Annotated in this window: 37 protein-coding genes and 1 pseudogene (1 of these 38 running past the window's edge); 20 read left to right on the plus strand and 18 right to left on the minus strand. The window is 36.7% G+C overall.

The genetic code is table 11. The annotated features are described in order from the left end of the window. Window positions 1–129: 129 nt before the first annotated feature. The gene (locus tag H1P_RS00365; protein ID WP_144863006.1) at window positions 130–1,890 is read right to left on the minus strand and encodes a S8 family peptidase; all 1,761 of its coding nucleotides are present in this window, start codon (window positions 1,888–1,890) and stop codon (window positions 130–132) included. A gap of 189 nt (window positions 1,891–2,079) precedes the next feature. Between H1P_RS00365 and holA the strand changes: the two genes are divergently transcribed. After that, the gene (gene holA / locus H1P_RS00370; RefSeq protein ID WP_144863008.1) at window positions 2,080–3,072 is read left to right on the plus strand and encodes a DNA polymerase III subunit delta; all 993 of its coding nucleotides are present in this window, start codon (window positions 2,080–2,082) and stop codon (window positions 3,070–3,072) included. A gap of 122 nt (window positions 3,073–3,194) precedes the next feature. Continuing rightward, a complete protein-coding gene (gene dcd, locus H1P_RS00375; RefSeq protein WP_144863010.1) occupies window positions 3,195–3,797 on the plus strand; it encodes a dCTP deaminase in 603 nt (200 codons plus the stop codon). A gap of 54 nt (window positions 3,798–3,851) precedes the next feature. On the opposite strand, the gene H1P_RS00380 is transcribed toward dcd, so the two are convergent. The 5 genes from H1P_RS00380 to H1P_RS00400 form a co-directional block, all read right to left on the minus strand. After that, window positions 3,852–5,441 carry a substrate-binding domain-containing protein gene (locus tag H1P_RS00380; protein WP_144863012.1) on the minus strand — a complete coding sequence of 530 codons (1,590 nt, stop codon included), beginning with the start codon at window positions 5,439–5,441 and terminating at the stop codon, window positions 3,852–3,854. A gap of 494 nt (window positions 5,442–5,935) precedes the next feature. Continuing rightward, window positions 5,936–6,226: a hypothetical protein gene (locus H1P_RS00385; protein WP_144863014.1), complete on the minus strand. Its 291-nt coding sequence runs from the start codon at window positions 6,224–6,226 to the stop codon at window positions 5,936–5,938. A gap of 99 nt (window positions 6,227–6,325) precedes the next feature. Beyond that, window positions 6,326–7,894, minus strand: coding sequence for a peptide ligase PGM1-related protein (locus tag H1P_RS00390; protein ID WP_144863016.1), 1,569 nt, complete (start codon window positions 7,892–7,894; stop codon window positions 6,326–6,328). After that, a complete protein-coding gene (locus H1P_RS00395; RefSeq protein WP_144863018.1) occupies window positions 7,881–8,378 on the minus strand; it encodes a cytochrome C in 498 nt (165 codons plus the stop codon). Before H1P_RS00395 ends, H1P_RS00390 begins: the two co-directional genes overlap by 14 nt. 39 nt (window positions 8,379–8,417) lie before the next feature. Beyond that, window positions 8,418–9,200, minus strand: coding sequence for an NUMOD4 domain-containing protein (locus H1P_RS00400; RefSeq protein WP_144863020.1), 783 nt, complete (start codon window positions 9,198–9,200; stop codon window positions 8,418–8,420). A gap of 331 nt (window positions 9,201–9,531) precedes the next feature. Between H1P_RS00400 and rbsK the strand changes: the two genes are divergently transcribed. Both rbsK and H1P_RS00410 read left to right on the plus strand, forming a co-directional pair. Beyond that, window positions 9,532–10,461 (plus strand): ribokinase, encoded by a 930-nt coding sequence (rbsK, locus tag H1P_RS00405; RefSeq protein WP_144863022.1) that lies wholly within the window; start codon window positions 9,532–9,534, stop codon window positions 10,459–10,461. Between the two features lie 188 nt (window positions 10,462–10,649). Then, on the plus strand, window positions 10,650–11,471 hold the full coding sequence (locus H1P_RS00410) for a carbohydrate ABC transporter permease (protein WP_144863024.1): 822 nt from the start codon (window positions 10,650–10,652) through the stop codon (window positions 11,469–11,471). A gap of 15 nt (window positions 11,472–11,486) precedes the next feature. Here H1P_RS00410 and H1P_RS00415 read toward each other — a convergent pair whose 3' ends face one another. From H1P_RS00415 to H1P_RS00430, 4 genes are all read right to left on the minus strand, one after another. Beyond that, window positions 11,487–12,509 (minus strand): AI-2E family transporter, encoded by a 1,023-nt coding sequence (locus tag H1P_RS00415; protein ID WP_144863026.1) that lies wholly within the window; start codon window positions 12,507–12,509, stop codon window positions 11,487–11,489. Window positions 12,510–12,650: 141 nt separating this feature from the next. Further along, window positions 12,651–13,853 carry a serine hydrolase domain-containing protein gene (locus H1P_RS00420; RefSeq protein WP_144863028.1) on the minus strand — a complete coding sequence of 401 codons (1,203 nt, stop codon included), beginning with the start codon at window positions 13,851–13,853 and terminating at the stop codon, window positions 12,651–12,653. A gap of 120 nt (window positions 13,854–13,973) precedes the next feature. Continuing rightward, window positions 13,974–15,779, minus strand: coding sequence for a sigma-70 family RNA polymerase sigma factor (locus H1P_RS00425; RefSeq protein WP_144863030.1), 1,806 nt, complete (start codon window positions 15,777–15,779; stop codon window positions 13,974–13,976). 1,649 nt (window positions 15,780–17,428) lie between these two features. After that, window positions 17,429–18,325 carry a carbohydrate ABC transporter permease gene (locus tag H1P_RS00430; protein ID WP_144863032.1) on the minus strand — a complete coding sequence of 299 codons (897 nt, stop codon included), beginning with the start codon at window positions 18,323–18,325 and terminating at the stop codon, window positions 17,429–17,431. A gap of 773 nt (window positions 18,326–19,098) precedes the next feature. Between H1P_RS00430 and H1P_RS00435 the strand changes: the two genes are divergently transcribed. The 6 genes from H1P_RS00435 (at window position 19,099) to H1P_RS00460 (ending at window position 29,083) form a co-directional block, all read left to right on the plus strand. Then, complete coding sequence (locus H1P_RS00435) at window positions 19,099–20,037, plus strand: response regulator (RefSeq protein WP_186375772.1); 939 nt, start codon at window positions 19,099–19,101, stop codon at window positions 20,035–20,037. 149 nt (window positions 20,038–20,186) lie between these two features. Beyond that, entirely contained in the window at window positions 20,187–20,546 is a 360-nt protein-coding gene (locus H1P_RS00440; RefSeq protein ID WP_186375776.1) for a response regulator transcription factor, read from the plus strand. A gap of 14 nt (window positions 20,547–20,560) precedes the next feature. Beyond that, window positions 20,561–21,103, plus strand: a complete 543-nt coding sequence (locus H1P_RS00445) for a chemotaxis protein CheW (protein WP_144863038.1) — start codon at window positions 20,561–20,563, stop codon at window positions 21,101–21,103. 99 nt (window positions 21,104–21,202) lie between these two features. Next, the gene (locus H1P_RS00450; RefSeq protein ID WP_144863040.1) at window positions 21,203–25,210 is read left to right on the plus strand and encodes a GAF domain-containing protein; all 4,008 of its coding nucleotides are present in this window, start codon (window positions 21,203–21,205) and stop codon (window positions 25,208–25,210) included. A 139-nt stretch (window positions 25,211–25,349) separates the two neighbouring features. Beyond that, the gene (locus tag H1P_RS00455) at window positions 25,350–28,586 is read left to right on the plus strand and encodes a hybrid sensor histidine kinase/response regulator (RefSeq protein ID WP_144863042.1); all 3,237 of its coding nucleotides are present in this window, start codon (window positions 25,350–25,352) and stop codon (window positions 28,584–28,586) included. Between the two features lie 17 nt (window positions 28,587–28,603). After that, window positions 28,604–29,083, plus strand: a complete 480-nt coding sequence (locus H1P_RS00460; protein ID WP_144863044.1) for a chemotaxis protein CheW — start codon at window positions 28,604–28,606, stop codon at window positions 29,081–29,083. A 73-nt stretch (window positions 29,084–29,156) separates the two neighbouring features. Here H1P_RS00460 and H1P_RS00465 read toward each other — a convergent pair whose 3' ends face one another. Then, entirely contained in the window at window positions 29,157–30,752 is a 1,596-nt protein-coding gene (locus tag H1P_RS00465; protein ID WP_144863046.1) for a hypothetical protein, read from the minus strand. A 310-nt stretch (window positions 30,753–31,062) separates the two neighbouring features. Here H1P_RS00465 and H1P_RS00470 point away from each other — a divergent pair, with 310 nt between their 5' ends. Next, window positions 31,063–32,736, plus strand: a complete 1,674-nt coding sequence (locus tag H1P_RS00470; protein ID WP_144863049.1) for a hypothetical protein — start codon at window positions 31,063–31,065, stop codon at window positions 32,734–32,736. A 537-nt stretch (window positions 32,737–33,273) separates the two neighbouring features. Then, window positions 33,274–35,178 carry an ArnT family glycosyltransferase gene (locus H1P_RS00475; RefSeq protein ID WP_144863051.1) on the plus strand — a complete coding sequence of 635 codons (1,905 nt, stop codon included), beginning with the start codon at window positions 33,274–33,276 and terminating at the stop codon, window positions 35,176–35,178. A gap of 169 nt (window positions 35,179–35,347) precedes the next feature. Here the strand turns inward: H1P_RS00475 and H1P_RS00480 are convergent, their stop codons facing one another. Continuing rightward, a complete protein-coding gene (locus H1P_RS00480) occupies window positions 35,348–36,220 on the minus strand; it encodes a pentapeptide repeat-containing protein (protein WP_144863053.1) in 873 nt (290 codons plus the stop codon). Between the two features lie 116 nt (window positions 36,221–36,336). Here H1P_RS00480 and H1P_RS38735 point away from each other — a divergent pair, with 116 nt between their 5' ends. Continuing rightward, window positions 36,337–36,459, plus strand: a complete 123-nt coding sequence (locus H1P_RS38735; protein WP_281291071.1) for a hypothetical protein — start codon at window positions 36,337–36,339, stop codon at window positions 36,457–36,459. Between the two features lie 172 nt (window positions 36,460–36,631). On the opposite strand, the gene H1P_RS00485 is transcribed toward H1P_RS38735, so the two are convergent. Continuing rightward, window positions 36,632–38,059, minus strand: coding sequence for a protein adenylyltransferase SelO (locus H1P_RS00485; protein ID WP_144863055.1), 1,428 nt, complete (start codon window positions 38,057–38,059; stop codon window positions 36,632–36,634). Between the two features lie 133 nt (window positions 38,060–38,192). Here H1P_RS00485 and H1P_RS00490 point away from each other — a divergent pair, with 133 nt between their 5' ends. Together H1P_RS00490 and H1P_RS00495 are read left to right on the plus strand one after the other, a co-directional pair. Next, window positions 38,193–38,678 (plus strand): DUF4079 domain-containing protein, encoded by a 486-nt coding sequence (locus H1P_RS00490; protein WP_246141408.1) that lies wholly within the window; start codon window positions 38,193–38,195, stop codon window positions 38,676–38,678. 520 nt (window positions 38,679–39,198) lie between these two features. After that, window positions 39,199–39,804 carry a fasciclin domain-containing protein gene (locus H1P_RS00495; RefSeq protein ID WP_144863118.1) on the plus strand — a complete coding sequence of 202 codons (606 nt, stop codon included), beginning with the start codon at window positions 39,199–39,201 and terminating at the stop codon, window positions 39,802–39,804. A gap of 187 nt (window positions 39,805–39,991) precedes the next feature. Here the strand turns inward: H1P_RS00495 and H1P_RS00500 are convergent, their stop codons facing one another. Both H1P_RS00500 and H1P_RS00505 read right to left on the minus strand, forming a co-directional pair. After that, window positions 39,992–41,239 carry an RNA-guided endonuclease InsQ/TnpB family protein gene (locus H1P_RS00500; protein ID WP_222426881.1) on the minus strand — a complete coding sequence of 416 codons (1,248 nt, stop codon included), beginning with the start codon at window positions 41,237–41,239 and terminating at the stop codon, window positions 39,992–39,994. A 1-nt stretch (window position 41,240) separates the two neighbouring features. Further along, window positions 41,241–41,849 carry an IS607 family transposase gene (locus tag H1P_RS00505; protein WP_144863057.1) on the minus strand — a complete coding sequence of 203 codons (609 nt, stop codon included), beginning with the start codon at window positions 41,847–41,849 and terminating at the stop codon, window positions 41,241–41,243. Between the two features lie 139 nt (window positions 41,850–41,988). Here H1P_RS00505 and H1P_RS00510 point away from each other — a divergent pair. Continuing rightward, window positions 41,989–43,475 (plus strand): annotated as a pseudogene (locus H1P_RS00510) (TldD/PmbA family protein). 247 nt (window positions 43,476–43,722) lie between these two features. Here H1P_RS00510 and H1P_RS00515 read toward each other — a convergent pair. After that, entirely contained in the window at window positions 43,723–44,865 is a 1,143-nt protein-coding gene (locus H1P_RS00515) for a hypothetical protein (protein ID WP_144863059.1), read from the minus strand. Window positions 44,866–45,826: 961 nt separating this feature from the next. Here H1P_RS00515 and H1P_RS00520 point away from each other — a divergent pair. After that, window positions 45,827–46,729 (plus strand): pentapeptide repeat-containing protein, encoded by a 903-nt coding sequence (locus tag H1P_RS00520; protein ID WP_186375774.1) that lies wholly within the window; start codon window positions 45,827–45,829, stop codon window positions 46,727–46,729. Between the two features lie 294 nt (window positions 46,730–47,023). Here the strand turns inward: H1P_RS00520 and H1P_RS00525 are convergent, their stop codons facing one another. Then, entirely contained in the window at window positions 47,024–48,334 is a 1,311-nt protein-coding gene (locus tag H1P_RS00525) for an FAD-binding oxidoreductase (RefSeq protein ID WP_144863063.1), read from the minus strand. Between the two features lie 257 nt (window positions 48,335–48,591). Between H1P_RS00525 and H1P_RS00530 the strand changes: the two genes are divergently transcribed. The 3 genes from H1P_RS00530 (at window position 48,592) to H1P_RS00540 (ending at window position 57,269) form a co-directional block, all read left to right on the plus strand. Continuing rightward, window positions 48,592–54,264, plus strand: coding sequence for a PAS domain S-box protein (locus H1P_RS00530; protein WP_144863065.1), 5,673 nt, complete (start codon window positions 48,592–48,594; stop codon window positions 54,262–54,264). A 111-nt stretch (window positions 54,265–54,375) separates the two neighbouring features. Further along, window positions 54,376–56,223, plus strand: a complete 1,848-nt coding sequence (locus tag H1P_RS00535; RefSeq protein ID WP_144863067.1) for a two-component system response regulator — start codon at window positions 54,376–54,378, stop codon at window positions 56,221–56,223. Between the two features lie 827 nt (window positions 56,224–57,050). Continuing rightward, window positions 57,051–57,269, plus strand: coding sequence for a hypothetical protein (locus H1P_RS00540; protein WP_144863069.1), 219 nt, complete (start codon window positions 57,051–57,053; stop codon window positions 57,267–57,269). Here H1P_RS00540 and rlmN read toward each other — a convergent pair. Further along, a protein-coding gene (rlmN, locus tag H1P_RS00545; RefSeq protein ID WP_144863071.1) for a dual-specificity RNA methyltransferase RlmN crosses the window boundary here: on the minus strand, window positions 57,223–57,671 show its 3' end. The gene runs 586 nt beyond the window's last position; 449 of the gene's 1,035 nt are visible here — the last part of the coding sequence; the start codon falls outside the window, past its right edge — the gene reads right to left on this strand; the stop codon is at window positions 57,223–57,225. The genes H1P_RS00540 and rlmN overlap by 47 nt on opposite strands.

Raw genomic sequence — 57,671 nt, forward strand, 5'->3', positions numbered from 1 at the left:
TTTTTGATTACTTTATATTACACTTTGACGTGCGGAAGGTGGGCTAAAAAATAAGGTGGGCATTGCCCACCCTACTTGGATTTAATTCAGGTTAATTTAACCAGCTATAAGCTATAGGCTATTAGCTTTTTAGTGGTCTTTTTCTCCTTGACTAGACAAGTAACCAAGGGCAAAACAGAGCAAAGCATTTACGCCGAGGAAGCTACGGGCGATCGCACCTGAGCCTAATCCCCATACTGTAGGATCGATTACGGCATTAATGCCTAAGCAAGCAGCTACGCCCAGAGAAGAGCCAATAGCAAACCATTTCCAGCTTTTATTACCTGATAGTAAAGCAACCAGTAAAAAGGGAATTAACACACTGGCAAACAGAGGATTAAAGCTAGTACTGCCTACTACTACGTTACCCAATTCAGGAATCGAACTACCCATTAAACGCAAGGGCCATTGAGGTAAATCGAATATATACAACCCTTGGAGGAAAAATAAGCCAGCACTACCAAAAATCAGCCCGCTATGGAGACTTAAAGTAAAAGTTAGGTAGTTACGAATAAACCAAGCTAAGAGGTAAGAACCAATTACCATACCCAGTTTGGGTAATATTGCCACTGCACCACCATCAATCCAGAAACCAGGATTCAGATAACCGCTATTTCTTAACCAACGGAAAAAGTCATTAAAGGTAATTTTGCCTTTGAGTGCTAAACCAACTGCTGCACCAGCATCTAAATGACCAGCACCGAAGTAGTTTTTAGTATCTTCTGGTACTTTACGCGCCGACTGTTTGAGAACATCAAGCACTTCTGAAGGTTCAGCAACACCACTAGCTTTGACTAAAGCTGCAACTCCTGCTACGTGGGGGGCTGCCATACTCGTACCTTGGAAACCAACAAAGACAGATTCTCCAGTACTGGGATTGATAGTGTTTTGTAAAATTTTTCCTGTTTCACCACCACCAGGGGCGGAAATATCAACACCTGCACCGTAATTGGAATAGTTGGCTTTTGCTCCTGTACTATCGGTAGCAGAAACACTAATTACTTTGGGATAACGAGCGGGATAAGAAGCGGAGTTTTGATTGGCGTTACCAGCAGCAGCGATAATAACCACCTTTTTACGATCTGCATAATCGATCGCTTCTTGCATGATTTGACTCGCACCACCTCCACCGAGGCTCATATTAATAACATCTGCACCATTGTCGGCTGCAAATTTAATTGCTTCGGCGATATCTGCTACTGTTCCGCCACCACCTTTACTAAGTACTTTGAGGGGCATTATATTCGCTTTGTAGGCAATACCCGCTACTCCATAACCATTATTGGTAGATTGAGCAACTGTTCCTGCTACATGAGTACCATGACCATTATCGTCATCTGCGTTAACTTTATCGTTAACAAAGTCGTATCCTTTAACAAATTTAGTTAATTTAAGATCGGGTACTCTGCTAACTCCCGTGTCAATTACTGCTACGGTTATACCGTCTCCTGCGGTTTCTTTCCAAGCAGATTCAACATTGATGCTCCGAAAATTCCATTGCTTGCTGTAATCAGGATCGTTGGGTGCGTCTAAAGCCTGATACTGATAGTTGGGTTCGATGTATTCTACCTGTTTTGCCAAAGACGATTTTCTTAATTGTCTGAGCATTTTGCGATCGCCATTGACAACATAGACGTTATCGCTGACAGAATACATACTGTTTAATTCAGGTTTATCGGCATACTTCTGGTAAATTTCTTCGATATCCTCACTGATTTGAGTAGTGGGAATATTTTCTTTAAAATCAATAATTAAAGAATCAAACTCTCCTTGATTCGCCAAACCAGAAAAACTCATGAGGGCAAATCCGATCCCCAACAAAAATAGTAAGAAAAATACAACTTTCTTCATGGTAACTTATCCATACTCCTTAATCCTTAACTTTCATAGTGGCAAAAAATTGTTAGCCTCTACAACTGATGTTTCAATTTTTGATTTTTTTGTTGACTTGCTTATTTCAAAGATAAAGCAATTAGCCAGATCTTGGCGGTGATTTAAAAACTCATTACAGTTATAAATTAGTTGGTAAATAATTTAATTATGCCTGTTTATTTTTATTGGGGAGAAGATGATTTTGCGATCGCCAAAGCTGTCAAGCAATTACAGGGGAAAATTCTCGATGATAATTGGTTAGAGTTTAATTTCCATCGCTATCAAGGCGATCGTCAAGAGGTGATTATAGAAGCTTTAAACGAAGTTATGACTCCTCCTTTTGGTATGGGAGGACGCTTAGTATGGTTGAATAGTACCACTATTTGTCAACAATGCTCTGCCGATCTACTCGCAGAACTAACCAGTACTTTACCTGTAATTAGCGATGATTCTCATTTGCTTTTCACCACCAGTAAAAAACCCGATGGCAGATTGAAATCTAGTAAATTACTGAAAAAATTTGCGGAAGTCAAAGAGTTTAATCTGATACCCTTTTGGGATGAACAAGGTATTAAAAAAAATATTCGTCAGCTAGCAGCAGAAATTGGTGTGAAATTATCTCCTTCTGCGGTAGAAGCCTTAAAAGATTTCGTCGGTAACGATACCAGACAGTTATGGAATGAATTAGAAAAATTAAGTATTTATCAACATCAAGCTAGTAATAAAATCATTGATGCAGAAGCTGTGAATAGCTTAGTTATTTGTAATACTCAAAATAGCCTCAAGCTAGCAGAAGCAATCCGCGATTCTCAAACAGAAACCGCTCTTTCTCTGATTAATGACTTATTGAACCGTAATGAACCACCATTAAAAATGGTAGCTACTCTAGTCAGACAATTTAGAATGTGGACAACCGTAAAGGTTATTTGGGAAGCAGGAGAAAGAGAATATAAATCTCTTGCCAAAATAGCAGAAATCAGTGGTAATCCTAATCGTATTAAATATATTCTCAACGACATACAAAAACTTAGTGCTACACAATTATTATCGACTCTTTCTTTGCTTTTAGAATTAGAATATAGTCTTAAAAAAGGTGCAGAACCTTATCGAATTTTACCAACTACGGCTCTTAAAATATGTCAGCTATTAAGCAAGCAGTAACTAATAAAAAATCTTGTAGACAAACCATGTAGCAGAAAAATAAAGTAATCGTTAAAGAATAAAAAATATCAAATGGATAATTTTCCAGTATAATCTTGATGATATTTAAAAATCTCGTGAAAATGATTAAAAATGATAAATGGATAATTGAACAATCCCAAAAAGGAATGATTTCTCCTTTTGAAGAAAAATCAATTAGAAAAGCAGTTTTAGGAAAAGAGAAAGAAGTTCCAACTATTAGTTGGGGTTTAAGTTCTTATGGTTACGATATCCGACTATCTCCTCATGATTTTAGAATATTTAGACATATACCAGGAACAGTAGTAGACCCCAAGAAATTTAATCCTCACAACTTAGAACAAGCTGAATTACATACTGATGAAGATGGTTCTACCTATTTTATAATTCCAGCCAACAGTTATGGATTAGGTGCTTCACTTGAAAGCATTAAAATGCCTCCTAACGTAACTGCTATCTGTTTGGGAAAATCAACTTATGCTCGTGTGGGAGTTATTGCTAATATTACTCCTCTTGAGGCTTCTTGGCAGGGTCAAAGCATTACTCTAGAATTTTCTAATGCTTCGAGTGCTGATGTCAAAATTTATGCGAATGAAGGTGTTGTGCAATTAATTTTCTTAGAAGGTGAGCCTTGCGAGACAACATACTCAGATCGTGGTGGAAAATACCAAAATCAAGGCTACGGAGTAACTCTACCCAAAGTGTAATTCTCAAGACTTTCAATTACTAATAGTAAACTCTGTGAACTTTTTTTACTCTACTTAATTTATGGGGACAAATCCTGCTTCTTCAATCGATTTCTGCATTTCTTCGGTAAGTAGTAGTTTGGTAAAAGCTTCCCCTGCCTTTTGCGATCGACCTCCATCTTGTTTAACTACGACGTATAAATAACGAGTAATCGGATAAGTAGCGTGTTTAATAGCTGCAATGTTGAGTTGATTACGCTTTTCGGGACAATTTTCTGGGGCTACTGCTGGAGGAAGGTAAGGGGGGATCAATTGTCCGTTTTCATTAGCTATGGGCAAAGATTTAACCCTACACTGATATATGAGTTCTGGTGCAGAACCATAATAGATTGCTCCTGGGGTGTCTTTAATCTGCTTCAATCCATCAGTAGTTGAATAAACGTACTTGACGTTGTCACCAAAAGACTGATTTTGCAAGACATGATGCTGAAAAAATTCGGGTGTACCGCCATCTTCCGCTCTTCGACTCAAGACTACAATTTCTAGATCGGGCCCATTTACTTCCTTCCAATTAGTAATCTCACCCAAATAAATTTTCTGTAACTGTTTTATCGTCAAACCCGATACTGGTAAAGAAGGATTAACGGCAATTGCGATAGCATCAATAGCTACTTGATATTCTCTGAGGGTAAAGCCTTGCTGATGGGCAAGGGCATGTTCTTTTTGCTTGATCGAGCGAGATGATTCCGAAAAATCCAGTTCCCCTTCTAATAACATACGAATACCTGTTCCCGAACCAGGTGTGCCGTTAATAGCTGGCAAATAACGCATACTAAATTCAGGATATTCCTCAATTATTTTGGGGTCTATTGTCTTCCGAATTGAAGCCCAGGTAGTACTACCGCCATAATTAAATATTCCTTTAGGTAAGTCGTTTACATCCTGAAGAGTACTAACCTTTGTATTTGTGTTCGTCCTTTTTGTCTGTTCCTCACTATGGGCAAGAATTTTACGTTGAAGTCCTCGCATTGGAGAAATTAAATACAAAGTACTTACATCTAGTAAAACTGTGACTATCAAAATAATAATTAGAAAAAAACTCAGGCGAGCTATGGAAGAACTGGTTTTATCTTTCATTCTTTTTAGTTTTTGAATAGATGTGCTTGGAGCTTTTAACTGACTTGCTTCTTTGGTTGTATCGACATTTTTTTGTCCAAGAGAGTCTAATGCTCTTACTAAGCTTTCTCGTTGAGCAGGAGGACATTCTAAAACTTCGAGGACAGAATTAATATTAGTGATTACGCTAGAGAATAAATTTTTCTTTTGAAAATTAATCAAAAGTTCATCTACTCCTTGTTTTACTGCCCATCGACGAATAGCCGATGAATATTCCTGTTGGATATCGGTAGTTAAAATAATCTTTGATGAAGGATTATGTTGACGAAAACATCGGCAAATTTCATAGGCATCTTCTATTTTTAAATCTATTATTAGTAAATTTGGTTTTAATTCTAATGTTTTAAAGTAATCGGCAACATACTTTTTATTAGTGTAATCTTGTTCCCAGGTTATGAAAATATCTTGTTCCCAAAGAACAAAATGCCATACTTCAGCTTGAAACTTAGATGGTTGGAACAGCAGAACCGTCTTTTTACTGTTATTCATTGTATTTCAAAAAACTATCAAAGCTTTTTGCGAAAGTATTATTTAAACTATCGTTTATCTTTATCTAATAATTTAAAATAAAAAAGTGACAAACTAGGAACAAATAAGGTAAATGCAGCACAATTTACCGCTCATTTTAAGCTTAATTTCTTAGTAAAATATCAGGTGATATAAAATACAAAAATTGATGCTGCATATTGAATTTTTATTTCTTCGATCTTCCGCTTCTTCCGCTTTATCTGGAGAGGCTGCCATTTGAGTGTGAGGGATGCTGAGGAAACCTCAAATGTTTACATTGTCAAGAGATGGGGATACGCCCCGTCTCCTTCTGCTTTTTATCTGTAGCAACCTTTCAAGCATTTCATATTACAATGTAATTAAATCATCATTTTTTGGTTCTTAATCCGCTGTAATCCATCTATTTTAATTGTCAGAGCTATTTTTTAGATAGATTTTAGAGATGGGTTTTAAGAGTCAGAATTGTTTTGTGCTGGCTAAATTTCTAAAAAATTGATATTGGGAATTAAAGGATCTTCTACTAAGCCAATTCCTTGATATCCCCAACGTTGTAAAAGAGATTTTAACTGAACAGGAGAGAGAGATTCTACCTTTAAGCGATTGCTCATTTCTTGACCGTGGGCATTAATATAAGATAAGGCTTCATGATCTGCTTTAAAAAGTAGTAAATAACTGGCTTCTGGACTATCTTCATTTTGAGAAATACGAGCCACTAAATATTTCCCGTCTTTTGGAGATCGAATAACGTAGTTAATAGAAGACAACATGAGTAATTAGTCCCAATTAAAGTTAACTGTAAAATTCACCGAGTCAGACATCACAGGTAGGGTGTGGTGTATAAAAGTTCATCAATTAAATTTAGTGACTTACGACCAATTAATCGGTAATTGAGATAGTGTTTCTTCTCTGATTAATTTGGTTTCTCGATCTAAAACCTGTTCTACATTGTTATAAATGGCTTGAGCTTCTTCGAGGGAATTGCCAATACTGGTTAAACCTAATTTACCAAATTCTGATAAAGCACCCATAAGATGAAATACTGTACCCGTGCGAGTACTACTATCAAAATGCAATCTTTCTTGAGCGATAATATCCATCAAGTCATTGGGTAACAAGCCACGGTAATCTTCTTTTTGTAGATTGTCAGAAGAGATATAGTATTTAGGCTGATTGGCTTGACTCAAAAATAAACCTGTAGCATCGTCATAGTTACCGTTGGTAAGTAATTTGAGGGTCATAAAGGGATGGGTTGTACCCCCTTTTCGTAAGTTAATTTCGATCGCCTGAATTTCCCATTGTTGGCTATCGGGATTTTTTACCGTCATGAAGTCTACGCCATAGCGTTCAATTGCACCTTTAGCTGCTAAAGCTCTACCTACTTTAAGTCCTAATTCTTGGATTCGTAAACGATAAGCAGACTCCGCAGGGAAATAACAACCGAGATAGATTTGATTGTCTGCACCCCCTAAAATTTGATCGTGGGTAGAAAGGATCGATACTTCTCCTGATGGATCGATATAACCTTGAACGCTTGGCGATCGCTTAATTACGCCTTCGATAAATGCTTCGACAATTGCACCTAATTCGGGAATACGACGAGAAAAGTTATCCCAAGTTTCTTCTGCTGATTGAAAGCTTAGGTTTTCTAGCTGTTGCTTAAGAGCTTTAATTGTGCTTTGACGATCGCTGTGAGCAGGCGCAAACTGTTTAATAGGAGTGAGGTCTAAGACTGCGTTACCCTCTCCTGAAAAGCCTTCATTGAGTTTAATGACGATTCGCTTAAGATGGGGTTGTCTCTCCCAGAGATTAGCTAATTCTGATAATAGATCGGGGATATTAGTAACGGTGTAGCTACCGTCAGGATGGGGAACTTGACATTCGGCAAAAATTTCTCGACTACCACTTTTAGAACCCCAGTAATTTAATTCAGGAGAAGCTGCGAGTAAAGGAATATTTAGTTTGACAGATAATTCTTGCTCAAGGGGAGTTGCATTGAAACAAACCATATAAGAGCGATCGCTACGTAAAGCACGACGAATTTTTTGTACTAAACGAGGACGTTCTAAAATTTTTTCAGTTAAAGGTCTTAAAGAAGCGTCATAAATACTAATTAAAAGTAAACGCTCCCTTGCATGAGAAAAAGGAATTCCTGATAGTAGTTGTAAGTAATAATCAACAATTATGGGGCATAAAGGTAAAGCGGTAACATAAATAACTCTGGTATGGGGATTTCTCAGACGAATTAAAGAAAATAAGAGCCTTTCTTCGTAATGTAAAAAACCTGGGATTTTTGTTCCCAATTGGGGATCGATACTAAAAGAAGGGATAACCAAGATATCACAGTCGTCGCGATCGAAGATATCAACTTGTTGCCAGCGATCGCGTAATTGATTTTGTAATTGATTGAATTGAATTTGACTCTTATTTTCTTCCATCTAACCATTCTGTTGATAAACTACGATAGTCTAATTTAGCTGCTGAAGGGTGACACTGAACACAGCTTTGATGAACTGTAGGTTGGGGTAACTCTACTTGTGGGTGAAGGGCTTTTAAATAACGAGAATTAGTTACATATTGGGGTAAAGTTTCTCCTGGTGCATAGGGACGAGAATATTGTTTTAAATATGTCCACATTAGTCTAGCTGTGACTCTTACCGAAGTAGGTAAAGTTACGCCGTAATGATTTTGAGTATTATTTAATATATCTTGCCAACGTTCTGTAGGTAAAACTTCCGCAGGTATCGGGATATGGCAACTAGCACAGTTTTCTAAATAGAGTTCTCGTCCTAAAGAACTACTATTAGTGTTAGCTTGAGCGAAAAACAAATTATTATTTTCTGCTAAAACAGTATCGATCCCCAAACACCAACTAATACCAATTATCAAAAAACACAAACTTATTTTCATTCGCCAAGGCATAGTGATAGCTAATCAATAAAAAATGATAAATGATAAATTTTAAAGGATATCACGCCAAGAGTGACCCCTTTTAATATCTCTAATAGTCCATTTACTTACATCATATAGCTCAGCTATTTCTCTAATACTAAATTTTCTCTCTCGCAATAAAACTTTAATTTCCTTGACTTGTTCGGCGGTTAATTTAGTCCGATAGCGACGAATTTTTGCTGTGGAATTAGCAATGTAACCCGTAACTTTACTCCAAGTTTTGCCATACTTGATCTTTTGTATTGTTTTAGTACTAACATCAAAACAGAGAGCAATTTGGCGGGCGGATAATCGTTGTTCTTGTAATAATTCCCAAATTTCTAAAACTTGTGCTTCGGTTAATTTAGAATTAGTTTGCGAACCGTGAGAATTAAATAAACCATTGTCAATAGCGTGTTGATGGTTTTCTGCGTTGGTAATCCATTCTAAATTGTCAGCGCAATTATTGTGTTTATGACCATCCATATGATTTAAGCAATAAGAATCAAGCTTACTACCTATTTCCCCTTTTGGCGGGGGTAAAAAAGCCTTTGCTACTAGATGATGTACCCCTTTCATTTGTACTTGGGAATTTCGACAGAGATAAACTTGAAGATAGTTATTGCGATCGCTGTGAAGTTTTAATAGCTTACCAGGAATTATTTGTAACTCGCCATTTTGATTGTTAATGAAACGATCTAAAGAGCGAATTCGACCTCGATCTGATACTTGATAAACACCCTCATATCCAGAAATCGCTACCCATTTTTCTTCATTAGCAGCTATCTCTTGGTCTTCATTACGATAATTCATGGCACACAAGCAAGTAGACAGAACTCATCATATACAAGTTTTACTTTTATCTATTTTTTATAGCAATCTTGTCTGGGTTGTGATACCTATTAAATGGTGTTGTAAGGTTTTGGGTTGTAGGGTTCTGGGTCGTAATAAATTTAGTTTTGTTTGAGTACCTAGCACCACGCTTTCCCTATTCCTGATTGCTATCTTGATATAGGAATAAGACTTTTACCTCATTTGTAAGTTTTTTTTCAATAAAACAAATGATAATCTAATGCAAGTTAAAATTACTTACGTATTCTGAATCAATGTCCTCAGTCTACAATATCAAAAATTAGATAAAAGAATGACAATAGTTGTCTTTGGCAGTATTAATCTCGATTTAGTAGTCGAAGTTCCTCATTTACCTGTAAGGGGCGAAACTGTAGTCGGTAATCGTTTTTTTTCCGCTACAGGAGGCAAAGCAGCCAATCAAGCAGTAGCTGTGGCAAAGCTAGGAGTTCCAGTTTATTCCATAGGAAGAGTGGGTAGTGATAATTTTGGTAAAGTACTACTAGAAAACCTGCAAAAAGCAGGAGTAGATACCAGAGGGGTCACAATCGATCCTGACACCCATTCTGGAGTAGCATCTATTGTAATAGACGAATATGGAGATAATGCAATTGCTTGTGCTGCGGGAGCAAATAACCTCGTCAGAGAGCAAGAATTAAGCGATTTTCAAGCTTTATTACCCCAAGCAAAAGTAATTTTAATGGAATTGGGAATTCCTTTAGCAACAGTTATGGAAGCTCTTAAAAGGGCGCAGGATAGTAACTGTACTATCATTCTCGATCCTGCTCCTGTAAAGTCTAAACTACCCGATGAAATCTACCAAATGGTAGATATTATCACTCCTAACGAAATAGAAGCCAGTCAGTTAGTAGGGTTTACTGTTGATGGTATTACTACAGCCAGACAAGCTGCATTTTTTTTACACCAAATGGGCGCGAAAACAGTCATTATTACTTTAGGTAGTCAAGGAGCTTTTTGTAGTACAGGAGAAGAAAGCTATTGGGTTAGACCGATACCAGTAAAAGCTATTGATACTGTAGCTGCGGGAGATGCTTTTAACGGTGCGTTAGCAGTAGCTCTAGCAGAAGGTAAATCCCTTAAAGAGGCTATTCAATGGGGAAACGTAGCTGGAGCTTTAACCGTAACAAAACGAGGCGCACAATCTTCTCTACCCCACAAAGAAAGTTTTTTACAGCTATTAGCCCAACAGAAAGAAAACAATTAGTTAGTTGGTTGTTGGTAGTTAAGGACAAGGACTCGGATTATTGTTGTTTGAAAAATCTTCCTCATCCCTCATAATTCATCCTTCATCCTTTATGCGAAGCGGTATCCTTTAGGGCATCCCCCTTCGAGGACGTAGTAATTCATCCTTCATTCCTTGCTTGACTTATGTTCTCCTGACTTCCTTAAAAAATGAATAATTCCCGATCTTGGTCTAAATTATTAACCTTTACTTTACTCATCGCGGGTGCAATCATTATTTTGTTGCCGTTAGGGGTGGTTTTCTTAACCTCTTTTGCTACTCCAGAAGCAGCTACCAGCGAAGCTGTTAATTTTAATTCTTTTACTTGGGCAAATTACCAAGAAGCTTGGCAAAGAGGCAGCTTTTTACTGGCTTTTACTAACTCTACTATCGTTGCTTTAGGTGTAACTGCTCTGCAAATTTTAACTTCTGCTTTAGCTGGGTATGCTTTAGCAAGATTACAATTCCGTGGTCGAGAAGCTATTTTATTATTAGTAATTTCTACTTTAGTAATTCCCTTCCAACTATTGGTAATACCAATTTTTGTCGTTTTAAAATGGGGCAGTTTAATCAATACTTATTGGGCTTTAATTTTACCCACTGCTGCTAATGGCTTCGGTATTTTCTTGATGCGACAATATTTTGCTAGTATCCCTGTTGAGCTAGAAGAAGCTGCTATATTGGATGGTGCAAATCGTTGGCAGGTTTTAACTAATATTATGTTACCTTTGTCCCGTCCTGGTTTAATCACTTTATTTCTCTTTACTTTTATTGGGGAATGGAATGATTTATTTAAACCTTTAGTATTTACGACTCGCCCAGAATTAAGAACAGTACAATTAGCATTAGCAGAATTTCAAGAAGAATTTACTAGTAATTGGCCTTTGATGATGGCAGCAGTAGTAATTAGTACAATTCCTGTAATTGTTTTGTTCTTAATTGGTCAGCGTCAGTTTATCCAAGGTATCGGCTCAACAGGAATCAAAAATTAATTAACAAAATAATACTTATTTCTTCTTTTCCCAAGTATCTAAAATATCTTTAAAAATTGCTTCTTCGACCCAAGTTTTAGCTACTACAGTTAAAGGTAAAGCTAATAATAATCCCATCAGACCAAAAGTTCTTGCAAAAAAAATTTGAGCCGTTAAAGTAATTGCAGGGAGTAAAGAAACTTGTCTTGCCATTACAGTTGGCGATAGCCAATAGGTTTCTATATTTTGAATAATAAAATACCAAATTAAAACAGCAGCAATTTTCCAAGGAGATTCTAGCACTGCAATTGATAAAGGAAAAACAACGCTAGTAGCAGGGCCAATATTAGGAATAAAATTGAGTATTCCAGCAATTAAAGCATGAACTAAAACTAAACGAATTTGTAAAATAGCTAACCCAATACCACTAGCAATACCGATAAATAAACAATTAATTAAAATACCTTGTAACCAACTTCCCAAAGCTGTTTCTGATAAAGATAAGATGCTATCAGCACGCCGACGGTAGAAAGAAGGAAATAAACTTAGAAAAGCTTTGCGATATCTTTGGGGGTCTGCTAACATCATAACCGCGATCGCAAATACCAATAAAATTTGTAAAATTGCGGTTACAGAATTAGAAAAAATGCCTAAAAATCCTGAAAATAATTCTTGCACAGATGGTAATTGAGCAAGCAGATCTCCACGAGTTGGTAAATCAGGAAAATCATCGGGTAATCGGCTTTCTAAACCCGCTAATTCCCAGTCAATTTTTGCCCAAACTCGCGGTAATTCTTCTAGTAATTTTTGTAGCTGTTCGCTAAAAGGAGGAACAACTAACCAAATAAATAAAGCCAGAAATGTCACAAAAGAGCTAACTGCACAAATAACAGCTAATCTATGGGGAAATTTCTTTTTTTCCAACCATTTCACTAAACGATTTAGAGCAACAGCGATCACAACTGCGGTAAATACCAAAAGCAACAGATGCCTAATTTGCCAGAGAACAAACAAAGCAATAATTAAACAAACAAAACCAAACCACTGACCCAGATTCATTGATAATGCTATATTGCCATAGTTGATTAGCGATCTTGCAAACTCGTGAAGGAAGCATAGAGTATAGCAGACTAGCCAAATATTACACGATTGCTATAGAACCATCCTACTAAATTACAGAATAGATAAATTGAGAAGTTTTTAACGAGCATAGTCTGGAAAATCGCTAAAATTATCTTTTAAGATGTTTTTTCCTAAAATAAGACCTGTATCTGTACCGTAAAAAATTTCTCTCCGAAATAATCCTCCATCAATGCGGTTAGAAAGAACAATTACTAAAGTTTTATTGGGATCGTCATACTTCAGAAAAATGGCATTTTGCGAATCAGTTGCACCGTCATGGCTAATCATTTTTCCGTATTCAGATGACTTTTCAATTGCCCATCCATAACCATAATAGCTTTCATCCTCATTATTTTCTTTGATGTAGGGCGTAAATAGCTTTGCAGTAGATTTTTCAGCAAGAATCAGGTTATTTTCTAGGGCAGTATTCCATAAATAAAGATCGCCTATTGTTGTCAATACACCACCAAAGCCAAGCAATCCCCAAGATGGACCTGGTCTTGTTGCAGCAGAGCCAAAGTCTTTTTTCTTGTTATACCCGTGAGCAACCGTTATTTCTGACCATTGAGGATCGTTATAAAAGCCTGTATGAATCATCCCGACAGGATTGAACAAATGCTCTTTCAAATAAGCTTGAAAAGGTTGTCCAGATACAATTTCGATAATTGCTGCGAGTAATCCATAACCAGTATCAGAATATAAGTATTTTGTTCCTGGTGGAAATTTTAATTTGGCATCAAAAGCCAATGCGACAGCTTCTTGACGACTGGTTTCTGTAAAATCATTTTGATAGACATAACTTGGTAAACTAGATGAATGAGTTAATAGTTGATGCAGAGTAATATCAGCTTTATCTGGTGGAACATCATCAAAAAAATTGGCCAAAGTATCCGTAACTTGTAATTTTCCCTGCTCCTCTAAATGTAGTATGGCTGTTGCTGTGAATTGTTTTGAAAGCGAACCCGTATCGAAAACGGTTGCAGGTGTGATGGGGATATTTTTGTTTTGATCTGCTAAACCATACCCATCCTTAAAAATTACTTCGCCATTTTGAGCTACAAGCACTGCACCAGAAAATCCAGCTTCTTCAAGACGATCCAGATAAGTTTTAATCTGATATTCAAGGTTGTTATGATTCAATCGTTCATTGATAGGTTTTTTATTATTAAAGTCAATTTGTTCTGAAGAAACAGTTTTTGCTGCCAAATAAGAACCAAATAAAGAAATGAGTATTCCCAAACAAAAAAAGGCAACTAGTTGAAAACGGCTACGCTTTTTCAAAACTTATCTCCTGACACCAGTGTTCAAAAATTTTGTTAGATTCCCGACTGAATGCCAAGAATAGTAATCTGTAATTGTTGTCAATCGCTTTTTTCTGCTTCGGATTAAAAAAATAGCCAATTACAATTTTTCTGTTTCAAGTTGCTGCAATAACTCAACTGCTGCTGGTTGTCCGAATTCTTTTGCCCAATCAAGAGGTGTATAGTTATGGATGTTATCCTTAGCATTTAGATCGGCTTGATACTTTACTAATAAACGAATTAAATCTAAATTTCCTTTAGCTGCTGCACCCTGAAGAGTGGTTAATTCAAGTTCCCCAATACTTTTAGCGTTAACATCCGCTCCAGCTTCGAGCAGAATTTTTGCGATTTCAATTTGTTCGGTTTTAATAGCTGCGTGCAATGGTGTCAAATTAGCAACAAAATCACCTAATTTGTCTTTGATTCTAAGATTAATATCTGCGCCTCTTTCTAGTAACCAAGATGCTGCTGTTGTTAAACCTTTTTGAATTGTGTAATGGAGTAACAAAGGTTTTTGAGAAATGATAGTAGGCTGTGTATCCAATAAAGCTTGAGCTTGTTCCCATTGTTCGGCAATAATTAGAGTAGATAGATCGATTTGAGCATTATTTGCCATTAATAAATCAATAATCTGCTGATGCTCGGCTTTCGTAGCCATACATAAAGGAGTTACGCCAAAACGGGTTAGAGCATTAACATCAGCACCTTTTTCTAACAGAAATTCTACTATTTCAGTCCTATTATTAGCTATAGCAAAATGGAGAGGTTGAAACTCATCCATCGCAAAACCCAATCTTTGGGTAAGTACTTCTGGATTTGATTCAATTAGAGAACTAACTAAATCTTGGTTCTTAAGAGAGATCGCACTAAAGATATCTAATTGCGCTCCTTTACTAATCAAATATTCTCTAATTTCTTGATGACAATCGCCCATAACACAATTAGGAGGACATATTTGAAAAATGGTTGTCCAACCTAAAGGCGTAAGATTATACCAGTTATCTTTGGCATTAATATTGGCATCGTTTTCAACTAAAAGTTTAGTAACTTCTAAATGACCTCCTGTAGCAGCCCAGTGCAATGGGGTAGTCTTACTATAGTTGCCTTCTAAAGCATTAACATTAGCACCAGCATCTAATAGTAACTTGACAATATCTAGATATCCTCGATGAGCAGCATAATGCAACGGAGTACTATGAATACAATCATCTTTGATGTTAGCTAAACTAATATCTTGCTTAAGCAGGATTTGTATTGTTTTTTCATTCCCGCTACAAGCAGCTTCAATTATTTGAGTGATTCTGCTAGCAAAAGTATCATCTTGAGAAGGACGTTGATTGTCTAAATAATCTTCTACCATGTTCATAACCTCTGGTTTAAGTCGGTTTCTAGCACTGTGTAAACGGTTTTTAATTGTTGAGATCGGAATTTCTAAAAAAGCACTAATTTCTTTCTGAGAGCGATCGCTAAGATAAAACAAAGTAATCACTTCTCTCTCAGTTTTGGGTAATAATTCAATTGCTCGACCAATTTTGGCTTGTAATTCCCTGACTTCAGCAATACTTAGGGGATTGGGTTGAGACGACATTAATTCTTCTGTCTGAGTTAAAGAGACGAAAGAAGGGCGTTTGACTCTTATCGTGCGATCGCAATGTTTGAAGACAATTTTTTTGAACCAGCTAGCAAATGCACCATGATTACGCAGTCGAGACAGATTAAGATAAGCTTCGATAAAAGCCTCTTGTGCTGCTTCTTCTGCTTCGGGGAAATTTCTTAAGATCGAGTAAGCGTAACCCACTGCTAAATCTTGAAATTGTTTAACAATTCGATTGTAGGCAGAGCGATCGCCATTCTGAGCTTTTTCTACTAGAGTAATTAGTGTTTCTAGGCTCAACCTTGGGGTCATCTTGAACTAAAATTGTCCTCTGTATTAATAAGACCCAATTTGTCTAAAAAAGGTTTGTTGAATTCAAAATTTAATGCTGAAAACTTGCCATTCTTGGGATAAATAGCAATCATCATGCCACGAGAGCTACGAAATTTACAAATTTCCCAGTTTTCGGAATCTGACATAAGAGAGCTATCTTCATCTCGACGCAATGGCAATTACAGACTAAGTTAAAAAACTTTAGTCTTAAGTAAATATACTTAATTTATCAACTTAAGTAAGAGAAGCTTTATGCCTTTCGTTGAGGAGCAATTCGAGACGTTTTTCAGATGTTTATTCTTCTGGGAATTTTTATGATTATTTCAGTTCTTGAAAAAAACTAAACAATAGTTTTTCTTCTAAACCTCATCAGTAAAATAATCGAGGCGATCGCGAATGCGCCCTCTCTGCTGTTCGCGCAGTGTCAGGCTCCGCCCAATCGCCTCTTACTTTTCTTGTCAGCTTCGATGAAACCGCAGCCTTAACAACAAAAAAAATTACCAGGAATTGGTTCTTACAACTCCATATCAATCAATATCGCTAGTCGCTGCTCGAATCTCTGAACAAGGAAAATTAGTCTCTATCATAAAAAAGTAAAAATCTAGAGAAAATATTGCATAAAACAGTCAAATAAACCTATGATTATAAATAACACTAACTTCATCAATCATTCCTAGTAAGTATTTACGGAGTGAAGGTTTACTCTGTAATTGCCCCATAAATTTTTTTCAAGGCAAAATCAAGAAGCGGTTTTTGGTGATTTGGGTAAATGTGCTGAAACTGATGTCAGAAACTAATTGCCCAGTAGTTTATCTACTTACCAACAAAACTGTAATTTACCGAACTTGACTTTTTACTTCTCGATCTTGCTATTGATGGGGTTAGTAGTTGAACAGTTTTACTGTTATCGACAGCAGAATCCACAATCATCCTCCACTCAAACTACACTACTCACCATGCACATTACTCCACCTTTAATGACCCTGTTTCTCAGCGTAATTTATCTTGTATGCGTTTACATCCTCTTAATGTTCTGTCAACTCAAAATCTCAAAACGTTAACTGGAGAATTTAGGCATAATCAGCCGTTATACTAAATCCAATTGATATGGTGTGATGAACATCGGTTGACGGGGAGACGGGGAGACTTGGCGACAAGAAGAGTTGAAGATATCTTGACGATCCTGATACATCATCTTGAAGAAAAGGATTTGGTATTTATTAACTTCATTGATTTTCTAGACAAATTTAGACAATTAACGACAAAAATAGATTGGTACAAAGCTATACTCTGGTACAATGATCTTAATGAAACCTATTGTGTACGTAACCTCTGTAATTCAAGTGCATACCTCTCCAATAGTTAACGTCATTGTAAAAGTAGTTGATAATTCCAATGTTTTTAACACTTTGGACAGTCAATATCGAGGCACGTAGTTTGTCCGTTCAGATATATGCTGATAAATGCTTAAGACATATTTGTCTATAAAAGCAGCAACTATTAGGTCAAGTTAATCGATTGACAGTAGTTGATTGAGAACACAATCATAAAAAATCAAAATTTTGTAGGATTAATTCATGAATTAATCCTACAGTACCAAAATGATTTTCAATTTATGTTCCAAACATTTATCCTTTAACAGAGCCAGCTAATAAACCCCGTACAAAATACTTCTGTAAAGCCAAAAACACAATTAAAGGTACAATCATCGAGACAAAAGCCCCTGCGGTGAGTAAATGCCAGTCTTGACCCCGATCGCCGACTAAGTTGCGTAAAGTAAGAGTAATGGGTGCAACGTTTTGATTTCCACCCAGGTAGACTAAAGCTACTAAAAGATCGTTCCATACCCAAAGAAACTGAAACACGGCAAAAGAAGCGATCGCAGGTGTGGAGAGAGGTACTACTAAACGGGTAAATATTTTCAAGTGAGACGCACCATCTACAGAAGCAGCCTCAATTAATTCTCTAGGTAGAGAGCCAATATAGTTACGTAACAGGTAGATTCCTAACGGTAAACCATAAGCGGTATGGGCTAGCCACACTCCTAAAAACGAGCCTGCTAATCCCAGTTGATTGTAGGTACGCAGCACGGGTATTAAGGTCATTTGCAGAGGTACAACCATTAAACCGACAATAATCATAAAAATTAACTGTCGCCCAGGAAAACGCATCCAAGCCAACGCATAAGCAGCAAAAGTTGCGATCGCAATGGGCATAACTGTCGCGGGAACCGCAATTACAAAGCTATTGAGAAAAGTTTGACCCATTCCTTCACTGGTTAACACCTCTACATAATTACTCAGATTTAACTGAGTCAATTCAAAAGGATGCAGCAATACTGTCCACCAACCACTCCTTAGTAAGTCTTCTTGGGGACGAAAAGAGCTGATCAGTAAACCCATAGTGGGCAAGGTCCAAATTAAAGCAATTAGCACTACCGCAATATGAACGGGAGTTTTAGCGATTATTTGGGCAAATTTACTTTGTTTACGAGATTGGTTAGCAATCTTTAGCGTTCTAGTCATTTTTGCTATCTACTTAGAAAAATTGGGATTTTGGCTAATATCTAAATTTTCCAATTCAGTATGTCTGGTGTGAATTAGAAAAAAAGAGAAAAAGACACAATACTTCTTATTTAAGCCCAATAAGGCTTGATAAAATGAACTTGAATCTCTTGAAACTTCATACATAAAAATCTCTATAAAATTCTTAATCAAAAAGTATTGGGAAAAGACAGAAGATAAAAGTTATCAAGCTGTCCATCTCAAGATATTTCCTTATGAATGGCATAGACTTAAGTATTCATCTAAGTAAAAATATTGACAAACCCGTGCCTTCTGTTTCAGAATTATTTACAATCAAGTATTTAAGCCTTTTCAAATAAAAAACTTCGACCGTATATTTTGCTACTTTCAAACATAAGGGGCTAAGGTAGCCATTTTACTTTCGAAATTTCAATATGTTGAAACTAACTTTGATCCGAAAAAACCGTAGTTGTAGGCTTAGGTAGCAGATGTTGAAACAAAAATATTCGTTTAGTCTAGCTTCTCATCTATCCCACCTTCAGTCACGACCTTTTAGATGTCGGCTCGATATTGAGGCTTCAAGGGAGCTAAAATGGAGTCTGTATTTTTACTTAGGGCGTTTAATTTGGGCAGGAGGAGGAGCGGACCCTTTAGAACGTTGGCATAGGCTTTTAAATCATTACTGCCCTGAAATCAGTAAATTAAAGCAAATCAATCTGGAAACATCTAAATTCGACGGATATTTGCGCCTTTCAAGCATATTAAAACAAGACATGAGCAGGCGTTCTCAGATAGCAGCTTTAGTTAAAAACACTTTAGATGAAGTTTTATTTGACATCTTACAATATGAGCATCAATTAGAGCATAAGCAGCCAAACCGTCGGCTTTCCTTTACCTATGATGATAGCGATTGTCCTAAAGCTGGCTTTACTCTGGCTCGAATAGACCGTACTTTAACAGAAATAATACAAAAGTGGCAACTATGGCAGCAGATGAAATTAACTCCCTACTCACCCAACTTAGTTCCTATTATTGAGCAACCTGAACAATTGTTACTGCAAAACTTAGACAACTCAATGGATGAATATTGGCTATTGACTAAGTTTATAGATGGCAAGCAGACCCTACGAAGCTTATCTTTATTAATGCAGAAGCCTCTGCCAGATTTAACTTCATTGTGTGTCCAATATGTCAGTTTTGGGATAATGAGCTTCTTAGAAATTCCGAAAACTAGAGAAAATTATTCTGTGAAGAATACCCAGGATTTACCAGAACACAGTCGAGAAATCAAGCAATTGTTAACTGGTGATTTGTCAGCAGATCGATCTTTTGAAGAGTCTATCCCCTTAGTAATGTGCATTGATGATAGCCCAACAGTAGCTACTCAGATGAAACAGATTGTCACCAGCCAAGGTTGTCATTTTTTTGAGATACAAAACCCCATAATGGCAATTCCCAAGTTGCTCAAAATTCAACCAGACATAATCTTTCTCGATCTAGTGATGCCAATTGTTAATGGCTACGAACTCTGCGCTCAAATTCGGCGTATTTCTCAAGCGAAAGACACTCCTATTGTGATTTTGACAGGTCAAGATGGACTGATCGATCGAGTGAGAGCCAAAATTGTGGGTTCTAGTGAGTTTATTTCTAAACCAGTCAATCAAGAACGGGTATTATCCATTTTGCGTAAATATATGCTGCTTAAATCGTAAGGGAGCATTGATTTTAAACTGACATTAGGAGCTATCTGTTTTTTCGTGGTTCAAAGTTTATTTGATAAAAGTTTTGCTAATAGAATTGAAATTTACCTACTAGAAGTTTCTATGACTTCACAATATTCAAGAGATAGAAATAAATGGCAATAAATACAGTGATGATTGTAGAAGACAGTATGACAGATATGGAGCTATTAACGCTCTATTTACAAGAAGAGGGTCTTTCAGTAATGCCAGCTAGAAGCGGGGAAGATGCTCAGGCTAGGCTACAGCAGCAAAAGCCAGATTTAATTGTTTTAGATGTGATTTTGCCAGGGCAAAGCGGGTTTCAACTTTGCCGTCAACTCAAATCCGATCCTCAAACCAAAAGTATTCCCATCGTACTTTGCTCTACCAAAAATACAGAAGTAGATAAGCAATGGGGAAAAATGGGGGGAGCAGATGCTTACCTAGCTAAACCAGTAAATAGAGATAAGTTGCTGGACACAATTCGTCGATTTATTTAAGGAGATAGCTATAGATGAGCCAAACAGAACCTCTTGCGGAGTTAGTTAAGTCTAAGCAGATTCAGCAAATAGAAGTTTGGGAAGCTGACACGTGCCGATTTTTACGATTTCCTCTGGGGGAAGAAACTACAGGTTTATTATCTTTAGAGCGACTAGTTGAGGTGATCGAAGTTCGTCCCAAGGAGATTTTGCCAATTCCCGAACTGCCTAAGTATTTATTGGGAATTGCCAACAGAAGGGGTGAAGCTATTTGGATAGTGGACTTGTTCTATTTAATGGGGGCTACTCCTCTACATTGCCGAGAGCTAATTCCCGAAGTCTGTATGGCAATACTAGTTCAAGCTCAAGAGCAAGCCATCGGACTCTTAGTGGAGCAAGTTAGTTCGCTCGAAGTTTATAATCTGAAAAATTTACAGCCTTTTACTGCCCAGACGTTGCCTTCTAGATTATTGTCTTTTTTAGAGGGTTATTTTGTTGATTCGGAGGGAAATACTTTGGCTCTGTTGAATGTCGATACCATTATTGAGAAAGTCGAGAATTTGGATAGAGAGATTTAGTCACTGCATTCGGCGGTAATCAAAAAGCAGAAGATTCTAGGAAGCGAGCAATTACAAGCAACAGATTAAACAATAACCACTAGTGGGGAGAGTGATTTTATGACCAGCCTGTTTAACTCCGCCAATAAAAATAATAGCTCCAGTAGCTCTGACAATGGTTCTAGAGAGAAGAGTTACGTCGATCGGCAGGTAGTAAAGAGTGCATTGCAATCTTTAGCCAAGGATTTGGGCAAGATAGACTCTGAGGAGAAGAACCATTTCCGTGAGAAAATCGCACAGATTATCAAACTGACAGCTGCCGTCGATCAGCAGGAAAGGTTAGAGAAACAAACTCTCTGGGCGATCGCTGAGAAACTGCGTCTCGCGGAAAATAATGTGACTTTGCTCAACACGACTGTGAAGGAAGTTGACCAGCTTTTAAATACAGAACGGGTTTTGCTTTATGCTTTTAGCTCAGACAGCAAGGGAATTGTGGTAGCCGAAGTAGTTCGAGAAGGATTTACCCCCACAATAGGAGAAGAATTACCCTCATTGTGCTTTGGTTTATCAAATGCTCAGAGCTATCAACGATCTAGAGTATCAGCGATCGCGAATGTTCGGCAGGCAGATTTATCTCCCTATCAGTTGCAACTGATGGAACGTTTTCAGGTTAGCTCCAGTTTAGCAGTGCCTGTGTTGTTGCCAGGAAAAGTTTGGGGTCTGATGGTGGTACAACAGTGCTTGAAACCTCGACGTTGGCAAGATTCAGAACTCCGCTTGCTGGAACGAATAAGTACAGAACTAGCGGTACAGTCACAAATTGAAGAAGTGCGAGTGCAACTGCAAGGGAAGCTAAAAGCTGAAAACGCTCTGGCTAAGGTAATTGAAAAGCTACGTCAACCCTTTGACCTTGAAGTGGTGTATAAAACTGCCACCTTAGAAGTACGTAAGCTGCTAGAGATTGAGAGGGTTTGTATCTACAAGTTTCGCTCAGACTACTTCGGGGATTTTGTCGCTGAAGCAGAGCTAGCGGGATTTCCCAGGCTGGTTGGTAGCGGTTGGGAAGACTCCTATTTACAAGAGAATCAAGGAGGTCGGTTTCGTAAGAATGAAGCCTTTGTTTGCGATGATATTAATCATGCTGACTTGAGCGACTGCCATATTGAAGCGTTGCAAGAATTCGGGGTCAAATCCTGTGCCGTGGTGGCAATTTTCCAGGGTCAGAAATTATGGGGCTTGCTGTCAGCTTTCCAAAACACGAGTGCGCGTCATTGGTCAGATTGGGAAGTACAATTGCTCAAGCGGGTGGCTGCTCAGATTGGAATTGGTCTCGAGCAAGCAGAGAACATAAACCAGCTCCAAACCAGAAGTAAAGATTTAGAAAAGCTAGCCAAACAGGAGCAAGCCTTCAACCGAGTGCTGGAAAAGCTACGTCAACCCTTCGACCTTGACTCGGTGTATAAAACCGCGACATTAGAAGTACGTAAGCTGCTAGAGATTGAACGAGTTAATATCTACAAGTTTCGCTCAGACTACTTCGGGGATTTTGTCGCCGAAGCAGAGCTAGCGGGATTTCCCAAACTAGTTGGTAGCGGTTGGGAAGACTCCTATTTACAAGAGAATCAAGGAGGTCGGTTTCGTAAGAATGAAGCCTTTGTTTGCGATGATATTAATCATGCTGACTTGAGCGACTGTCATATCGAGGCGTTGCAAGAATTCGGTATTAAATCCTGTGCCGTGGTGGCAATTTTCCAGGGTCAGAAATTATGGGGCTTGCTGTCAGCTTTTCAAAGCACGAGTATGCGTCATTGGTCAGAGTCGGAAGTACAATTGCTGAAGCGGGTAGCTGCTCAGATTGGAATTGGTCTTCAACAGACAGCGTCATTTGAACAAGTTCGGGCTAAGAATACCCAATTAGCCAAAATTGCCGAGCGGGAAAAATCCCTCACTAGAATCATCGAAAATCTTCGGCAAGCCCTTAATGTCCAAACTAGTTTCAGGAGAACTACCCAAGATTTACGTTCTCTCTTAAATTGCGATCGCGTTGCCATCTACCAATTCAATCCCGATTTTAGCGGTCGTTTTGTCGCTGAGTCTTTCGCTCGGGGTTGGGAGAGCTTAATGGAAAATCAGGACAAAATCCCCAACCTGCAAGAGAGTGTGAGCGATTGCCAGGGCATTAAGAGTATGACCAAAAACTCATTAAAGTTTTCTAGTGATACTTTCTTACAAGAAACCCAAGGAGGGAATTTTAACGATCGCCAGTTATTAATCAGAGAGGATATTTACCAAGCTGGCTTGACACCCTGTTACATTGAAGTTTTAGAAGAGTACCAAGCCAAAGCCTATGCGATCGCGCCTATATTTTTGGGGGAAAAATTGTGGGGATTACTAGCTGCTTTTCACAACTCTGAACCACGCCATTGGGAAACAGGGGAACTGAATGCGTTGTCTCAAGTAGGAACTCAGCTTGGTGTGGCTCTGCAACAAGGACAATTTGTGGAGAAACTTCAGGAGCAATCCGAGCAAATCTCCAAGCTAGCCGATCAGGTGATAGCTTCTGCCAGAATCATCTATGAACTGGGACAGCAATCACCAACTCAACTCCTAGACAGTGACTTCCTCAAGAGTTTTTTGCGCTTGTCCGTTGTCGAGGCTCGCAGACTGTTCGATACAGATCGGGTGACGATTTACGAGTTTAACTCAGATTGGAGCGGACAATTTGTGGTAGAAGATCTGGGCAAAGAATGGAAGCCCCTCATCGGCACACCCATAGAAGGAGTAAAAGATACTTACCTCGAAAAAACCCAAGGGGGACGTTATGCCAAGAACGAGTCTCTGCGGGTGGACAATATCTACACCCAAGGATACGAAAGCTGCCACATCCAAATACTGGAGAAATTTGAGGCAAAGGCTTATATGCTTGCCCCCATTTTTAAAGGAGAGCAACTTTGGGGACTGCTAGCAGCCTACCACAACAGTGAACCACGCAACTGGAGTGAGAACGAGCTAAGGCTATTGACCCAGGTGGCTGCCCAGCTAGGGGTTGTCATACAGCGAGCAGAGTACCTACAGCAGCTAAATCTTCAGCAGCAGCAATTGGCTGAAGCAGCAGAACGAGAGAAAACAGACAAAGAAAGGCTACAAAGAGAAACATTAAGCTTGCTCAGAACCATAGAGCCTTCTTTACAAGGAGATTTGACTGTAAAAGTTCCTCTCTGGGAAGATGAAGTAGGTACGATCGCTGACGCTTACAATACTACCTTACAAACTTTGCGAGAACTAGTAAAACAGGTAAAATCCTCTGCGGAAAAAGTAGATCAAACCTGTAGTAATAGTAAACTTGCTGTTGGTCAACTATCTTACCAAGCCCAAAAACAATCCCAGGACTTAAGACAAGCCTTGAAGGAACTACAGCAAATGGTAGAGTTGATTGCCCAGGTAGCGGTTAATGCCCAGCAAGTAGATAAGGCAGTACTAGATGCTAATCGAACTGTTCAAGCAGGAGATTCAGTCATGAAGGAAACCGTAGCAGGAATTGCGGAAATTAGAGAAACCGTGGCGGAAACAGCTAAAAAGCTCAAAAATCTGGGAGAATCATCGCAAAAAATTGCCAAAGTTGTCAACCTAATTGATAACTTCGCTAATCAAACTAATCTATTAGCTATTAATGCTGCCATTGAAGCAACTCGTGCTGGTGAATATGGACGGGGTTTTGCTGTAGTAGCCGATGAAATCAGAACCCTAGCTTATCAGTCTGCTAATGCGGGTACAGAAATTGAACGCTTAGTACAGGAAATCCGCACCGAGACTCAATCAGTCACCGAGGCAATGGAATTAGGTATTATGCAGGTTGTTAAAGGGACGGAATTAGTCAATAAAACTCGCCAGAGCCTTGATGAAATCTCCTCAGCAACCAACCAGATTAGCGATCGAGTCCAACAGATTACCGCTTCGACTTCAACTCAAACTGAACAGTCGCAGTTGATGACTAAAGCGATGACAGATGTGGCTGATATAGCGCATAAAACCTCTTCAAACTCGGTCAATATCGCTTCTTTATTTGAGGAATTGCTCGTCACCTCTGAACAATTACAGACCAGCGTCAGTAAATTCAAAATCGATTAGTTTGACGATTAATTACTAGGTTTTCCTGCCGAAGCCCTTGAGGACGTAAGAGCTATTGGCCTTTAGCTATTAGCTCTGAGCTTTCTTCTAATTCACATTAGACGCATCAATCATCATTGTAGCCGTATAGGAGAAGTATATGACCAACGAGCAAGATATCCGAAACCAAGTATATCAGTGTTTTCTTACCGAAGCTTCTTCTCTACTGCCAGCGCTCGAGCAAGACCTTTTGAGTGTTCTGGAAGAGCCCAGTATCGATAAAATTCATAACTTGATGCGAAATGCTCATACCTTTAAAGGTTCTGCTGCTAGTGCAGAACGAGAAACTATTCGCACCGTGGCTCATCATTTAGAAGATGTCTTTAAAGCTCTCTATAGCCCTAATATAAACTGGGACGAGGAATTATCCGCACTACTCTGGGAATGTTATGAATGTCTCCGTGAATCAGTGACAGCAGAAATAGCTCAATCGTTCGAGCGATCGCAATATCAACCAAAGCACACCGATAGTACTCTTGAGGAAACTGAGATTCTCAACCGAGTAGCTGTAGTTTTTGCCAAACTACAAACTAAACTAGGGGATTTTTTCGATCGCGAAGCTCCCCTGCCTACTTCAGAAGAGTTGGGTTTTGATGTCGTTGGCTCTATCTTTGCCGAAAGTATGCAGCAAGAATTACAACAATTGGCAGCTATATTGGCAACAGAGAATTCTGAGCAAGTTGCTATTACCTTAAGTTCCGAAGCCGAGTTTTTTATCGGCATAGCGGAGTCCTATAATCTTCCTGGCATGAAAGAACTTGCCCAAACAATTTTAACTGCCCTAAAGCAACATCCGAACCAAGCTATCCTAATCGCTAAATTGGCTTTAGAAGACTTACAAAAAGCACGAACTGCTGTCCTCGATGGCGATCGCTATCGTGGTGGAGAACCTTCCATAGCTTTGCGGGAGCTAGCAGCACAAGGATCGTCGTCGTCATCATCTTCTTCTCTTACTCATTTAGATCGACTAGTCAAAGCAACCAACTCAAAGTTATTTCTCGAACCAGAAACTCCTGAAGATACCTCAGAAAGCGAGTCAGAAGTTTCTTTAGAGCCAGTACCAGTAGAGCCAAATTATCAACAATTAGGGACTACTGTTTCACCACAAGAGCAGCAAGCTCCCGATACTGTCTCTAGTCGTCAGTTGAATGCTGGAGATGCTATAGACCAAATTTTACAAAAAATAGGATTAGATCGGCAAGAGTCTGAAGTTTCTGAAGACTCAGATTTTTCTCATCAGTCCGATCGAGAGCAGAAGACAACACCACCAAAATCTGATTTTTCTTCTCAATCATCAGGAAAAGAGGTTCGGGTAGATTTGCTACAACTCAAACGCCTCAACTCTATATTCGGTGAATTAACGATCGCTCAAAACCAGCAGACATTGCAAACTAACCAGTCCCAGGAGAATACTCAGAAAACACTGAAGCAGTTGCAAAGGTGTCAGCAAGGGTTGAACCTAATACGAGATTGGTCAGATAAATATTGTTCTGCTCAAAGGGAAAAATTACCTCATTCCCAAGCTAGTGAGGGCGCGTCCCCATCCTTGATAGGAGAGAGGTTTGATTCTCTGGAAATGGATGCCTACAGCGAGATGCACATTTTGATTCAATCGGTAAGGTCGACAATGGTGCAGTTGCAGTCAAACATCGAAGAAGTTGATTTTTCCGTCAGGCAATCCCAACTGATGCTCAAAAAGAAAGGGAAACTCCTAGCTGATGCTCAGGACAATTTGCTTCAAGCGCGTATGCTTCCTTTAGGTCTACTTTTAAAGAGATTTCCACCCATTATCAAGCAACTTGCTACTGTTAATCGTAAACCTGCCCAGCTAGAACTGATTGGTACACACATTTTAATCGATAAGAGTATTGCAGAAAATTTATTCGATCCTTTACTTCATTTAGTGCGTAATGCGATCGCCCATGGCATTGAGTCTCCTGAAATGCGCCGTCAACGAGGTAAATCAGAAACTGGCAGCATTAGAATTCATGCTTACCATCAAGGTAACCGTACCATAATTGAAGTGGCAGATGACGGGCAGGGACTGAACTGGGAGCGAATTCGTGTCTCTGGTGTAGAACAGCAACTACTTGACCCCGATCGAGCAGAAATAGCTTCAGAGAGGGAACTGGCAGAGCTTCTATTCGAGCCTGGTTTCTCTACAACAGAACAGATTACTGAGTTGTCTGGTAGGGGAGTAGGACTAGATGTAGTTCGCAGTCAGATTCAGAGACTTCAAGGCTCAGTCACAGTTAGTTCTGTTGCAGGAGAAGGAACAGTATTCTCGCTACATCTTCCTTTGGTCTTAATCACAGCCAAGATGCTAGTTTGTCAGTCTAACGGACTTTCTTATGCCTTGCTGACAGAGTCGATCGAACGGGTGTTGCAACCAGAACCCGATCGGATTAGCTCCCAAACCATTATTCAAGGGCATCCCCATCAGAAGTTTTTATTGTGGGGAGAGGGTAAAGAAAGACAACAAGTACCCATTAGAACCCTTGCCAGCTTGTTAGCTTACAGTTTTCCCACTGATAGTTTCTCTGATTCAATTCCGACCCAGCGTCAAAAAATAGCTCCTCTAGTAATGCTACAGCAGCAAGACCAACTCTTGTGTCTCGAAGTAGAACAAATTGTGACTAAGCAGGAATTCGCAATTAAATCTTTGGGTAAAAAGCCTACCTTACCTAGCTACATTCAGGGATATAGCGTCCTCAGTAACAGTCGTTTGGTTATGGTTCTAGATCCATTAGAATTAGTTAACCAGACTTGGAGTCAGTTTAATTCTTCTCGGCAAGCTAGGATATTGCCTGAATCCATTACAGTTTCGACTTCTCCCCTAAACTGGTCGGCTGAAATAGAACAGTCGAGTTTACCCACTAGCAATTCCTCAAGCGATCGATTACTTAGTCCTTCTGGTAGCTTAAATTCCACCTTGGCACTACAAGGACAGTCAATCTTAATTGTCGATGATTCCCCTACTCAAAGAAAACTGCTGGTCTTGATGTTAGAAAAAGCTGGTTGCTCTGTTCTACAAGCAGAAGATGGGCAAGAAGCACTCACTCAATTACGTCAGCATTCAGAAATTAAAATCATAATTTGTGATATCGAGATGCCCAAGGTGAATGGATTTGAGTTTTTGCATGCCTATCATCAAGATGCTAACTTGTCGCCAGTGGATACGATCGTGTTAACTTCTCGTAGTAGTCTTAAGCATCGCCAAATGGCTTTTGAATTGGGAGCTAGGGCATATTTAACCAAGCCTTACTCTGAGCAGAAATTGCTTAGTTTGCTATCCGACTTGATCTCTCAAAAAACAGCAAATATCTCAGTTTCTTAGCAGAGAAGATTTTACTTATGTTCAACACCCATTTTCCACCCCAACGACTCTCTCACATTACTTCTGATGTTAAATTACTCAAAGTGCTTGTGTTTGAGATGGCAAATCATTTTTTCGCTTTGCCAATTAGTACGATCTTCAAGGTAATCAACTGTCCTCCTGTTACTAATACAGCAGATAGCAGTTTGGGAATCACAGATTTTGAAGGGCAAACCGTAACTGTTGTCAATCTTGCTCAGAAATTATCTCCCCAGAATTCTGCTACTGAGCGAATGCAAAAACGCTTTTTAATCCTGAGCCAAACTCGCCAAGGCGAACTCTATGGAATTCCTATTGATAATTCTCCTGCTTTGATAGAACTACCAATGGATAACATTCGTCCATTACCTTTGTCTGCTAGCCAAGTTAACCCTCTTAATATTGCTACTCATGTAGCTATTTTGCCAAAATCTGAGGGTTCTCTCAAAATTTTTTTACTAGGGCATATAGTCAATTAAACTAGATCGTGGTGGCGACTAAATAAACAGCCCCCAAAAAATTTTTGGCAGTTTTATCGTAGCGCGTCGCAATCTAATTAAAATTCCTAGTTACTCTAAGTGGCTCGTTATCTTTTAAATGCTCTACTTTTGTGGTTAGCTCCCAATGGGATTTTAATTGCCCTAATTGAAAAGTGCGACTCATGACAACATAGATTGAGGTTTGATCGACTCCAATACCCGCAGAATGTACCTTAGCCCAAGAGTCGGCGTATAACTCATCATAGACTTGCCAATGTCCATCTTGCCAAGATAAACAACGGAAAAACTTAAAAGGTGTGGATTTTTTCCCTGTAATGAGGATTTTTTGTAAGATAGTGCGGATGAGATTGGGAAAGAATCGCCCGATACTAAGCATAACTAACCGCAGCGCAATTAAGTTAAAGGGGTTCATTTGCTTTTGTTTTGCCCAACCTAAAGAACCAGATATAGTTATCTTATCGTCTTCTACAGTGATTTTATAGTTACCAATCAGATGTCCTACAGCATTTTTTAGTTTACTTCCTTCTACCACCAATAAGGAAAATTGAGTATCGGAAGCAATTAACTTACCATCACGAAATAGTTTAAACACACCTCCTTTATTCAAGGCTAAATATAGCTCTGTATCGTCACGACGATCTATTAAGATACCTCCCTCTTGTAACCAAAAACGCTCTTTGGGTAGAGGTTTTAAAGGAGGGCGAGCGGGTATATAATCACGCCATGCTAGCAAATAATTCCAGGTATGATGTCCAATTATGCGATCATCACTGTAACAAGCACCTAAACCATTAGCTAATCCTTGTAAAAAGCGATCGTTGATATTTAATGCTTCGGGTAACCATTTTCCCACTAATTCAAAACCATGAGGAAAGAAATTGTAAGTATTACGACTGGTATATTCTCCTCCATAAGAGCCGTCAGGATGGACAAATTGAGCAGTTAAGAGAGTTGCTTTCGCGATCGCGTCTCGTAATCTATTATTAGGGTTAAGCTCGTATACCCTTGCTAAACAGGAAATAGTTAAAGTGTGGTAGCCTGGATCGCAGCCTTCGTATTCTTGAAACCAGCCTTCAGAATTTTGCCAAGATAATACTTGTTCGAGGCGTTGTGCTTTACTCTCATCCCAACGATCTAGTTTGAGTAATTGAGATAATAGCTCTAAGCACAGTACTATTAATGCCTGGTGATTAGTTAATCTGCCACTTTCTTGATGATGAGCTAACCAATCGGCTCTTCTGACTAAAAATTTTAAGGTTTCGGAGTTATCTAACTCCATTAGGGTATAGCTATCGATAAAAGCTAGTAAAGAAAAGGCTGCTGCTCCTGCTGCTCGCTCATACGGGAAATAATCATCACAAGAGCCATTACTATGAGAGCTTCTTAAACCATAAAGAATACCCGCCTCGATCCATTCTTTGAGTATCGGTTGCTGATAAAATTGATTATCAGGTAAGTCTGTATGGTATGCCAACGCCAGAGGATAGACAAATTCTTGAGACATTCCCGCAGGAAAATCTATTACCTTGTATTGCCAAAAGGTGCGATCAAAGCAACCATAGGTAGGACTGTGAGGATTACGATCTAGTAGGGTTAATATTTTAGGAATTTGCGCTAAAGCTTCGCGAGCAAATAAGTCTCTATTCATAATTCCCCTTTGTTGCACCCTAAATGGTTTCAAGTAATTTAGATTTTATTCACTAAATTAAAAATAGAATAATTGTAAATGTAACAATACCTAAAACTATGTATTGTTAAAAAATATTCACATCTTTTACATAAATAAACACAGATACAAGCGAATTATCAAACTATGTTGTCTGAGCTTTTTACGAAAATAGATTAATATAATTATTTGTAGGATGGGTATAGCTATTGCCAAAATCATTTAGATATTTAGCTTTTGGCAAACTTGCTTAAACTCGACCTTAAATAAGATATTTTAATTAATATATTCAGTGAAACTTTTTTTAAAATCCAAATCCAATTTTTGGCTTACTGTAAGTATTATTACAGCGATTTTATTTAGTCTTAGTGGATTAAAAATTGCTTTACAGTCTCCCTATACAGTACAAGATGATGCCAGACAGTATATCTTTTGGATGCAGCAGTTTAATGGTAATGGGTTTTGGCAAAACGATTTGATTGCTGATTATTTTAAATCTGTAACCCCTGTGGGATTTACTAATTTATATAGGCTAGTTGGTAGCTTAGGTATAGATGTCTTTTTCTTTAATAAAATATCAACTTTAATCATTGGTGTTACGACAACTATTTATTGTTTTTTAGTTTGTGTAGAAATTTTTCCCATACCTTTTGCTGGTTTTATTAGTAGCCTATTGCTTAATCAAAATCTTTGGATGGTAGATGATTTGTCTTCAGGTACGCCAAGAGCCTTTATTTACGTTTTCTTATTAGCATTTATTTATTATCTATTACGACAAAATTTAATCTTGTGTTTATTAATGATACTGTTACAGGGTTTATTTTATCCTCAAGCTGTTTTAATTTCTGTTATGGTTTTAAGTTTAAGGTTATTGCAGTATCAGAAACCTCAAAAGATTGAATTATGGGGGTTATTTGTAAGCGTTATTATTTTAGCTGCTTATGGTTTTAAAACATCTAATTTTGCACCAGTTGTTACCGCTAGTCAAGCAAAATTATTACAAGAGTTTTTGCCAGAAGGAAGGAGTGCTTTTTTTTCAGATAGCTTCAGTGGATTTTGGTTAACTGGCAGAAGAAGTGGGTTTTTCACAATTGAATGGCAATACAGTTTGATGTGTATTTATGGAATTAGCTTATGGTGGTTACAACAGTATCCTAATCGCTTTCCTTTAGTCAAAGAAATCAAACCACAAATCAAAGTTTTATTGGAATTATTTCTGGCTTCAGTATTATTATTTTTATTAGCGCATCTTTTACTATTTAGACTACATTTACCTGCCCGTTATACCCATCATACTCAGAGAATTATTATTGCTTTAATTGACGGTATTACGATCGCAGTTATTTTTAATAAATTTATTTCATGGATTGACAACATATTTTGTAAGAAAAGTTATGTAAACATTTCTACGAGATTCATTTGCTTAATAGCTTTAATTTGTATATTACTTTATCCTACCTATGCCGTGCAAAGCTATCCTGAAAGATTAGGTTATGTAACAGGGGAATCCGAGGAGCTTTATCAATTTTTGCAACAACAACCCAAAGATATTTTAATTGCTACCCTGAGTAAAGAAGCAGATTTTATTCCTAGTTTAGCAGCACGCTCTGTATTAGTAGCAAAAGAATATGCTATCCCTTACCATCGAGGTTATTATCAACAAATTAGCCAGCGAGTTCAAGATTTAATCTCAGCACAGTATAGCTTAGAGCAAAATACCCTAGTTGATTTTATTAAAAAATATAACGTTGATTTACTATTAATAGATAATAACTCTTTTACTGTAGAATACCTGACAAATAATCAGTGGCTACAACAATTTAAAATAGAAACTAACCGCGCTATCGATCTCTTAAAAAATAAACAAAAACCCATTTTAATACATTACAGCGATCGCTGTAATGTATTTAAAACAAAAAATCAGATTTTATTAGATACAAGCTGCATAGTAAAATTAATCAAATAAATTCTAGTAGCATTATTACCTGTCGATCGTATACTGTTGCTGTTTTTTTAGTATCTTGGATTTAAACAACAACAAAATTCTTCTTTCGATCTAACATCAAATTCTTGGCAAATCGAGTTCAATTTAAAGTAGATTTAAGATAGTTTATAAAAAATTAGATCGTGAGTTAACAGTAACTTCCAATAGATTTTCACGATTTAATTTTAACATTTTACACAATATTCTAATGCTATATTTTGTTGATAAATTTGATAATATTTTAATTATTTCCAGATTTTTTTTGATTTTTTAAAACATTCATACAGTGTATATACTTGTAACAAAGCCAGAACATTTAAATATATTAAACTAAATTAATAGATCTCAATTGAAGCTCTCTGCAACTTTGCACCAAACTAAGCGGGACTTGTACCCATCGCATTAGGGTATAAACGACTCTGCACGAGATTCAAAATAGTTTATGATGGATAACCATTACATTTATTCAGTCTTCAATCTCTAATGATAATTGATAACTGATAACCAACAACTGATAAAATGCCCAATACCAATCAAAAAACTAACATCATCGACTTATTAATTCCCCTATTAGCATTAGGATTATTCACTTTTGGTATTGGTAACTATGGTTTATATGAACCCCATGAAAGTCATTTTGCAATGGTAGGGAATGAGATGATATGGCGAGGAGATTGGATTACACCTTATCTTAATGGCGCACCTTATCTCAATAAGCCTCCACTGATATATTGGTTGATTGCGATCTCTAAAACTTTTTTTGGTAATACTGAATTTGCAGCGAGATTTCCGATTGCGATAGCTGGTTGGCTAGGGATAATAGTTGCAGGAAAATGGAGTAAAGATTTATGGGGAGTTACTGCTAATCGGATTACGGTTTTGATGCTATCAGTAAGTCTCGGCTGGTTTATTTTTAGTCATCAAATATTAACTGATGTTTTACTGGCTACTTTAGTGCTTGCTAGTAATTATTTTTTATGGAAATTACTCTATAAACCTCAATCATTAATTTATTTTTTTTGCTTGTATTTTTTGATTGCTCTATGCTTATTAACCAAAGGATTAATTGGAATATTTTTTATTGCTTGCAGCTATATAGCGATCGCAATTTATCATCGTAACTGGTATATTTTTAGGAAAACCAAATTACTTTTAGGTGGCTTATTTATTTTAGCTTTGGTATTGCCTTGGTGTCTGGCAATTGAACGAGCAAATCCTGAGTTTTGGCATTATTTCATTTTCAATGAACATATAAGTCGTATTTTTGACCGACGTTTTCCTCCAGATTATGTAGTCTCCAAAATTAATGCTTTAGGCTATTTAGGCATTACAGCTTTATGGTGCGTACCTTGGAGCTTATTTTTACCTTCTGTGTTTAGGTTTATTTGGCAACAATTAAAAACTGATAGCAAGAGCCAAAAAACACCACAACAAGATGCTATTTTATTGTTAACTAATACTTTTATTTTACCAATTATTATATTTTTACCGTTATCTTCTCGATTAATTTATTACAGTATTCCCGCCATACCTGCCTATACAATATTGTGTGCTAGCGCATTTATTAATCAGTCATCAGCAGAAAAAATACAGCTATTCACAAGATACTGGATTTTCAAAAAAATTAATCTTAATTGTGTTTTTGATATTTATGGATATATTGTGATTGTTATGGGGGTTATTGCTACTATAGCGATCGCTATTTTTCCTCAATTATTTCAGTCTTTTACTGTAATTAAAAATTATTCTATCTTTACCAGTTTAGTTTTAGCAAATATTTTAATCTTAGCATTAGGCTTTTTGGTTTCGGGTATTGAGCTATTAAAACAAAATTATGCCTTATCCTTTAAATCTTTAGTAATTAGCTTATTTGTTTTCTACAGCATGATTACTATTGGCTTTGCTTTTTACCAAGATATTCGCTCTAGTAAAAATTTAGTCCGAATAGTAGATACCAACTTACCGATTAATGCATTATGGATTTTTGAAGGTTCAAGAGAAATAGGTGCAGCAGGAGGTATAGCTTACTATCTCAATCAAGGACAAGAAATTAATCAAACCGAAGAATCCATTACTGATAACAAAGAGCTTCCTCTGGGCTTCATCTCAGGAAAAGGAAAAAAAGTATATCGTAATGTTCTGATTTTAGAAGATAGTGGAGAAAACAGAACACCACCCCAATTTCCAGGAAAAAAACCCAACTATTTAATTAATAAACAACAATTGCAATCCCATTGGGATAGTACGCGCCCTGTAGTTTTTGTCACAGACTTTATGAGAGATTTGACAAATCCTCAAGACTCTATAGATCTCAATTTACCAAATAATGCTGGTAGAGCTTTATTGAGTATTGGCAAAAGACAGGTATATATCAATCAAGCTGCTATTAAAAACTTCAGAAGACAAGATCGGCGACTATACTAAATCAGTAGTTTTACTACAAGATTGGCGATTTCATTATTTTCTTAAAACACAACGAATTACATCAGGCTGATCTGCATCAAAGTTTTTTCTAATATTGATATCTGATACTATTGCATCTAGCATTGGTAATGCAAGTAACATTGTTTACCCAGTCATACTCACACTGACATCAAGATTTGATAGTGCCATCAGGCATTATGGTATTGCCAAAATTAACATTACTAAAACTAACTTCTCGAAAAATAGCATTTTTGAAATTAGCTTGTCTCAAATCAACATTTTGTAGATGTACTCGACTTAGAATTGCTTCGGTGAAATTTGCACCAAACAAATTTGCGCCACCAAAATAAGTCTGGTTTATATTAGCTTTACTTAAATTAGCTTGTTTTAAATTGGATTTCCGTAAATCTGATTGATCTAAATTTGCTTTCTCCAAATCAGCTTCAACTAAGTAAGCTCCTAAAAAAAGTGTTTTGCTTAAATTCGCTTCTTTCAACAAAGCTTCGCTTAAATTAGCATCTGATAGCCTTGCTTCAGTCAAATCTGCATTACACAAATTAACTTGAAAAGATTTGATTCCACCTAATGCTGCTCTACGTAAATTTGTCTCAGCTAAACAAGTTTTGTTTAATGTTGCACATTCCAAATCAATCCCTCTCAAATCAACTTTGCGTAAATTCACTTTACTTAGGCTAATTCCATAAAGTCCTTCTACTTCAAGAAGATTAGTATCTTTTAAGCTTACTTCATCTAAACAAGCCCATTCAAGATTAGCCCCGCTTAAATTTACTTTTTGTAAATTTGTCTGACTTAAATTCGCATTGTACAAATTTGTTTTACTGAGATTTGCTTTATATAGATTGGCTTGAATAATAGAAGCAAATTCTAGATTTGTATTACTTAAGTTGCTATCTTGTAAATTAGCTTTGTTCAGATTAATATCACATAGTTCGAGATTACTCAAATCGCTCCCATGCAAATCAAGATTAGAAAAATTTCGTTTTCCTGATGAATATCGGTTTAAGATTAGGTCAATTTCCATGCTTTTGAATTCTATATTAATGTTTTAAACTGGATTTCATCCATCTTTTAACCAATCTAAAATTAGAGGAATAACTGGAGGAAATTCAAAATGCGGAAATTAATGTTACTATCAGTTTGATTGATAATGTTGCCAAAGCTGTCATAGCTGATGTGGTTGAGAAAGTTACCGTTACTATCGATGACATCTCTGATGGTGCTTTGGCGGTCTGTCAGACCCCAGAGAGTTGGTATTACTAGTTTCAAATCAATAGTTTTTTTGTCCTCACCTAATCTTGTACGGTTATATATCTGATGTTAATTAGGCGTTGGTGACTGCGTAATGCTTTTGATGCAAGTATCTACGAAAAAATAATGTTTTAACGATCTGATTTCTTGATTAGCATTCTCTATTCAGCAACGCCGTTAATTATTAACCTTCTTGAATTTGCCTAACCAAATCATCAAAAGGTTGCCAATTATCTTCTTCGACAATAGGTTGCCATACAGACTCAATCACAGGGCGAATCAGAGTAAACTGAGGATTATGTTGGGATAGGCGATCGCTAATAAGAGCCATCTCTATTTCAGAAAGCTTATTCAAACAACGATGGTACAGACTTTTCCACTGTTGAGTTACTTCCTTGGCAAAAGAAGCATTTTCCAAAATTAAATTCGGCTCATCTCGCCAACCATCATTAAACCCCAAAGCAAGTTCCTTAAAAAAGTCCTGATAGAGAATCTTACTATTACGCAATAGTTGTATGGTGGCAGTAAGTAATTCTTCTGCTATGGGTGCAAACAAACCATCAAAACCCAACCTTTGCATCATTAACTGCTCATAAGTAGACTGATAGCAATCTTCAAACTGCGCTAACCCTGATTCCAAATCTGTTGATGAGATGACTATTCCTAAAGGTGTCTGCAACATCTCTAAATTTAACTTACAAACTATAGGTTGATTTCCATAGCTGTAACGTCCACCATAATCAAAATAAGCTGCGATAAACTGCGGATTATAAGTATCTATAAAAGCATAAGGGCCATAATCAAAGCTTTCTCCCGTAATAGACATATTATCGGTATTTAATACCCCATGGCAAAAACCCGCAGCCATCCATTGTGCGGTCATTCTGGCTACTCTTTCTACTAATTCTGCATAAAATAAGCCGTATTTCTCCTCATTATCAGGAATATGGGGATAATATACCGCAATCACCCTATCTAAGAGCTTAGTAATTAAATCGGCTCGTTTAAGATAATGTAACCGCTCAAAAGTACCAAAACGAATGTGAGAACGACTAAAACGCACCATAACACAAGAACGAGTTGGTGAAGGTTCATCACCTCGCCATAAAGACTCCCCTGTCTCTACTAAACTAAAACAACGGGAAGTATTAACCCCTAAACGATGTAAAGCCTCTGCTGCTAATACCTCTCTGATACCACCTTTCAGAGTTAATCTGCCATCAGCAGTACGAGAATAAGGGGTGCGTCCCGATCCTTTTGTGCCAAAATCGTAAAGGCGATCGTCTATCCCTCTTACCTGTCCATAAAGAAACCCTCTACCATCTCCCAGGGAAGGATTATAGTGACCAAATTGATAACCGTGGTAGCGTAAAGCTAAAAATGGTCTAATGCTCTGAAATTTGCCAAAAGCTTCGATAAAATGAGCTTCCGTTACCTCTTCAGGATTTAAACGCAACTTGGGTAACAACGAATCATTGCGAAATCGCAGAATATGTTGAGGAAACTTAGTTGCGGGAACAACATCATAATAGTCTTCCCCCAGATTATCTTCTACTTCTGGTTCATAGATTAGATGCAGAAATGGGTTATCGGTAGTTTCTTGTGGAATCATTTTAGGTGTGTTCTCGAAAAAGCGTTTGTTTAATCTTTAGTCTACAAAAAGCCTGGAAAGTCGTAATTTGTGCGCTGTCGTTAATATCTTGTTATGATTTGTTTTGGTTAAGAAATATTACGGCAAAGCAATCGTGGACAATTTAACAGAAATTTTAAAGCCAATCGCTGATTGGTTCGGTGGTTTAGGAACGCCTGAACCCATCGTTCATTGGGGACATCCCTTCTTTATGAGTATTGTTGTTTTTGTGATGGGAAGTTTTGTGGCTTTAGCAGGGTGGCGTAGTCGTCAGCTAGCAGTAACTGATCCTGATGGTGCAATTAAAAATAAAGCAGATCATCGTAAGATAGCTCCTTTAATGTATATTTTTTTAGCTTCTGGATATACAGGAGGTTTGTTATCGCTGGTAATGCAAAATCAACCAATTTTAGAAAGTCCTCATTTTTGGACTGGTTCAGTTGTTATTATTCTACTTACTATTAATGCCGTAATTGCTGCCACAGGGTTTATTGGTAATAAAGAAACTTTACGTACTGTTCATGCTTATGTAGGAAGTTTAGCTTTAGTTATTTTAGTTTTTCATGCTGTATTAGGTTTGAAGCTAGGCTTATCAATTTAAGATTGTTAGTGAAGAATATAAATATCAAATCTGACAAAAATTTTTGAATAATTTGCTCGTTGATTCTCCTCTATGATTATTTATTGTAGGGGATTTTTATTTAAATATTTTTAAATTTGCAAAGTTATTTTTTAGGTAAATAATAGATAATGGATAACGAGCAATAATATTTATTGTAGTAAAGCAAAAAAATAATTACTTGATTGATTATTACAATTAATCCCTGAAAATATTATAGTTGCTAACTTTTTACTTTTTGATGCCTTTTTTGTGTTTTGATTAGCTACAAAGTGTCCTATAGATTAAAGACGCGGGATCGTATTGTTTGATCGCTATTTTTTCAAAGGAAAAGTTTCTGCATTACAACTAAGGAATAAGATAAGCTATATAAAAAGCCTAAAATATTAATTAAAAAATATGCCAAAAGTAAGAGGATTAGTTAACAGATATTTTGTTAGTATCAAAGAGAAGTCTAGTGATTTATAATAAATACATTTTGAGAATTAATTCTTTTGGACAAATGCGTAAACAACTGTTAGTATTCACTGGCATTCTTAGCTTAGGAACATTATCTGTATCTCCTGCATTAGCTGATAACCATACAGATTCTATGGAATCTACTAGTGAAACAGAGATAATACTTGTAGATGAAACAAGTATGGAAGCAGGTAATATTGTAGAAGTGGCATCAGAAAGTGAGTCATTCAATACTCTAGTTCAAGCAGTAGAAGCAGCAGAATTAGCAGATACACTATCAGATTCTGATTCTTCTTACACATTATTTGCGCCCACTGATGAAGCCTTTAGTCAACTACCAGAAGGTGCATTAGAATACTTGTTAGAACCTGAAAACAAAGAAGTATTACAACGGGTACTTTCTTATCATGTTGTTCCCGAAGAAGTAGCTTCTGGCGATATTACTGGCGGTGACGTAGAATCTCTTGACGGCGGATTAGTTACTGAAATAACAGAAGATGGAGTTATTGTTAATGACGCAAACGTTATTACTCCAGATATTGAAGCGAGTAATGGGATTATTCATGCTGTAGACAAAGTTTTACTACCAGCAGATTTACAAAGTACTTTAGCTTCTGAATTAGGTGTAGAAGAAAGTATTTTTCAGTAATATTTAATTAGTTATAAAAGCGATCAAAGTGCGATCGCTTTTTCTATTTGGCTTCTTTCCCGACTGCGATCGCACTTTAGTTTCTATAATTATCAGATCGTACAATTCGATTTTGGACAATTTAATTCTACAAAAGATGTAATTAGAGTTAGTTTTGTCGAAACAGTCGGTTGCCGCTTTCTAAAAGTTAGACAATATTGGACAATGGCAAGGACAACTGTACATAACCATTATCTTTTTCTTGTTGGTTATTAGTTCCTGCTTCACCAAAGAGAGTCGGCTCTTGCTTCTCCACAGGCATGACATCGGGATTAGCTATCCCTAGTAAATTTAAAAGATTTATTGCGGCTGAATAGTCTCGGTCAGCTACCCAATCGCAGCTATCGTTATCGCATTTATAAACTCTTACATTTAATGGGAGTTTGTCTTTTTTGTGTCCGCACTGGGGACACAGTTTACTGCTGGCAAAAAAGCGGTCGGCAATAACTAACTCACTGCCATATAGCTCGGTTTTATATTCCAATTGACGGCGAAATTCGCCCCAACCAGAGTCAGCAATAGCTTTTGACAACTTTCGGTTTTGGATTAAACCCGATATACATAAATCTTCAATCGCACAATGGCTGTGGTTCTTAGCCAATCGTGTGGTTAATTTATGAATAAAATCGGCACGTATACAACCAATACGATAATGTAACTTAGCTATCTTGCTTTGAGCTTTCTTCCAATTAGCCGAACCAACTACTTTATGGCGATTGCGCCATTGTAATTTAGCCAGCTTTTTTGACAACTGTTTGTATGGTCTGGGGGAATGTATTTCCTCCCCTGTCGATAATGTAGCAAATCTCAGCAAACCTAAGTCAACTGATACTGGATTGTTTGCAGGCGCAACATAAGTTACACTACTTTCTATCTTCCAACTAATAAACCATTTATTTGCTCTTTTGCTAATGGTTACAGATTTTGGGTTGCTATTAATTGGCAGTTTTTCATAAGTCTTTAGCCATCCAATTCTAGGAACTTTAATTCGTTGATTTTCTACAGTTATCGAACCATCTAAAGTAAAGCTATCTGACTTTCCTTTTTTCTTAAAACGTGGTGGTCTTTTGACTTTTTTAAAACAATCATCCCAAGCTTTCCTTAAGTGCCTCAAAGCATATTGTGGCGCACATTTCGATACTTCGTAATACCAAGGGCATTCGGGTTTTACCAGAGCTACCAACCATTTATGCAGGTCAATAGAGGTCGGAAACTTGATTTTTTTAGGCGAAGCGGTATCCTTTAGGGCTGTTGGCTTGTCTCGGTTATTATCTAAAATTTGTTTGGTCAAACCTAAACCCCAATTCCAGGCGTGACGAGCTACTCCTGCGTGTTTGGCTAACAGAATTCTTTGTGTATTATTAACTTTTAATTCCGTCTTAAAACCTAACAGCATACTATTTTATCTTGTCTGCTATCTCTCTTAATTCTTTCACTAAAGCTTTGTTTTTGTGGCTTCTAGAACCATACAATCTAGCACTAAACACAGTAATTATCTCTAGTACATCCGATGCTAAATCTTCTTCAAACGTAGAATCTTCACTCCGATTAATAATAATTACTTCTGTACCGTATATTTCACACAGCATAAAAATTAATTCGCTACCAAACCTAAGTAGGCGATCTTTATTGGTTAATACCAACCTTTCCACCTGATAAGTGCAAAGTAGCTTAATTAGCCTGATTAACCCTTTTTTTTTGTAGTTCATTCCCGAACCTAAGTCTTTAATAAGCTCAAATGACCAGCCTTGTTTCGCGCAATAAGCTTCAAGCACCATTGCTTGTCTATCTAGAGCTGATTTTTGGTCATGAGAACTAACTCTGGCATAGGCTACAGTCAATGAAGCATCAGATTTGTTACCTAACAAATCGCTGACATTAAATCTTCTGTGACCTCCTTCAGTTCGACAAGAACGAATTTTCCCCGACTCTTCCCACCTACGGATGGTTTTAGTCGATACTCCTAGTAGCTCTGCTGCTTCTTTTACTCCAATTAAATTAGACATATGCCTATTATAGCCTTTTATTTGTCAACTTATGTCTAATATTGTCTAATTATTAAGCTTCTGTTAATAGCCCTTACTATACTTAGTCTGTTTTCGGTACAATTTAGCTAGCATTAGGCATTTTCTATATTTATAAATCATGGTATCTGCACCTCAAAAGCTAACTACTCAAGAATTAGCAAACCTCGCTGTCAAACTAATCGAGCAGGCTGGTTGTGAATATGGAGATATTCGTCTGTGTAACTATCGTACTCAGAGATTAAGTGCAAGCGATCGCTCTTTAAAAAATCTTTCTGATAATGTAAGTTCGGGTTTTGGTGTCAGAGTACTTTTAGATGGTGCTTGGGGTTTTGCTGCTTCCCATAAAAAGACACCTGAAGAAATTACAAGAATCGTTAATCTAGCGGTGGAAATTGCTAAAGGAAGCCGTTTAAGCCAGCAAAAGCCCATAAAGTTAGTTCCTGTGGCAGCTTATCAAGATAAATACGTTACTCCGATAGAAATCGATCCTTTTACCATATCTATTGGTGAAAAAGCAGAGCTACTATTGAATATTAACGATCGCCTGTTAAGCTATGGTGAACAAGGGATTAAAAAGGCTTACTCTTTCCTCCGCTTTACCAAAGAAGATAAAGTATTTGCCTCTACTGAAGGCTCATTAATCGAACAAACAATTTATCGTAGTTATCCTGGCTTTAGCTGTACTGCTATTGCTGACGGGGATGCTCAAAGTCGTAGTTATGAACGCTCTCCCCTTAATATCGGTTACGAACACATAGATAAAAAAGATTTACTAGGTAATATAGACAGGGTTGCCACCGAAGCGATTGAAAAGGTAAATGCTCCTCAATGGGAACTCGATACGAAGACTACTTTAATCCTGCAACCGACTAACCTCTTTTTAACCATTCATGAATCTGTGGGACATCCTACGGAATTAGACCGTGTTTATGGTTATGAATCTAATTTTGCTGGTACTAGCTTTGCAACTACTGATAAATGGCAAAAGCTCCAATATGCTGCACCTTGGATTAATTTAGTCGCCGATCGCACCCAACCTCACGGACGGGTACTATGGCTTATGATGATGAAGGTGTACCCGCCCAAAAATGGTATGTGGTTAAAGATGGTATTCTCAATGATTATCTAACGGATCGCGAAACTGCTCATAGGTTAGGTCGTGGTAGTAGTAATGGTAGTGCCTATGCAGATAGTTGGTCTAGTGTACCGATGGTGCGTATTCCTAATCTTGGTTTAGAGCCAGGAAAGCCAGGAGGAAGCCACACGGCAACTTTAGATGAGATGATTGCTGATACTAAGGAAGGAATTTTAATCGATGGTATTGGGAGCTATTCTATCGATCAACAACGTCGTAATTTCCAATTTGGCGGAGATGCTTTTTGGAAAGTAGAAAACGGCAAGGTAGTAGGAATGTTGAAAAATGTTACTTACCATAGCATGACCACAGACTTTTGGAATAGTATAGATGCGATCGCTCCTGAAGCGGAATTAAAGCAGTGTGGAACTAATATGTGTGGTAAAGGTGAACCCATGCAAATTGCTCAGATGACTCATGCTTGCGTCCCCGCTAGAGTGCAAAATATTCATGTGGGGAGAGCGAGTTAAATATAGTTTAGTAAAATTAGAGATATTAGCGATCGCATTTATCTCAAACACTAATATCAATCGGACTGTTATTCTAACCATCGACAGTCTATTGCATTTCATTTTAGGACATGAAAGATCGGGAAATTTTAATTACAGGGTAGGGTGGGCGACCGAAGGAAGTACTTTAGTGCAATGCCCACCTTACTACAAATTTTCTGTTTCTCTTAGTTATGCAAACTGCTGTATATTAGACTGTGTCGTTAACTTATTTTGTTTTATTTTTGAAAATATTTTTATCTGTGTTATTCAACAATGCTTTTCTAATATCTGAGGGCGTATTTTTATTATTGGCTACAGCTTGACGAACGTGCTTGCTTCTGTCACTTTTTAAGTTATCTAATATACTTGCAGGAGTTTGAGGATTTTTCGCTAAAGCTTGACGTACCGAGGCAATTTTATCTTTAGCTAAATATTCTATAATTTCTAATGAGATACTAGGATGTTTAGCAACTCTTTCGCGAGCGTGTTTGTTTTCATCGGTTTTAAATTTATCTAAAACTTCTAATGGCGCATTAGGATTTTCTGCAACGCCATTACGCACGTTATGATTTTCACTTTTGGCTAGTTCGATTAAAATTTCTGGTGGCGTACTGAGATTTTGACTAACTCCAACATGGACGTAATCATCTTTATCTTTACTTAAGCGTTTGATAACTTTAATCGGGATATTAGGATTAGTAGCGAGTTGTCTCCTAACGTGACGTGAAGTATCTTTTGATAAAATATGAGCCGTTTTTTCTGGTATATTTTCTCTTAATGCGATCGTGGCGCGTACAAAATGAGAGCGATCCCTGGTTAATTTATTAATAGTTTCTTCTGATATATTGGGGTGTTTTGCAACGAGGTTGCGAGTATGTTCTTCATCATGAAAAGCTAATTTATCTAAAAGTTTTATAGAAATATTAGGATGAAGAGAGCTTGAATAACCATTATTAAGAGTAAAACTTGTTAAACTTAAACGATCGATCCAATTATCTTTATGGCTAACTAATGTATCTAAAATAGGATCGGGTAAACTAGGATTATATCCTAACGCAATTACGACATTTTTATTATCAGAATATACCAGCTTTTCTAATCTCTCGATTGATGTTGTCGAACTACGAGCCAAAGAAACTAAAACGAATTCACTTTCAGGGTTTTCTAATAACAATAGGTCAAAGATAGGATTAGCTACAATTTCATCGGGAAATTCTTCCCCTAATTTCGCTAAAGTTTCTACAGGTGTATTGGGATTGCTAGCAACATATTGACGAATCAGTTTATCTTCACTACTAGCCAATTGAGTTAATACTTCTGGCGCGGTAGTTTCATTCTTTGCTTGCAATCTTATCTGTTCGATAGTCATCTCAAACTTATTATAGTTTTTATTTGTATATCTTTAATAATTCCCAGATAAGTTAGAGAGATTTACGCTAAGGTCATGATTATTGTGGAAAATTTTTTCTAATTGGTACAATTGTTATAACGGTCGCTGGTAATAAGTAATACGTAAGAGGCAATGGTGACAAGTTAAGATGATTTGTCTTTTGTCAAATTTTGGTCTTGATTGAATTGAAGACCTTTATTCAGTCTTGATGACATCAGCCTTCATGACCGCCAAAGATTGAAATCTATGGCTGATACTTCATAAGTCCTCTCAAGAGGACTAAAATTAGAATGCGCTCGCGCCTTTTAGTCGATTTCAGGAGACTTATTCTGTGAGCTTGCCACTTAAGGAATGAGGCGGTCTAGAATCGGAGTGCAAGATGCTAATTAAACCTTAAATCTTGTTTGGGTTGTAATTTACAAATACCATTTTTGCGCTTTCTTGTCACCAATGGGTAATAGGCAATAAGTAAACAAAATGCATCAATAATTTTGCCTAAATACTTAATACCAATTCTTCTTCACTAGCCAGACAGATAGCAGATTATACCATTTTCCAAAAGTATCCCTCTTATAGCAATCGAAGCAAAGATTAGAACATAATAAGTAAAATAGGATTCTAGCTATATGTGTATTCTCGGATTGACTAAATCAAATTATTTTTTTATAAACTAGAGATATAACTTAGTAATTAAATGAAGTAAATATGACTACAAACATAGAGCTAACAAGCGAAAAAATTATCGATTTACAACAGAACCCTTTTTTGGGCATTATCTGATATTACTCTTTTTTATCTCTTATTATATATAACTTTTTTAAATCGAATTTAGGATTAGATCACAGTCAAAAATGAAAAGTCTAATTTATAGTGAATAAAAGATCCATTCTTAATTATATATTTTTGGTTTTAAATCAAAATGTAAATATTCTTTATGAACATGAATATTAACGATAATAGACATCACAAACTCTTAGGTGAAATTTTAGTTGAAGCAGGTTTAATTAGTATTATTCAAATAGAGACTGCATTAGGAGAGCAGTTAAAAAATGATTTGAAAATTGGCGAAATACTAATTTCTCATGGCTGGATTAAGCAATCAACTATTGACTTTTTTCTTGAAGAATGGCCAAAAATAATTAAATCAGACAAGAAAAAATCTTTAATTTTTTATTTGCTTAAATCTGGTTTAATAAATACAAAAATAGTTAAGGATTTAGCATTTAAACACAAACAAAAAAAATCTTATAAAAATAAAAAAGATAGCTTTTATGAATTAATTATAAAAGAAGGCTATATAGAAAAAATTACAATAGATTATTTTCAGATAAATCTCTTTAACAATTCTAACTTTAATATTTACCATTTTACTGAACCTTACAAAATTCTCAAGAATTATATCAAAGGAGAAACTGATTTTAAACAGAGTCAATTAATCAAAGCTAGATTAAAAGGAATTACTCTTAAAGATGTAAAGCTAGATAAATCTGATTTTAGATGTGCTGATTTAAGAAGCTGTAATTTAAGTTTTTCTAGCTTGACTCAATCCAATTTAAATTGGGCCGATCTGCATAAAGCAGTTTTATGTGGAGTGAATTTAAGACAATCTTGGCTACAGCAAGCAAATTTAAAAGAATCTTGTTTAGAAAAAGTTAACTTTCATGGTGCTAATTTAAAATTTGCCAATTTGAGAAATGCCTATCTTTTAAAAGCTTCTTTTTCTAATGCTGATTTAAGAGGTGCTAAATTAGCTTCACATTATCCTTATGATGTATATTATAATTCTAAAACTCGCTTTGATGATGATTTCGATCCTATAGCTGCTGGTTGGATTAAAAAATAAGAGAAAAGTAGAAAAAAATCAATTTCACTATTATTATTATTTCATTATTTATTCTATTCCCATCCCATTATAAGATTACCTAAAATAAAAGAGAGCTAATAGAGCAATACATAACTAATAGGACTTACGCAAAAAAAACTTAAAAACACCATTGGTAGGGTGGGTGTACCTCGCCCTACCGCACATATTGAGTAAAAATTTCCATAATGCGTAAGTCCTTACTAAGTCTCTAAATTGATTTTGAAAAGAGTTTTAATTAAGCTCAAAACCCTCTACTCATCACGCCTCCTGCCTTCATTTAAGCATAAAGCGATCGCAATTTAAAATTTGTTTCGGATCGAATTTTTGTTTGATATTTGTCATCATCTCTAAAGCGTTACCACTATAACCCCAAATATCTATCTGTTGCTTAATATTTTGGGGTGCAGTTAACACAGAAAGAAAACCAGATTTATTTTGACAAAATTCTCTGATAGTTTGGATTATATTTGGTTCAGTTACGGAAAGTTGTAACATCCCAATACCGCTTCCGATATGAATCATTGCATAGCTTTGAGAATCAATGCTTTTTAGTTGCTGTAATAATTCCATTGCTTCTGTGGATAAAATTCCGAACTTACAGATAGTAGCTTCTAGTGTTTGTGGAGTACGTACTAAAGTAGCTAATTGATGCCATAATTGCTGTTCTGATTCTGCTTGGTAAGGAGTTATCTTGACAGCTAAATTATCGAGCATAGTTGCCAATTGAGCAGTCTGATCTTGAATGCTTTCAGGAATAGCTTGAAAACGAACTAACAGAGCGTTATCTTCGGTGATTTCTAATTTTTTAGCGACGGAGGCTGTAATTAAATCCGCAGCAGTGGGTGTTAAACTAGAATTTTTGAGTAATTTAATTGCTTGAGCGATTTGTTCGCCTTTTCCTGCAATGGCTAAAGTTTGAGAAGCTTGGGGAATAGGATAAGTGCGAAAGGTAACTTGAGTAATAATACCTAACGTACCATAAGAGCCGATAAATAGCTTCATTAAGTCGTAACCAGCAACATTTTTAACTACCCTTCCTCCAGCTTTAGCAATTTCACCATCTCCTCGCACAAAAGAAATACCCAATACTAAATCTCGGATTCCACCGTATCGTTGGCGCAGACTTCCTGTATCTGCGGTGGCTAAGATACCCCCAATAGTGGCTGTTTCAGGAAAAGCAGGATCGATGGGTAAAAACTGATTGGTTGCTTTTAGGGTTGCTTGTAACTTAGCTAGTGTGATTCCTGCTTCTACTGTGATGGTTAAATCATCTACAGCGTGTTGTATAATGCGATCGCATTTTTGGGTACTAACTACTAATTGAACATCTTTAGTTAATCCACCCCAATCTAGTTTACTACCATTACCACAGGGCATTATGTTCCACCGTTCATAATAAGCAGTTTTTATAACTGTAGCCAAGACATCTACTTTATGGGGAATAACTAAGTAAACTGATTCTAAAGAGCCTGTGACTGACTGTTTAATTTTATGTTGCCAATCAGAATCAGTATGGGGAAATTTGATGATTGTAGCGTTGCAGTTTGTTATTGATTGTAGCTTATCAGCGATCGCATTAGACATGAAATTTTTATCTCTTTAGGAAAAAGGTTCATCTTTTCAGCCTACTAAAAAATATTTAATTAATTTAGTTGGCATTGCTGATTTTAAGGTATCAAGTAAATAACAGTGAGTAATTGGACAAAGTTAATTTTATTGATGGAGAGTAGGTAATCAGGAAATTCTGAACAGGGAACAGAAAATAATTTGTGCAATTAATTCTGTCTAAGTACTTACTGTTAGTATCTATGGGCTATTAACATTTTTAAGATGTATGAGAGATGAAGTCAGAATCACGACGTTTTATCAATAATATAGGATCGCGATTTTTGATTCTTGCTTTTGCGGTACTAATTTTCTTAGGAGGAATTAGTTTCAAACAGGCGAGAAAGGTGTTAATCGAATCTACTTTTGAAAAATTAAAAATTGTCACTACAATTAAAGAGGATGAAATTAAGCTTTGGTTTCGTCAAGAAAAAGCTAGTTTTTTATTAATTAGTCAGTTTGCAGAAGTAAGTAACTATACTGAAATTTTATTAGACAAAGACTCTTCTAATAAAGAAAAAGTTCAAGCCGAACGACAATTAAGCGATTGCTTAAAGCATATTTTAGAGTTTAAAAATAATTGGAACAATATTTCAATTCTCGCTCTTAATGGTGAGGTTATTTTAGGAACAGATTCTAGCCTAGAAGGAAAAATCATCCCCATTGATAAATTAAATTATTATGATGTTTCAACTACCAGAGATCGTATTAATCCAATTTTTTATCAATCAGAATTTACAGGAAAGCCCACTGTTACTTTAGGTATTCCTCTTTTTAATAGCGCAAAAAAGCAAATTGCTTTAGTTACCACAAACCTTAATTTAAGACAATTAGCTCCTATTGTCGGCAAACAAACAGGACTAGGTGCAACAGAAAAAATATATTTAGTCAGTTTACTTCAGGGAAATCCTACTTTAATCTCTCAAGATTCTCAGGCTTCGGATTCTAATTTCAATAGTTGGCTACTCAAGAATATCAACCCCAAAAATAACAGTCAAAAAATTTATTATAACTCTCAAAAACAACCTATACTTGGAATTTATCAGAGTTTAAATGACCAAAATATTGTTTTAATTGCCCAAATACATCAAGCAGAAGCTTTAATACTCGCTCATAAATTAGCTCGAACAATTACATTGTTTGCTATAGCGAGTATGGGAATTATTTACGGAGTAATCAGACATTTCACTAAAGAGTTAAAATGTTCTCGATGGCAACAAGAAAAACAACAAAAACAATTAGAGCAAGAAGTCATTGAAAAAAGAAAAATAGCTCAAGCTTTAGCTAGAAGTAATGCCATTCTTTCGGCACAACAAAAGACTTCTATTGATGGTATTTTAATTATCGATAAACGGCAGCATATCGTTACTTATAATCAACGTTTTATTGATTTATGGCAAATACAACAGTCATTTCCCATCGGTAGTTCTGGAGAGAGTCTACTAGCTTATTTAAAGGCTCAGCTTCAAAATTCGACTTTTGATTTTCAACAAAATATCACAATAGAAAGTTACCAAGAAATTTTACTTCAAGATGGTAGATTTTTTGAAGTTTATTCTAATGTCATTGATACGCAACAAACCAATTATGGCAGTATTTTTTATTTTCGCGATATTACCAATCGTAAAAGTTTTGAGCAAGAGATCGAGAAGTCTTATCAATTTTTATTGCACATTTTAAACACTATTCCCGACCCGATTTTTGTCAAAGATGAAGAACATCGCTGGCTGTTAGTTAATGATGCTTTTTGCGAATTTTTGGGTCATTCTAGAGCAGAACTTATTGGTAAGTCAGATTATGATTTTTTTCCACCTCAAGAAGCCGAAGTATTTTGGGAACAAGATAATTTAGTTTTCGCCACGGGAAGAGCTCACGCTAATGAAGAATATTTGACTGATAGTGATAGTGTAGAACATACTATAGCCACTCATAAAGCAGTTTTTCAAAACGTGAATAATAGCTATATTTTAGTTGGTGCAATTAGAGATATAACTCAATTAAAACAAACAGAAACAAAGTTAAAAGAATCCGAAGCATTTTTAAAATTAATTATTAATACTGTTCCTCAAGCAATTTTTTGGAAAGATATTCAATCTGTATATTTAGGCTGTAATCAAACTTTTGCCATCGCTGCTGGTTTGGAACATCCAGATCTAGTTATGGGGAAAACAGATGATGATTTTCCTTGGTCAGAAGCCGAAACGAAATGTTGTCTTGAAGGAGATCGCTATTGTATAGAACAAGAAAAACCTTTATATCATATTGCAGAAACTCAAATTACTCCTAGTGGAAAGCAAATTAATGTAGATATTAGCAAAGTACCTTTACGTAATTTAAAAGGTGAAGTAATTGGAGTTTTAGGAACTTATGAAGATGTTAGTAAGCAACAAAGAAAAGTCGAATCTTTACGTCTCATTGTTGAAGGTACAGCTAGTAAAATTGGTCAAGATTTTTTCCAGTCTTGTGTCAAAACTTTAGTCAATATTTTGGATGTTAACTACGCCTTAGTTACGACATTTGACAAGAACAATCAAGCGGAAATCATGGCTTTATGGGAAGATGGTAACTTGACTAGCAATTCACAATTTGAGTTCTCTCAAACTTTTTTAATTCAGCTTGAAAATACCAAAGAAGTTATTCATTATTCTCTAACAGAACAAGATTTATTACCGCGACATGATTCCTTAAAATCTTTTATAGGAGCTAATTTTTTAGGGATTGCTATTGCTAATGCTTCAGGAGATACTCTAGGGTATCTAGCGATCGCAGATCGCCAATCTTTAGTGGACAAACTGGAAGAAGCAAAACTAATTTTACAAATTTTTGCAGCTAGAGCCAGCGCAGAATTACAACGTAAATACACTCAACAAGCTCTAGAACATCAATTACAAAGAGCTAATCTACTAGCTAAGATTACTCAGCAAATCCGCTCTAATCTCAGAATAGAAGATGTTTTTCAAGCTACTGTAGATAGTATTGGTCGAGCTTTTGCTGTTAGTCGCTGTCATTTAATTACTTGTCAAGAAGCAACTGTCTCTTCCAGCCAAATTGTTGCAGAATATTGTCTTGCCGATTATATTTCTTTATTAGATGCTTCTATTCCTCCTGGGTCAAATCCTTATATAGAGAAAGTCTTAACCCAAGATAAAGCAGTCGCTTCTGCTAATATCGATCGAGAACCGTTACTGAGACAGCAAAAGCAATTTTCCCATCAAATAGAACTAAAATCGATCTTGGCTGTGCGAACTTCTTATCAGGGAAAAATCAATGGGTGGTTAACTTTACATCAATGCGATCGCTATCGTCAATGGAAATCTGAAGAAATTGAATTGTTAGAATCTGTAGCCGACTCGGTAGGGATCGCCTTAGCACAAGTACAACTGCTCAAACAAGAAATTACTAGAAGAAACCAGCTAAATATTCAAAATCAGCAATTACAAGCAGAAATAACCGAAAGACAAACAATTCAGCAAGTTCTTAAAGAAAAATCCCTTGCTATCGAATCCTCTTATGATGGGATGGCAATCTTAGAAGATTACAAATTTATTTACCTGAACCCTACTCATATAGAGCTATTTGGTTATGACTCCGCAGAAGAATTATTAGGTCAACATTGGAGTGTTTTATACTCTCACGAAGAGTTAATACACTTGGAAACCAAAATCATGCCTTTGCTATTAAAGCAGGGTTATTGGAAAGGGGAAACCCTCGCCAAGCGCAAAGACGGTAGTTTATTCGATGAAGAAATTAGCCTTAATTTTACTTCAGAAGGCAAAGTGATCTGCATCTGTCGTAATATTACAGAACGCAAACAAGCCGAAAGAGTCTTAGAACAACAGTTACACAGAGAATTACTGCTGAGTCGCATCACCTACGAAATTAGGCAACGCCTTGATAGTCAAGCAATCTTCCATACTGCAACCACTCAAATTGGTCGTGCTTTTCGAGTCAACCGTTGTGTGATTCATACCTATGAAACTATCCCTGAGCCTAATATTTGTGTTGTGGCAGAATATTTAGAATCAGAATCGGACTATGATTCTTTGTTGGGTTTGAGAATTACCGTTAAAGATAACCCTCACGTTACTGCTTTATTAAAACGAGATATAGCGAACGCTACTCCCAATGTCTATAAAGATCCTTTGTTCGAGAAGATTATTCCTCTTTGCCAACAAATCAAGCTCAAATCTGTGTTAGCTATTCGCACATCTTATCAAGATGAACCCAACGGCTGTATTTCTCTGCAACAATGCGATGATTATCGTCAATGGACTCATGAAGAAATTACTCTTTTAGAAGCTGTTGCTACTCAGGTAGGAATTGCTATTTCTCAAGCTAAACTACTCGAACAAGAACAAAAACAACGCCAAGAGTTAGAAATAGCCAAAAGCAAAGCGGAAGTCGCATCTTTAGCTAAAAGCGAGTTTCTGGCAAAAATGACCCATGAATTACGCACTCCTCTCAATGCTATTTTGGGTTTTACTCAGCTAATGTGTCGTGACTCGACTACCACTTCCGAACAAAAAGAGATTCTTAGTATTATCAATAGCAGTGGCGAACATCTACTATCTCTAATTAGTGATGTCTTGGAAATGTCCAAAATCGAAGCAGGAAAAACTACCCTACAATGTCTAGACTGTGACCTGAATCGTCTTCTCAATTCTCTATTTGCAATGCTGCAAATTAAAGCAAAATCTAAAGGGATTGATTTAATCTTTAACCTCTCTCCTGACTTACCACCCTGCATTAAAATCGATGAAGGAAAACTAAGACAAATCCTAATTAACCTCTTAAGTAATGCAATCAAATTTACTTCTCAAGGAACAGTAACTCTGACGGTAAATAGTCAACTGATGACTCCGCGTACAAGCTCTGCGGGGTTCACAAGGGGGCGAGGAAACCTCGCCCCACGACCCCTTGCTCTTCGAGGGTGGGGTCAGCCCCTCACAAAAGCTAATTCTCTTTGCGAACAAGCTCTATTTTTTACCTTACAAGATACAGGAGTTGGTATTGCACCAGAAGAATTAAAAAACCTTTTCCAAACCTTTAGACAAACCAAATCGGGTAAAAATTTAGGAGAAGGAACAGGCTTAGGTTTAGCCATTTCTCAGCGATTTATTCAAATGATGGATGGTCAAATTTCTGTGGAGAGCCAAGTCAATCGAGGAACTAAATTTGAGTTTATGATTCCTCTCAAAATGGGCAATCTACAACAAGTAAAATATTTAGAACAGCAAAAAGATCGCCAAGTGGTTAGTTTAGCTGCGGAACAACCAGATTACAAAATCTTAATCGTGGAAGATCAATGGGAAAATCGCCGTATTTTGCATCAATTGCTTAATTCTATAGGTTTTATCACCAAAGAAGCCATTAACGGTTCACAAGCCATTAATATAGCTCAATCTTGGCAACCAGATTTAATCTTAATGGATCTGGAACTACCAATTCTTAATGGTTATCAAACAACCAAAAAAATCAAGCAACACATGACAACTAAATGTCCTATCATAATTGCTATTACCGCCAATGCCTTTGATGAAGAGCGACAAAAAATGCTCTCCGTTGGTTGTGATGATTTTATGGCAAAACCTTTCCAAGCAGAAAATCTTTTTGAAGTTTTGGCTCATCATTTGAAACTCCAATACATCTATGAAAAGTCATCGGATATTACTCACGTTTCTCAACCACAACACAATGAAATATCGCCCACAGCCATTAAGTCTCAACTTACTCAAATGCCTCCAGAATGGCGCGATCAAATGGAAGAATGTGCGATCGCTCTAGAGAGAACTATTGTCTTACAATTAATTGCCGAAATTCCTGACTCTGCTAGGGATTTAGCAATTACTTTTAAACAATGGGTAGAAGATTTTCGCTTTGATAAAATTACTGAATGCTTGAAAAAGTAAAGCCGACATTTCATCATATTTTAAGCCTGATACTTTAATATTGAAGTTTGCTCATTGAAGTTTGCGCGCTTACTTACCTGCTGACTCTCAACTAACCACTTATGCCTAATCATGAACCAGTCTAATACTAATAACTTATCAGCAGACATTTTAATTGTGGACGATCGCCCTAACAATTTAAAGCTGTTATCAAAAATTCTCGCTAGTCATAAATATAAAGTTCGCTGTGCAGTTAGTGGTGTAATGGCGTTACAAGCAGTAAAAGTCAAAGCTCCCGATCTCATTTTGCTGGATATTAGTATGCCTGAGATGGATGGTTATCAAGTATGCCTAGAACTCAAAAAAGACCCCGAAATTAGTCAAATTCCCGTCATTTTTATTAGTGCTTTAGATGCTACTTTTGACAAAGTAAAAGCTTTTCAAGTGGGGGGTAGAGACTACATAACCAAACCCTTTGAGATTGCTGAAGTAGTAGCCAGAATAAAAAATCAACTACAACTCAGACAAGCACAAGAACAATTACACGATCTTAATCAACAGTTAGAAACCCTCAACAATCAGTTAGAACAAAAAGTAGCCGAAAGAACTTTCCAACTAAGAGCAGAAGTAATAGAACGTCGTCAAGCTCAAGAAAAACTCCTGCACATGGCAATGCACGATCCTCTCACAGACTTAGCCAATAGAAATTATTTAATAGAAAGATTGCAAACTTCTGTGGATATAGTTCGTCATTCTCCAAGCGAAAAATTTGTGCTGTTGTTTTTAGGTTGCGATCGCTTTAAAATAGTTAATGATTCTTTAGGTCATGTTGCAGGAGATCGACTCTTACAGGCGATCGCTTATCGCTTACAAAATTTACTACCCAATCACAGTTTTTTAGCTCGTTCGGGAGGAGATGAATTTATTATTGTCTTGGAAACGACTAACTCGATTGAAAAAGCCATCAACATTGTTAAAAGTATTCAACAAGAATTCACTAAACCCACAGTTTTTGGCAAACGAGAAATTTTTATAAACTTTAGCGTGGGTATTGTCTTGGGTACAAAAGACTATGAAAATCCCGAACAATTAATCAGAGACGCTGATATTGCCATGCATCAAGCCAAAAAATGTGGCACAACTACCCATAAAGTATTTAATGCCGAAATGCATCAAAAGGCAATCTCTAATTTACAGCTAGAAACTGATTTACGCTTAGCAGTTCACAGAAAAAAATTCATACTTCATTATCAACCCGTAGTATGTCTGCAAAATGATCGGATTATAGGTGCAGAAGCTTTAATTCGTTGGATGCATCCTGAAAAAGGACAAATCCCACCCGAGCGATTTATTTCCATTACTGAAGAAACTAATTTAATTGTTCCTTTGGGTATGTGGGTGATTCAAGAAGCTTGCTCTCAGTTAGCTAATTGGCAACAACAAACCAAAAACCCTTTCTTAAATTCTTTAGAGTTAGAAATTAATCTCTCAATAAAACAACTAGCACAACCTGATTTGATAGAGCAAATAGAACAAGTTATTCTCGAAACTGGAATACAACGCCAAAAGTTAAAATTAGAAATTACTGAAAGTATCTTTATGGAGCGAGTTGAAACCTCTCAATCCGCATTAGATAAACTAAAAGATCGTGGCTTAGAATTAATACTAGATGATTTCGGTACGGGTTATTCTTCTTTAGAATACTTACAAAAACTACCTATTAGTACTCTTAAAATAGACCGCTCTTTTGTGATGGATTTAGAACAGAATACTCATAATCATAAAATAGTCCAAGCTACCATTAATTTAGCTCATACTTTGGGTCTTAAAATTATTGCAGAAGGTATCGAAACCACAGAACAATTAGATATCTTAAAACAGCTAGGATGCGATTATGGACAAGGTTATTTATTTAGCAAACCCGTAGCCGTTAATACCCTAGAAGAAATAATTGAAACCTTTAATCAGAAGACAAGCTAACAATAGGCAAATAGTATTATTCTCTCCGCTTCCTCCGCTTCCCCTGCTTCCCTTCATCTTTAACTTAATTACGCCTACCTACTTAGATATCAAACAACCATTTAATAGCTACTGTTATCTTACGAGTTTCTACTGTTTGATTATTTTTTAAATTAAAAATTATAGAATTTTTGGTATTCCAATTTTTGCTGCAATATTATACCAATTCTCGCGCAATAGCTAGATAGATAGAAAATTATTTTTAATTGACGAAAAAACACTCAAACTACTGTTTACACTAACTCCTGATATGCCCTAAAGGACTTCCTTCGGTCGCGCGATGCGTAGCGAGTCCTAAGGCGGAAGCGGTATCCTTTAGGACTCCTAGCTTTAAACCTTCGTCTCTTATTACTTTTAAGAAATGGTATTACTTAATCAGTTATTCTATTCTTTGAGATTTTAGTTTATATATAGTCTCTAAATTTTACTCAAATCTGGTACTACACTCAAAAATTACCCGTTAAGTAAGTCAACAGAAAAAAGCGGATTAGTTATAATTTTTGATTGATGAGTAAACCTTGCTGTAGTACTAGTAGTGCTACAGTAAGAAATGTGCGATCAAATGTTAAGCAAATATAAAATTTAGCAAAATATACTTAGGGATCAAGGGTAAAATGATGAAATAAGAAAATAATGTGCTTACAATGGACAATATATATCTATAAAACATCAGTTAAAACTAGCTAAAAAAATCCCTAACTTTAAATTAACTTTATAAATAATTAAAGCTGTAGTATTTTTGACCAGCTAGAGTTGACAAATTACAACAAGAAAATCAAGTTTTTAAAATGAGTATTAAACAAACAATTCACTGCCCTAATTGTGGCGATCGCGCTGAGAGATATCGATGTTCAGAGACGAACATTCTTCGTACTTCTTGTTACTATTGCGATTATCTTTTAGTGCAATGCAGCCAAACAGGTAAAGTAATTGAGGCTTATGCCCCTGGAATCGATGCTACTACGTTGCGGAGCGAGATGCCCGTAACTGCCCACAGGCAGCATTAGCTTCTAAACCGCGAGAATAACGGACGCTAACCGCTATTTTGGCTTTTTGTAAGACATTGGTAAATTTTTCGATTCTTTGTTGACTAGGACGCTGATAATCTGCTTCAGAAATCGGATTATAAGGAATTAGATTAACGTGGGTTTGAAAACCTTTAAGATGCTTGATTAATTCCTGGGCGTGTTGAGGAGAGTCGTTGACTTCGGATAGTAGTATATATTCAAAAGTGACTCTTCTCCCTGTAATTTCTACATATTCACGACATTCCGCTAAAAGCTGTGGTAAACGATAGTTTTTAGCATTAGGAATCAATTCTTCTCTTAATTTTTGGTTAGAAGCATGAAGACTAACCGCAAACGTTACCTGTAACTTGTGTTCTGCTAATTGACGAATGCGATCGCTTA

Source organism: Hyella patelloides LEGE 07179, assembly GCF_900659865.1.
Lineage (GTDB): Bacteria > Cyanobacteriota > Cyanobacteriia > Cyanobacteriales > Xenococcaceae > Hyella > Hyella patelloides.

Excerpts from the sequence above, each read along its gene's own strand:
- H1P_RS00475 (WP_144863051.1), top strand. The coding sequence starts at position 33,274 with ATGCCCAATACCAATCAAAAAACTAACATCATCGACTTATTAATTCCC.
- H1P_RS00540 (WP_144863069.1), top strand. The coding sequence starts at position 57,051 with ATGAGTATTAAACAAACAATTCACTGCCCTAATTGTGGCGATCGCGCT.
- H1P_RS00460 (WP_144863044.1), top strand. The coding sequence starts at position 28,604 with ATGTTCAACACCCATTTTCCACCCCAACGACTCTCTCACATTACTTCT.
- H1P_RS00520 (WP_186375774.1), top strand. The coding sequence starts at position 45,827 with ATGAATATTAACGATAATAGACATCACAAACTCTTAGGTGAAATTTTA.
- H1P_RS00505 (WP_144863057.1), bottom strand. The coding sequence starts at position 41,849 with ATGTCTAATTTAATTGGAGTAAAAGAAGCAGCAGAGCTACTAGGAGTA.
- H1P_RS00480 (WP_144863053.1), bottom strand. The coding sequence starts at position 36,220 with ATGGAAATTGACCTAATCTTAAACCGATATTCATCAGGAAAACGAAAT.
- H1P_RS00385 (WP_144863014.1), bottom strand. The coding sequence starts at position 6,226 with ATGTTGTCTTCTATTAACTACGTTATTCGATCTCCAAAAGACGGGAAA.
- H1P_RS00465 (WP_144863046.1), bottom strand. The coding sequence starts at position 30,752 with ATGAATAGAGACTTATTTGCTCGCGAAGCTTTAGCGCAAATTCCTAAA.
- H1P_RS00525 (WP_144863063.1), bottom strand. The coding sequence starts at position 48,334 with ATGTCTAATGCGATCGCTGATAAGCTACAATCAATAACAAACTGCAAC.
- H1P_RS00530 (WP_144863065.1), top strand. The coding sequence starts at position 48,592 with ATGAAGTCAGAATCACGACGTTTTATCAATAATATAGGATCGCGATTT.
- H1P_RS00445 (WP_144863038.1), top strand. The coding sequence starts at position 20,561 with ATGAGCCAAACAGAACCTCTTGCGGAGTTAGTTAAGTCTAAGCAGATT.
- H1P_RS00515 (WP_144863059.1), bottom strand. The coding sequence starts at position 44,865 with ATGACTATCGAACAGATAAGATTGCAAGCAAAGAATGAAACTACCGCG.
- rbsK (WP_144863022.1), top strand. The coding sequence starts at position 9,532 with ATGACAATAGTTGTCTTTGGCAGTATTAATCTCGATTTAGTAGTCGAA.
- dcd (WP_144863010.1), top strand. The coding sequence starts at position 3,195 with ATGATTAAAAATGATAAATGGATAATTGAACAATCCCAAAAAGGAATG.
- holA (WP_144863008.1), top strand. The coding sequence starts at position 2,080 with ATGCCTGTTTATTTTTATTGGGGAGAAGATGATTTTGCGATCGCCAAA.
- H1P_RS00415 (WP_144863026.1), bottom strand. The coding sequence starts at position 12,509 with ATGAATCTGGGTCAGTGGTTTGGTTTTGTTTGTTTAATTATTGCTTTG.
- H1P_RS00535 (WP_144863067.1), top strand. The coding sequence starts at position 54,376 with ATGAACCAGTCTAATACTAATAACTTATCAGCAGACATTTTAATTGTG.
- H1P_RS00455 (WP_144863042.1), top strand. The coding sequence starts at position 25,350 with ATGACCAACGAGCAAGATATCCGAAACCAAGTATATCAGTGTTTTCTT.
- H1P_RS00365 (WP_144863006.1), bottom strand. The coding sequence starts at position 1,890 with ATGAAGAAAGTTGTATTTTTCTTACTATTTTTGTTGGGGATCGGATTT.
- H1P_RS00425 (WP_144863030.1), bottom strand. The coding sequence starts at position 15,779 with ATGACCCCAAGGTTGAGCCTAGAAACACTAATTACTCTAGTAGAAAAA.
- H1P_RS00410 (WP_144863024.1), top strand. The coding sequence starts at position 10,650 with ATGAATAATTCCCGATCTTGGTCTAAATTATTAACCTTTACTTTACTC.
- H1P_RS00495 (WP_144863118.1), top strand. The coding sequence starts at position 39,199 with ATGCGTAAACAACTGTTAGTATTCACTGGCATTCTTAGCTTAGGAACA.
- H1P_RS00395 (WP_144863018.1), bottom strand. The coding sequence starts at position 8,378 with ATGCCTTGGCGAATGAAAATAAGTTTGTGTTTTTTGATAATTGGTATT.
- H1P_RS00400 (WP_144863020.1), bottom strand. The coding sequence starts at position 9,200 with ATGAATTATCGTAATGAAGACCAAGAGATAGCTGCTAATGAAGAAAAA.
- H1P_RS00430 (WP_144863032.1), bottom strand. The coding sequence starts at position 18,325 with ATGACTAGAACGCTAAAGATTGCTAACCAATCTCGTAAACAAAGTAAA.
- H1P_RS00390 (WP_144863016.1), bottom strand. The coding sequence starts at position 7,894 with ATGGAAGAAAATAAGAGTCAAATTCAATTCAATCAATTACAAAATCAA.
- H1P_RS00485 (WP_144863055.1), bottom strand. The coding sequence starts at position 38,059 with ATGATTCCACAAGAAACTACCGATAACCCATTTCTGCATCTAATCTAT.
- H1P_RS00500 (WP_222426881.1), bottom strand. The coding sequence starts at position 41,239 with ATGCTGTTAGGTTTTAAGACGGAATTAAAAGTTAATAATACACAAAGA.
- H1P_RS00435 (WP_186375772.1), top strand. The coding sequence starts at position 19,099 with ATGAGCAGGCGTTCTCAGATAGCAGCTTTAGTTAAAAACACTTTAGAT.
- H1P_RS00450 (WP_144863040.1), top strand. The coding sequence starts at position 21,203 with ATGACCAGCCTGTTTAACTCCGCCAATAAAAATAATAGCTCCAGTAGC.
- H1P_RS00380 (WP_144863012.1), bottom strand. The coding sequence starts at position 5,441 with ATGAATAACAGTAAAAAGACGGTTCTGCTGTTCCAACCATCTAAGTTT.